We start from the raw sequence: 40,637 nt of genomic DNA, 5'->3' as shown, positions 1-40,637 counted from the left end.
GCTGACTTCGGTCCGGCGTTCTCTCGACAAGCAGGCAGTTCCCTCGTCGAACATGATTTCCCTATCGGGAAAAGCCTGGACGAACTCTCTCCGACGCTGCTTCCACTTCGGCAACGGGCGAACCCGCTTGAAGATAGGCGAATACCCGAAACCAGAACCGGTACTCCCGTATCCGCCCGTTGCAATACGCCGACACGGCGCACCAGGCGATTGCGGTTGCGGCTGTCCTTCCCCACAGGGCTGTCGCTGCCTCTGCAGCTTCAGGCACGGTCCGTTTCTGCACGGCGGCATCGCGGTTGAAGGCATCCAACAGATTGGGATCGCTCACCGCCCGATGGTGAGACGTGCCCGCGACAAGATACGGTCGTCATCAGCTGCGAACATCCTTCGGCCGAGCAACGGCAGGCAATGACGGTGCGCCGGCTGAAACGAATTTACTATGTCCGCAGCGTCGAATATTACGCCGCCCCGCGCCGTAGCGACCGAGCACTGAAAAAAGCTACACGACGCGTAATGATGGATACGCGATTGGAGCTACACATATGACCTTGAACATCCGAAACGACGAAGCTGACAAATTGGCGCGGGAGCTTGCCCGCCTCGACCGCACCAATATCACCGAAGCGGTGATATCCGCTCTCCGTGAGACAATCCGAAACCGGATGAAAAAGGAGCGGCCGCGCGAGACCGCACAGAAGATTCTGGCAAAACATGGCCTGTCTTTCCAACCTGATCGAAAGCCGGTCCCACAAGAAGCCTATCACGACCTGGATCACGATCTGCAGGGCGACGAATAAGGTTCGTGGATGCCTGTGCCATCGTGTCGATGATGGCTGGCGAGGACACGGCCGATAGCTACGAAGCCGCCTTGCTGGAAGCGCCCTCCCCCTTCACATCGACGCTCGCCGCGTGGGAGGCGATTATTGTTCTATCCTGGCCGGACCAGCTGAATTCCCCGTACAGCGCCGCCGGGGCGGTCGTGGTCAAATGGCTGGAAGCAGAAGAATCGCGCTTCGCGAGCCAGGATCGCCGCTGCGGGTACTGTCCTATGCCGTCGCGGTTGCCGAAAAACACGGAATTGGCAACGCTACTTCAGCAATTTCGATTGCTTTCACTACGCCTATGCCATGACAATGCGCGCGCCGCTGCTGACGCTCGACGGGCTCTTGCGCGAAACCGAAGTGAAGACCCTGCCACAAAGCACAACGGCCCTTTCCGCGGACAAAAAGCCATAGCCGGAACGCGCCCCCAGAGAGCGCTGTGCGTATGCCATTGCCATGAAGTCGGGCGAGCCGTTCGCTTTGGCGGCGCTCTGGGAGAATTGGCGCGACCCCGCTATCGGCGACAACATCCGCTTCACGGTGCTGACCTGTGAGCCGAATCCGCTCATGGCGACTTTCCACAACCGTGTGCCGGTCATACTGGCGCCCGAAGACTACATGACCTGGCTGACCGTCATCGTCTTCGACTATGTTGATGAGATGGTCCCGGTGCTGGCACGCATGGCAGCAAAACGGCGAACGGGATATCGGACGCTCGGCTATAGGGTTGAGTGATCCGCCGCCGGCCGCTCATCGGCTGAAGTCCAGTTCCGTTCCGGTTCGCAGACGTTCCATATAGGCGCGATAGCCGAAACTGCGGTCGCGCTTCTTTCCTGTCGTTTCCACGAGGATACCGATTTCGGCCAGCACCTCGATGGCGCGGGCTGCGGTCGGTTTGCTCGTGTCGAGCAGCTTCATCGCCGATGCGACGGTCACGATCGGATGCCGCGGAAGCCGCTCGAACAATCGAAGAGCTGAAACGGATACGGATTCGACACCCAGCAGCCGCGTGCGATCCGCGCTGACGAGGTTGAACAATTCACGCGCCGAGCCGACAGCTTCATCGGCGATCGTGGCGATGCCATCGAGAAAAAAATCGATCCAGCCCTCCCAGTCGCCCTCTAGCCGCACGCGATTGAGGCGCCGGTAGTATTCCTCGCGATGACGCTTGAAGAAGAGGCTGAGATAGAGAAGCGGAGCCCTCAAGAGTCCCCAGTGTTCCAGCAGGAGGGCGATCATCAGGCGCCCGATCCGCCCATTGCCATCGAGATAGGGGTGAATGGTTTCGAACTGGGCATGCAAGAGACCCGTCCGCACTAGCTTCGGCAGCTGGTCGTCGGCGTGGATGTATTTCTCTAAAGAGCTGAGAAGCTGAGGGAGTTTCTCGGAAGGCGGCGGAACATAAGCCGCGTTCCCGGGACGGCTTCCGCCAATCCAGTTCTGGCTGCGGCGGATTTCTCCGGGCTGCCTGCTTCCGCCGCGCACGCCGCGCATCAACCGCTTGTGTGCTTCGTTCAAGAGCCGCAGGGAAAGCGGCAGACCACGCTTCGACGCGAGCTGGTTGCGCGCGTAGGCAAGGGCGTCAAGGTAGTTTGTCACCTCCTCGACATCGGCATTGGGTTGGGGCTGTTCCTCGGCTTCAAAAGCGAGAAGGTCGACGAGCGATGCTTGCGTGCCCTCGATCTGAGACGAGATCACCGCTTCCTTGCGCACGAAGGCGTAGATGAACCAGTCGAGCGAAGGCACCATCTCGCCCGCCAGATCGAGTCGGACAAGCGCCTGCTCGGCTTGCCCAAGGCGGCGTTCGAGCTTGGTGTCGATGACAAGCACCGGCCGCACCGGCGGCAGATCGAAGGGGACGAAGGCACCAACCTTCTCGCCGCCTGCGGTCACGCTTTCGTACCGGCCTGTTGTGCGCTTCGGCATGACTTGGCGGCTCAACCCGGGGGACGACGTTGTTCCAACGGCGACGCAAGAACGCTTATGTTCTCTGTCGGCCACGCTGAGAACGAACTCTTTACTAGTCAGAGTTCTTAGTCAATAGATTGTTCCTAGTGGTTTCCGCCTGCGAATCTGGCGCATGCGCACTGGAACATCTCTCACCGTCTCGCCTTCTGATCATCGGCGCCTGGCTGGTCAGCGACCGCAACAGTCCGCAGAAGCATGTCTGGCGCGCCGAGATCGTGCCGTTGAGCGCCGATGGTATCGGTACGGTCGAAATCATGCGGCGGACCGGCAACCTGTGTCTGGCGCTGGCAGGAGCGCTTCGCTGAGGAAGGCTTTGAAGGGCTGCTGCGCGACAAGACGCGGCTCTCGCGCATTCCGCCGCCGAATCCGCCCATGGTGACGTTCCACAACCGTGTGCCGGTCATACTGGCGCCCGAAGGACCCCGAAACGGAACATCTCATGAAGGCGTTCCCAGAAGACCTGATGACCATGTGGAAGATTGGCCGCGACGTCGGCAACAAAATCAGGCTCTTTCCCGTATTGCACCGCATGATCTCGTAGGGGTTTGCCGCGAGCTCGCGATACCCGAGATACCCATGGCGTAGCGATCTGCCTCCACGCCACGCCCGCGAACCCGGCCTGCATGTCGAGCATGGGGATGCGAAACCCGGCCGAAAGGCCAGAGCAACAACCGCGAACTGCAGATTTGATCTGGCGCAAACAGTGTCGCGATTCCGACCGGTAGGGTCACCCATGATTCTAAATCTGCTCATCGGCACGATCGTCATAAGCCTGACGGTGCTGGTTCACACCTTTGGCCTTATCGCCGTCACACATGCGATGGGATATCTTGTCTCCCGCTTTCGCATGCACGGGCGCCGCAGCCGCATCGTGGCGATGATCAGCGTGGTGATGGGCCTCTTTGCCGTCATGACCGCGGAGGTGTGGCTCTGGGCCGGGCTATACCGGTTGCTCGATATCTTCGCCGATTTCGAAACGGCGTTGTACTTTTCCACCATCACCTTCTCGACGGTCGGCTATGGCGACATCGTGCCAGCTCATGCGTGGCGTGTCCTGGCGGCGCTGGAGGGCGTGAACGGGTTCTTGCTCATCGGCTGGTCGACCGCCTACCTGATCGCAGCCGGCACCCGTATCGGACCGTTCAAGGCCGGTGAGCATTTCTGACCAACCGATGCGCAGACTTGCTCCGGATCAATGATTGCGTGGCATTACTGTTGGTAGGCTTTCTCGATGGGTGCTTAGGCAAGAGCGACTTGCCTTCTGCTTCTTTCGGCGAATTGACTACGTGCTAATCGGAGGAAAGAAATCAGTTTCGGGAGGATGAGTATGGGCGAAAAACTATACGGTCATCATGCTGACCGCATTCAAGCGGCGATTGCTTCGGACGCTGCGGCGACGTCGGCGTTGGTTGCGTCCTGGCGCCGGTCTTCCAATTTGCATCGGCTCGATCCAGCTGACCGCAGCCCTCCACATTATCTGACCGAGGCCGAACTGGGGCAGGCCCGGCAACGCATCGAACCTCTCGTCAACGCCGCGCAATCAAGTCTCGATCGTCTCTATCTTGCGGTAGGCGGCGTCGGATGCTGCGTCCTACTCGCCGATCGTGACGGCGTGCCGATCGAACGGCGCGGCGCGCCCGTAGACGACAAGACGTTTCATTCCTGGGGTTTGTGGACTGGCTCGGTCTGGAATGAGGAAAGCCAGGGCACCAACGGAATTGGCACCTGTCTTGTCGAAGGGCGCGCGCTGACAATTCACCGTGACCAACATTTCCATACGCGCAACACGGTACTCAGTTGCACCACCGCCCCGATCCACGATCACGAGGGGAATCTTGTGGCTGCTCTTGACGTGTCTTCCTGCCGGGCTGACCTGATCGAGGCCTTCGCCAATCTCATTTCGATCGCCGTGATCGACGCGGCGCGCCGGATCGAGGCGGAGAACTTCAGGATGGCATTCCCGAAGGCGCGAATTCTGCTGGCGCCGGTGAGCGACAAAGGCTCCGGCGCGCTCATCGCCGTCGATGCCGACGAGCTCGTGGTCGGCGCGACCCGTTCGGCCCGCCTGGCACTTGGCATTACGCAGCAGTGCCTCGACAAACCAATGCCCGCCGCCGATCTGCTCGGCTGGGCCGAGAGTGACTCCAAAATTCTCGCTGAGGCAGAGCGCGCAGCTCTGCAGCGAGCGCTGGCACGGGCAGACGGAAATGTCTCCGCTGCGGCTCAGGCACTTGGGATTAGCCGCGCGACGCTTCACCGCAAACTCAACCGCCTTGATGTTCACCGGACGCACTGACCTTTCGATCTGACTGTCGCAATTCTGCGACACATCGCCTCCGACCACTGTGACCGGTACGGTGACAACCACAGGCGGAAATCGCAAGTCTCTTCCGAAGCGTCGCATCCCGCGACGTCAGCTTTGGGAGGAATACGCATGAACAAGGTTGAATTCTCACGCTCGGTCAAGGCGCCCTTCGACAAGCGCTACGGCAATTTCATCGGCGGGAAATGGGCCGAGCCCCGCGCCGGCCGCTACTTCGAGAACTTCTCGCCGGTGAACGGTCAGCTACTTTGCGAGGTGGCGCGCTCGGATGCCCAGGACATCGAGGTGGCCTTGGACGCGGCACATGCCGCCAAGGACGCCTGGGGGCGCACCAGCGTTGCTGAGCGGTCACTCATCCTCAACCGCATCGCCGATCGCATGGAGGAGAACCTCGATCTCCTCGCATGCGCTGAAACATGGGACAACGGCAAGCCGATCCGTGAAACAACCGCCGCCGACCTGCCCTTGGCCATCGACCATTTCCGCTATTTCGCGGGCGCCGTGCGCGGCCAGGAAGGGAGCCTTTCCCAGATCGACGACGACACCGTCGCCTATCATTTCCATGAGCCGCTCGGGGTGGTTGGCCAGATCATCCCCTGGAATTTTCCGCTGCTGATGGCATGCTGGAAGCTTGCTCCCGCGCTCGCCGCGGGAAACTGCGTCGTGCTGAAGCCTGCCGAGCAGACCCCGGCTGCCATCCTGCTGTGGGCCGACCTTATTGGCGATCTGCTGCCGCCGGGCGTGCTCAACATCGTCAACGGCTTTGGTCTCGAGGCGGGCAAGCCACTCGCGTCGTCGCCGCGCATTGCCAAGATCGCCTTTACCGGCGAGACCACGACGGGCCGGCTGATCATGCAATATGCCAGCCAGAACCTTATCCCCGTAACACTGGAATTGGGCGGCAAATCGCCAAACATCTTCTTCAAGGATGTTGTCGCCGAGGACGACGATTTCTTCGACAAGGCGATCGAAGGCTTCGTCATGTTTGCGCTAAACCAGGGCGAGGTCTGTACCTGCCCGAGCCGCGCGCTCATCCATGAATCGATCTACGATACGTTCATGGAACGCGCGCTGAAGCGCGTCGAGGCGATCGTGCAGGGCGATCCGCTCGATCCGGCGACGATGATTGGCGCCCAGGCCTCGTCCGAGCAGTTGGAGAAGATCCTGTCCTATATCGACATCGGCCGCCAGGAAGGCGCGGAGGTGCTGACCGGTGGCGCCCGCAATGTTCTGCCTGGTGATCTGGCGGGCGGCTATTACGTCAAGCCGACCGTGTTCAAGGGACACAACAAAATGCGCATCTTCCAGGAGGAGATCTTCGGGCCGGTGGTTTCTGTCACGACCTTCAAGGACGATGACGAAGCGCTCAGCATTGCCAACGACACGCTTTACGGCCTCGGGGCCGGGGTCTGGACCCGCGATGGCAACCGTGCCTATCGTTTCGGCCGTGCGATCCAGGCCGGCCGCGTCTGGACCAACTGCTACCACGCCTATCCCGCGCATGCGGCCTTCGGCGGCTACAAGCAGTCTGGCATCGGCCGCGAGACACACAAGATGATGCTCGACCACTATCAGCAGACCAAGAACATGCTGGTCAGCTATAGCCCGAAGAGGCTCGGCTTCTTCTGATCACCTCTTTGCCCCACAGGCGCGGCCCCGCGCGGGGCCGCGCCCATAATGGCTGGAAACCGGATTAGACTATGCATGCAAAAGTCACGGCGACGCCGGAAGCGCTTGAACTGATCGCGGAGATTGTTGCCGAGCACGGACCAGTGCTGTTTCATCAATCGGGCGGCTGCTGCGACGGGTCTTCGCCGATGTGCTATCCGCGTGCTGACTTCATCGTCGGCGATCAGGATGTGTTGCTCGGCCACATCGGCGACGCACCCTTCTATATCGGGGCTTCGCAATTCGAGGTGTGGAAGCATACCGATCTCATCATCGACGTAGTGCCTGGCCGCGGCGGCATGTTCTCCCTCGATAACGGACGGGAGAAGCGATTCCTGACACGGTCGAAGATCTGCGCTGTTCAGATCGGGAGGTAGCCTTCCCAACCGACTGCAGCCGATGCTCAGACCGCTACCGAATGCCTGGCCTTGCCGGTTTCGAAATATTTGTCGAACTTTGCCGCGATGCTCCTGACAAATGGCCGGCTTTCCGCAGGCACGACGAAGCGGTCACCATCAAGTTCAAGCAACCGCGCAGGACCATCAAGAGCCGTGGAACTCGCCTCGAGGAGAAGTCTTTGGCCGGCTTCGCCAAAGCGCTCCACCAGCTCAATCGCCGAGAAGGCGAAGTCACACATCAATCGCTCGATGATCCAGCCGCGAACACGGTCGTCGTCGGAAAGCGCGATACCCCGAACAGCGGCCAGCCCGCCATCAGCAACCATACGTCCATACTCGGCGGTCGAAGGCATATTCTGTGCATAGCCCTGGCGAAACTGGCTGATGGATGACGGGCCAAGGCCGATCAAGGTCTCGCAGCGATCCTCGGTATAGCCCTGAAAGTTCCGGTGCAGTGTTCCGGCGCGGGCGGCAAGCGCGAGGGCATCGCCCGGTTTGGCGAAATGGTCGAGGCCGATTGCTTCGTATCCCTGGTCCACGATCGCCCGCGCCGCCAATTGCGATTGAGCAAATCGCTCCTCTGGCCCTGGCAGCCACGCCTCGTCGATCATCGTCTGATGTCTCTTGAACCACGGCACATGGGCGTAGCCAAAAAGCGCGATCCGATCCGGTTCCAGGGTCAGTGCCTGTGCAACCGTGGAGGCGACGCTCTCCCTGGTCTGATGCGGCAGGCCGTAGAGCAGATCGAGATTGACGGATTCGACGCCGCGCGAACGAACGCCATCAACAACCGTCTTGGTCTGCAAAAAGCTCTGCTCGCGGTTGATCGCTTTCTGCACCTTCGGGTCGAAATCCTGGACGCCGAGGCTCGCACGGGTCATGCCGATTTCGGCGAGTGCATCGAGGCGGGCATCGTCCATATCGTTGGGTTCGATCTCAACGCTGATCTTTGCACCGGGCAGAAACGTGAAGCTGTTGCGCAGGACGGTTCCCAGCGCCACCAGATCCTCCGGTTTGAGCATCGTTGGCGAACCGCCGCCGAAATGGACGGCACGCACGCGGCCCTTGCCTGCGACAAGACTGGAGACGGTGGCGATCTCGGCATCCAGTGAGCGCAGATATGTGGTCACTGGTTCGTAGTGGCGTGTCTGCTTGGTATGGCAAGCGCAGAACCAGCAAAGCTTGTCGCAATACGGGATGTGCAGATAGAGCGAGATCTCATCGCCATCGTTGAGCGCCTGCAGCCAGCCACGACAAATTGCAGCATCAACGCCTGCATGAAAATGCGGCGCTGTTGGGTAGCTTGTATAGCGCGGCACGTTCTCACCAAGTCTGGCAACTAATTCTGACCGCATGTCTCTATCCGCTCCACTTTGCATGGCGCGACATTGCTCACATTGGACGCCGGCGGCCTTGATTTCGGTCAATGCCATCTTGCCGCGGACAAACTGCCGCAAGGCTTTTTCGGGCGGATGCTATATCCTGCTGGCACCTTCGGATTTCTCGGACCATCGTGGTGTCAGTGCGTCAGGATGTACACAGCGCCGGCGTTCCCGTGCTTTGCCAATCATGCGAAGCGTGCCACCATGGTGTATGCGGTGCGCTCGATCCCGATCAACTGGTGGGCCTGGCCAAAACCTCGTCGAAGCATACCGTTGAACCGGGCGCAGAACTGATTGGCGACACCGAGACCGTCGACAGTTATTCGAACGTGCTTTCCGGCGTGGTGAAGCTGACAAAGAGCCTGTCGGACGGACGCCAGCAGATTGTCGGCCTCCAGTTCGCCCCCGATTTTCTGGGGCGGCCCTTCAAGGTGGAAAGCGCAATCAACGCCGAAGCCGCAACGTCCGTTTCCCTGTGTTCGTTTCCAAGGGCGTCCGTCGAAAGGATGATGAGAGAGTCGCCAGAACTCGAGCACCGCCTGCTCAAGCAGACGCTGAACGAACTCGACGAGGCACGCGACTGGATGGTCACGCTGGGCCGCAAGACCGCTGCGGAAAAAGTGGCGAGCTTTCTGCTGATGATTGCCAGAAACATCGATCCCACGCTCGATCCGGCCGCTCAGTCGACAAGTTTCGATCTGCCGTTGACGCGCGCCGATATCGCCGATTTCCTTGGCCTGACGATCGAGACAGTGAGCCGGCAGCTAACCCGACTGCGATCAGATGGAGTGATCCGGATCGAGAACAATCGGGAAGTCACCGTCGACAAGCTGACCCGGCTACAACGACGCTCTGGCGACTAGGATCAATCGACGATCCCGATCATCGGCAGGACGTGCTCGCGTTCAAACGCGATGTGCCGGCGCAAGCTCTCGAACAGGCCGCGCAACATGAAACCGATGGCTTCGGGGTTCTCGACCGTCTCGCCGTGACCGATGGCCAGCAGAGTTTCGGTCACCTCGCCGGCAAAGCATTCATCCTCGACATGTTCGGCCCGCAAGCGCCTGGTTGAGGCAAGGTTCGCATTGCTGCCTCCCGTGGCCTCCTCATAGGCGGGGAAGATGACCGTCTCTTCGTATCGATGAATGTCGCGCAGCAGCGGAATGATCGCGTTGGCCGTGCCGAGGCACTTCAGACGGTCGACCCTGGGCAAGGCATCTGCAATTGTCTCCAAAGCATCGCAGAGCTGCAGCTTTTCCCTGTGCGCGCGCCTCATGACGGCAGCCGGGACCGCTTCTCTGCTGGATCGACCAGCTGGTATGGGATTTTCATCGCCTTCGTCGAACAGCGGCGATCCCTGCCATTTCTTCCGGTTCAACGTCGGCCTCCGGTCGTTTGCAAGGGCCACGCTGCCCAATCCGAAAGGGCTGAGCTTTGACATGGATCAAGGCGGCGACACCGCGACTGCGGAATTGGTGTCAAGCGGATTGGTATCCGCGCATCCCAATCCGAGGTCGGGGACATCTCATGAAGTTCGGCACGCAAATCTTCGCCTTGGGCCTGTTCACATTTGCGGCCCTTGTGGCAGCCGGGTTCGGTGTGGACGAGCCATTCCGGCAGCATATGTGGGTCCTGTTTTTTGTGCTGCTCGGCTTTGTCGCCATCCTCATTCGCAACACGAGTTTCGAAGTAGCTGCTCCGATCGACCCGTCCGCCTACATGGATGGGCCAATCCGCTATGGCGCCATCGCCACCATGTTCTGGGGTGTCGTCGGCATGCTGGTCGGCGTCGTCATTGCGCTGCAACTTGCCTACCCCGATCTCAACATTCAGCCCTGGTTTAACTTCGGCCGTTTACGGCCATTGCATACGTCGGGCGTCGTCTTCGCCTTCGGCGGCAATGCGCTGCTCTGCACGTCATTGTATGTCGTGCAACGAACCTGCCGCGCTCGGCTGTTCGGCGGCGATCTCGGCTGGTTCGTGTTCTGGGGCTACCAGCTCTTCATCGTTATGGCGGCGACCGGCTACCTGCTCGGCATCACCGAGAGCCGCGAATACGCCGAGCCCGAATGGTATGTAGACGTCTGGCTGACCATCGTCTGGGTCGCCTATCTCATCCTGTTCCTCGGCACGATCCTGAAGCGCAAGGAGCCGCACATCTACGTCGCCAACTGGTTTTATCTCTCCTTCATCGTCACCATCGCGATGCTGCATGTGGTCAACAACCTGTCGATGCCGGCCTCATTCCTGGGTTCCAAGAGCTACTCCGCCTTTTCCGGTGTCCAGGACGCCCTGACGCAATGGTGGTACGGCCACAACGCGGTCGGCTTTTTCCTCACCGCCGGCTTCCTCGGCATGATGTATTACTTCGTGCCCAAGCAGGCGAACCGGCCGGTCTATTCTTACCGCCTGTCGATCATCCACTTCTGGGCGATCATCTTCCTCTACATCTGGGCCGGTCCGCATCACCTGCACTACACCGCCCTGCCCGACTGGGCGCAGACGCTCGGCATGGTGTTTTCGATCATGCTGTGGATGCCGTCATGGGGCGGCATGATCAACGGCCTGATGACGCTGTCGGGCGCCTGGGACAAGCTACGCACCGATCCCATTATCCGCATGATGGTGATGGCCATCGCCTTCTACGGCATGTCGACCTTCGAGGGCCCGATGATGTCGATCAAGACGGTCAATTCGCTGTCGCACTATACCGACTGGACCATAGGTCACGTGCACTCCGGTGCGCTCGGCTGGGTCGGGATGATCTCGTTCGGCGCGATCTATTACATGGTGCCGAAGCTTTGGAATCGCCAACGGCTCTATTCGCTGCGGCTGGTCACCTGGCACTTCTGGCTGGCGACGCTCGGCATCGTCGTCTACGCGGCCGTCATGTGGGTGTCTGGCATCATGCAGGGCCTGATGTGGCGCGAATACGACGAGCAGGGCTTCCTGGTCTACTCCTTTGCCGAAACCGTGGCCGCCATGCACCCCTACTATGTCATGCGCGCCATCGGCGGGGCCATGTACCTCTCCGGCGCCCTGATCATGGCCTGGAACATCGCCATGACCATCCTCGGCTACCAGCGCGAGGAGGAGCCGATGCCCGGCGCTGTTCCCGCCCTTCAGCCTGCCGAATAAGGAGCCAGACAATGGGCTTGATGGACAAACACGCGATCATCGAGAAGAACGCTACGCTTCTTCTCGTTGGCTCTCTTCTTGTGGTGACGGTCGGCGGCATCGTCGAGATCGCACCGCTCTTCTATCTCGACAACACGATCGAGAAGGTGGAAGGCATGCGCCCTTACTCGCCACTCGAACTGGTGGGGCGCAACATCTATGTGCGTGAGGGCTGCTACCTCTGCCATAGCCAGATGATCAGGCCATTCCGCGACGAGGTCGAGCGCTATGGTCACTACAGTCTGGCGGCCGAGTCGATGTACGATCATCCTTTCCAATGGGGATCGAAGCGCACCGGACCGGACCTCGCCAGGGTTGGCGACCGCTACTCTAATCTATGGCATGTCGAGCACCTTACGGATCCGCGTTCGGTGGTGCCTGAATCAATCATGCCGAGCTATGCGTTCCTGAAAGACACGCCGATCGATGTGAAGGACTTCTCTACGCATCTGGTCGCCAACAGGCGGGTCGGCGTCCCCTACTCCGACGACATGATCGCGCACGCCAACGCCGATCTGATGACGCAAGCCGATCCCAACGCCGACACATCCGGCCTCGATGCCCGCTACCCCAAAGCCAAGATCGGCGACTTCGACGGCAACCCGCAACAGGTCACCGAAATGGATGCCCTCGTCGCCTATCTCCAGATGCTCGGCACGCTGGTCGATTTCAAGAACTACGACGAAGCCGCCGGCTACCGCTGAGAGGAGTTTTACCCATGGATTACAATTTGATGCGGGAGTTCGCCGACAGCTGGGGTCTGGTCGCCATGGCTCTGTTCTTTGTCGGCGCGATCGCCTTTGCCCTGCGCCCCGGCAGCCGCAAGCTTGCCGACGAAGCTGCCCGGATTCCTCTTGAGGACGAGTGATCATGAGCGACGAGCATATCGATGAGATCTCTGGCGTTTCGACCACTGGTCATGAATGGGATGGTATTCGCGAGCTGAACAACCCGCTCCCGCGCTGGTGGGTCATTACCTTCTACATCACCATTGTCTGGGCGATCGGATACACCATCGCCTATCCGGCATGGCCTCTGCTGCATTCGGCAAGCAAGGGCGTGCTTGGCTATTCGAGCCGCAACGAGGTCGGTCACGAGTTGATGGCGGCCGAGGTGGCCAAGGGCAAATACGTCACGGCAATAGAATCGAAAAACGTCTCTGAGATTGCCGCCGACGATACACTGCGCGAATTCGCGGTCGCTGCCGGCGGCGCCGCGTTCAAGCTCAATTGCGTGCAGTGCCATGGTTCCGGCGCCCAGGGCTCCAAGGGCTTCCCCAACCTCAATGACGACGACTGGCTGTGGGGCGGCAAGGCGGACCAGATCCAGCAGACGATTACGCATGGCATCCGCTTCGCCTCCGATCCGGATACGCGCCTGTCGGAAATGCCAGCCTTCGGCGACATCATCACCGCAGACCAGATCAAACAGGTCAGCGCCTATGTTGCTAGCCTGTCCCAAACCGTCGGCGATCAATCGTTGGTGGTGCCCGGCGCTAAGGTTTTTGCCGAAAACTGCGTGGCCTGTCACGGCGACAATGCAATCGGCAACAAGGAGCTCGGCGCTCCTGATCTGACCGATGCCATCTGGCTCTACGGATCGGGCGAAGCGGCCATCGCCGCCCAGGTCGCCGCGCCGAAACAGGGCGTGATGCCGGCCTGGGGCGCGCGGCTGGGCGAAACCAGGATCAAGGAGCTGGCGGTCTACGTGCATTCGCTAGGCGGTGGAGAATAGGAACGGGGGGCTATTCTCCGGCCCTCACCGTCCAAGCGACGAGGCCCGGCTCTGCCGGGCCTCGATTTGTTTGCGTGTACCCGGCGATTGACCTGCATCAACGCGGCGCAATCCAGTCGACGGCAAAATCCGCTCGACGCTGTATTTCGCGCACCTGTCTGCACCCAGCCAGGTCACGTGCCCGGCGAAATCACAAGCTCCGTGACGGGAGAGACCAGTGCTGGACAATACGCAGGTAGAACGGCTCGAAGCCGAGGCGATCAACTCCGCCAAAGTGCGACAGCCGATGTATGCCGCGCGCAAGAAGATCTTCCCGAAACGGGCCTCCGGGAATTTTCGTCAGTTCAAATGGCTGGTGATGGCGGTCACCCTTGGCATCTATTATCTGACGCCGTGGCTGCGGTGGGACCGTGGCCCGTTTGCCCCTGATCAGGCCGTGCTGCTCGATGTCGCAAATCGGCGTTTCTACTTCTTCTTCATCGAGATATGGCCGCAGGAATTCTACTACGTCGCCGGCCTTCTGGTTATGGCCGGCGTCGGTCTCTTCCTGATCACGTCGACCGTCGGTCGTGCCTGGTGCGGCTATACGTGCCCGCAGACGGTATGGGTCGACCTGTTCCTGGTCGTCGAGCGGGCCATCGAGGGCGACCGCAACGCGCGCATGAAGCTTGACGCCGGGCCGTGGACTGCCCGCAAGCTCGTGCTGCGGGTGTCGAAACACGCCATCTGGCTAGTCATAGGTGCGGCGACCGGCGGCGCCTGGATCTTCTATTTCGCCGATGCGCCGATCCTGCTCGGCGAACTCTTCACCGGCACGGCAGCGCCTGTCGCCTATATCACCGTCGCCGTGCTGACAGCGACGACCTATACGTTCGGCGGGCTGATGCGCGAGCAGGTCTGCACGTATATGTGCCCATGGCCGCGCATCCAGGCAGCCATGCTCGACGAAAACTCGCTCACCGTCACGTACAACGACTGGCGCGGCGAACCGCGCTCACGTCACGCCAAGAAGGCGCAAGCCGCGGGGAAGGCTATCGGCGATTGCGTCGACTGCAATGCCTGCGTCGCCGTCTGTCCGATGGGGATCGACATTCGCGACGGCCAACAGCTTGAATGCATCACCTGCGCGCTCTGCATCGACGCCTGCGACGGCGTCATGGACAAGCTTGGCAAGGAGCGCGGGTTGATCTCCTACGCGACACTCTCCGACTACAACGCCAACATGATGCTAGCGACCGCGGGCGGTTCCATTGCAGTCAATCCGTCGCTGGTCAGAACCGCTGACGGCCTGTTTTTAGACAGTGTGGCTCATTTCCACATCCGCAAGATCTTTCGTCCCCGCACCTACGTGTACATAGCTATGTGGGGGCTGATCGGCCTGGGCCTGCTCTATTCGCTGATGACGCGCGACCGGCTCGAGATCAATGTCTTGCATGACCGCAATCCGCAATTCGTGACGCTGTCCGACGGCTCTATCCGCAATGGCTACACCGTCAAGCTGCTGAACATGATCCCCGAACCAAGAACGATCATCGTCACCATAGGGGGCTTGCCAGGCGCAGAGATGAGCATCGTCGGTGTCGATCTTCCCGCCGATCGTTCTTTCGCGATCCAGGTCGAACCCGACCGGCTTAAGATGTTGAAGGTTTTCGTGCGCCTGCCTGCTGATGAGATCCTTGGCGAAGCGCAGATCTTCACACTCCGGGTCGAGGACAAAGCGAGTTTCGAGTCGAACGAATACATCGCCACCTTCAACGCCCCGGAGATCGCCAGATGAACGCCACCACGCGAAAATCCCGCGAATTCACCGGCAGGCACATGTTGGCCATCATCCTCGCCTTTTTCGGCGTGGTCATTGCGGTCAATCTGACGATGGCGACGCTTGCCAACACAAGCTGGACCGGTCTTGTCGTCGAAAACACCTATGTGGCGAGCCAGCAATTCAACAAGAAGGCTGAGGAAGGGCGCGCGCAGGCAGCGCTTGGCTGGACCGGCAAGCTGACCATCTCATGGGGCGAAGTCCGCTATAGCCTCACCGACGCTGCCGGCAAGTCGGTTCCCTTGCATGGCGTGAAGGTGCTGTTTCGCCATCCCGCTTACGAGAAAGAGGATGAGGCCGTCACGCTCGCCCTCGCCTCGGGTCAGGAGTATGCAGTGCAGCACATGCCAAGGGATGGTGTCTGGATTGTCGAAATCGACGCCGATGCCGGTCTGGCAAGACCGTATCGCGACGTCCGCAGGATCATGATTTCCCAGAGAGCGCTGCAATGAGCTGTTGTGCACCAGGTGCTGAAGTGGCGCTGGACCTGGTCAGTGCCGCGTCTGTCCTGCCCTCCAGCCAGGAGATCAGGCTGGCGAGCCGATCGCTTGGCGATGATCTTCGCCAGACCGACCTTTCCGTACCGACGGTTCACTGCGGAGCCTGCATCCAGGCGATCGAGACGACGTTGGCAAAACTCGAGCACGTCGAGGCCGCTCGCGTGAACCTGTCGACGAAGCGTGTCTCGGTCCGGTGGCGTGGGGCGGAGGTTCCACCGTTCGTCGCCGTGCTGGAGGGGCTGGGCTACCAGGCCCATCTGTTCGAAGCCGAGATCGACGCAAAGGACAAGACGCTCTCGGAGCTCATCCGCGCCGTCGCTGTTGCCGGCTTTGCGGCGGGCAACATCATGCTGCTGTCGGTTTCGGTCTGGTCCGGTGCCGAGGGCGCGACCCGCGACCTGTTCCACTGGGTCTCGGCACTGATCGCCATCCCCGCACTGGCCTTCGCCGGCGGCATCTTCTTCAAGTCGGCCTGGAATGCCTTGCGCCACGGCCGCATGAACATGGACGTGCCGATCGCGGTCGGCGTGTCGTTGGCCTACGCGATGAGCCTCTATGAGACGACCACCCATGGTGACCACGCCTATTTCGACGCGTCGGTGTCTCTGCTGTTTTTCCTGTTGATCGGCCGCACGCTGGATCACGTGATGCGCGAACGCGCCCGCACCGCGGTGAAAGGCCTGTCACAACTGGCCGCGCGTGGCGCCATGGTGCTGCGCGACGATGGCGCACGCGACTATCTGCCGGTTGGCGAGATCGAACCGGGCATGCTGTTGCTGATCGCGGCCGGCGAAAGGATCCCCGTCGACGGCAAGATCACGCGTGGGACATCGGACGTCGACTGCTCGCTGGTTTCGGGCGAGAGCACGCCCAGAAGCGTGGCGCCAAACGACGCCATCCAGGCCGGCGTGCTCAACCTTACCGGCCCGCTGACCATCGAGGCGACAGCTGCCGCGAAGGATTCGTTCCTGGCGGAAATGGTTCGGCTGATGGAGGCCGCCGAGGGCGGTCGCGCACAGTACCGCCGCATCGCCGACCGCGTTTCAGCGCTCTATGCTCCAGTTGTTCATCTCACCGCCTTCGTGACATTCCTTGGCTGGATGGCGGCAACTGGCGACTGGCACCGGGCCATAACCATCGCCATCGCCGTTTTGATCATCACATGCCCCTGCGCGCTCGGCCTCGCCGTGCCGATCGTCCAGGTGGTCGCCGCGCGGCGCCTGTTCGAAAACGGCATCATGGTCAAGGATGGTTCGGCCATGGAGCGCCTGGCAACAATTGATACAGCGGTGTTCGACAAGACCGGAACGCTCACGCTCGGTCAGCCTCGGCTCGTCAATGCGGCCTCGATCGATCCGGCCATGCTGACGATTGCGGCCGACATGGCCGGGCATTCGCGTCATCCCTTTTCAAAGGCCATAGCCGGTCTTGCCGCTGGCGGCGGGCAGCACAAATTCGATGCCGTCACCGAGCATCCGGGGTTCGGTATCGAAGCAACTGACGTCGGAAGTATCTGGCGGCTGGGCAGACGCGGATGGGCTGGATGGAAGGCCCGCACCGGCGGCGAAGGCAAACATGGCTATGGCGGGACGGTCCTGACGAAAGACGGGATCGTTGTCGCGACCTTCAATTTCGACGATGCGTTGCGTGCCGACGCCAGGGCGGCGATCGAGCAGCTGAACGATGCAGGGATTTCGGTGGAAATGCTGTCAGGCGACACCGCGAGCGCCTGCGGCGAAGTCTCGAAAATGTTGGGTATCGACCACTTCCTTCCGTGCCTGCTGCCATCCGGCAAGGTCGAACGCATCGAGGGCCTGGCGAAAGACGGGCACAAGGTCCTGATGGTTGGCGACGGCCTGAACGACACGCCTGCGCTGAGCGCGGCGCATGTTTCGATCGCGCCGGCCACGGCCGCTGACATTGGCCGCAATGCGGCGGACTTCGTCTTCCTGCGCGAAAGCTTTGTGGCGATTCCCCTCGCGATTGACGTCTCGCGCAAGGCAGGAAGCCTGATTCGTCAGAACATTGCGATCGCAATCGTCTACAATGCCGTCGCCGTGCCGATCGCGATCCTGGGGCACGTCACGCCACTGATCGCCGCGATCGCCATGTCTGCCTCGTCGCTGCTTGTCATCGGAAATGCGCTGCGCCTGCAAGGTTCGATGTCGCACATCCGGGCCAAGGATGTTCAGCGTGACAGGGTGTCCGACATCAGCAAACTGGCGCAATCCTCATGACCACCCTTGCCTACCTCATCCCCGTCGCCCTCTTTCTCGGTGCGCTTGGACTGGGGGGCTTCCTATGGGCGTTGAGAAGTGGTCAGTACGAGGATCTCGACGGAGCTGCCGAGCGGATCCTTATCGATCGGGAAGATAGACTGGACCGCTGATCCAGGGCCGAGGGGCTGACAAGCAGTGCCGGTGCGGCCAACCGCTCCCACGGCCCTTCCCCATCGCGACTATGCCGCGCGCGATTGCTGTTTCCGGGGGTTGTTGCCCCTAGACTGAATTGCACCAATTTGCGCCAGCGCAAGGAACCGCTGCGTCAGGTCAGTTACCTTCTGCTCATCCGCAACGGTTGAGACAGGAGATTGATATGATCACGCGACGCGAAGCCCTCTTTGGAGCAGCGATTGGCGCTGCTGCCGTGGCGGCACTGCCGGCGTCTTCGGCAACGGTGACAAAGGCGGACATTCGAGGGCTTCTGCGCGAAAAGATCAGGCTCGTGGCACCGCCTTTTGTCCATCCGCACGACCAGGTCGCCAAGGGCGAACCGAAGATCGTCGAATACTCCATGACGATCGAGGAGAAGCCGATGGTCATCGACGCGGACGGGACGCAGCTCAATGCAATGACCTACAACGGCTCGATTCCTGGTCCGCTGATGGTCGTGCACCAGGACGACTATGTCGAACTGACGCTCATCAATCCCGACACCAACTCGCTTGCCCACAACATCGACTTTCATGCAGCCACAGGTGCACTGGGTGGCGGCGGCCTCACGTTGATCAATCCAGGCGAACAGGTAACGCTGCGCTTCAAGGCAACGCGGACGGGAACGTTCGTCTATCACTGCGCACCTGGCGGCGCGATGATCCCATGGCATGTCGTCTCCGGCATGAGCGGCGCAATCATGATCCTGCCGCGCGACGGACTCAGGAACGACAAGGGCAAGCCGGTCAAATACGACAAGATCTTCTACATCGGCGAGAGCGACTTCTACATTCCGCGCGACGAGAAGGGCAACTACAAGACCTACGAGTCGCCAGGCGACGGTTACGACGATATCGTCAAGGTCATGCGCGGGCTGATCCCGACGCATGTGCTGTTCAACGGCAAGGTCGGTTCGTTGACCGGCGACAACGCTATGAAGGCGAAGGTCGGCGAAACCGTGCTGATCGTCCATTCGCAGGCCAACCGCGATACGCGGCCGCATCTGATCGGTGGCCACGGCGACTATGTCTGGGAACAGGGCAAATTCGCCAACCCGCCGGCCAAGGATCTGGAAACCTGGTTCATCCGTGGCGGCTCTGCCGGCTCGGCGCTCTATAGGTTCCTGCAGCCCGGCGTCTACGCTTATGTCAATCACAACCTGATCGAGGCCGTGGAACTCGGGGCGACCGCTCACTTTATGGTCGAGGGCGAGTGGAATGACGACCTGATGACGCAGGTCGAGGCGCCCAAACCCATCGCCACCAACTGATGGAACTCCATTTGCCCGGACAGTGTCGCTGTCCGGGCAAGGACAACAGCCATGTCCCCTTACATCCTGAAATTTGTCGCGGTCGCCATGGCGGCCACTTCTGTGCCGGCGGCTCTGTCGATAAAGGCAGCCAGTTGGGACCGGCCGCCTCACGCCGTAGCTGTCACGACGACTTTGCTGTCCGGCTCCATCACCTATCCCATACCCGGCGAGTTCCTGAAGGACGGCCACCCGCAGGCCAATCCCCGCCTCAAACGCCAGCTCGACCAACCGCTCGAAATCATGACCTATCAGGTCAGCGCGGAAGACTATGCAGATTGCGTCGCTGAAGGCAGCTGCCAGCCGGCACAGGAGACGCGCACGATCCCCGCCACCGCTCCCGTGACCGGCGTCAGCTATCTCGATGCCAACGCATACGCCCGATGGTATTCGCAAGCGACCGGCGACCAATGGCGGCTGCCATCCGACGAGGAATGGGCATTTGCCGCGGCGGAGCGGTTCGCCGGCGAATTCGAGGGTGTCGAAAGCGACGCCAACAACCCGTCCAAACGCTGGCTGACCAGCTACAAGGCCGAGGTGGACCTCAATCGCAAGCCGGACCCGCTGCCCAAGAGCCGTGGCTCTTTTGGTGTGAATTCCTTGGGACTCGCCGACTTTTCCGGCAATGTCTGGGAGTGGACGTCGACGTGCTACGTCCGCACCACGCTGCATGCAGATGGCGGCAATGTCGAGAGTTCGGTCACAATTGCGGCGTGCACGTCCTTGAAGGCCTTCACCGGGCCTACATGTCCAACTTCGTCAGCGACGGAAAAAGCGGCGGCTGTGCCGTCGGCAGGCCGCCCGACAATCTGGGGTTTAGGCTCGTCCGAGCCTCGCCAGGTTGGGCGAACAAAGTTCTCGCCCAGCTGGGTGCGATCTGACGGAAAGTCCCGTCAGAGTCTGGCAACGATCTGTCTGCCGGGGACGCCAGAATTCACAGGCCAGACCTATCGGCCGGGCGACAGCATCCGCTTGAGCGTGCCGTCACGAAGCCAGTACTGGTGAAACAGTGTCGCCAAGGCATGGACGGAAATCAGGACCATAAACACTGGCTTGTTGAGCGAATGGATGTCGCCCCATGGGTCGCCAACGTAGAAGGCAAGAAGCCCCACAAAGGGCGTTGCGAGCAAGAGCAGATAGAAAAGGCCGTGCGAGATCTGCGCGGCGATCTGCATCCAGCCAGTGCCGCCTTCCGCAGGCTTGGGAGTACCCGATACCAGGCGCATGACCAGCCGAGCGATCACGAGGACCAGGATCGAAATCCCGACCCAGTAATGGGCGGAGCCCAATGCCTGGTCGGCTGGGGAGACCGCGGTTCCCTCTTCAGCCGCGTCAACCACGGTTGTCATGCTCTCGCCGAAGAACAGCTGGAATAACACCAACGATGCTATGACCCAATGAAGCGCGATTTGATAAGTTGAATAGCCAAGTCTGGTTTCTGACATTTTGATTCCCCTGATTAAAACAGCCGCGCAGTCGCGATGCTGATTAACATGGGAACCTTGGCTCAAGTGGGCTCGAATCCTCCCGCAATTGTGGCCAAAAGCTTACAGAACAGATATGTAATACGCTGCGCGGCCATACGCGATTGCCCGCGTCCCTGCCATCCCAATGCATGGGAGTGACCGTCAGGCGGCGTGGGCCCTTGGCGTCGTCAACGCCACACCGTAGGTCAAAAGAAAGCCGCCGAATGCCAGCGCCCAGGCAGCACCCGCCAGATGAATGATGGCGTCGTTCGGGACGAAAACGCCAAGGATGCGTGACAAGGCTGCGACCAGAATAGCTGTAAAGATAAAAGTTGCTGGTCGTCCAGCCCGCAATTGCCGGCCGGTATGTCCGAGCGTCGCTCGGGCCATTACGGCGAGCGTCATTGACCCGATCGCGCCGGCGCCCAACGTATGGAGCCCAGCTTCAGCCGGCACGATGCCAGGAAAAAAGATCGACGCTGACAACAGGGCAAGACCGAGCGGCACGAAGGCATAAGCCAGGTGAAGGATGAGCACCAGCGGATCGCGCGAGGTGCGCTCGCCAGCCCACCGCGACAGGCGCCAGGTCTGGCTGATTGCGGCTGTCGCAAGCAACAGTCCGGAGACGCTGTTGCTGGGAGCGAACGTCCATGCCGCCAGCGCGCTGACCGAGATGCCTATCGAGGCCATGTCCAACCGGCCGAAAGGCGCGGGGAGCCTGCCGGGATTTTCGCGCACGAGCCAATTGCGGGTGAAGCTGGGAATAATCCTCCCGCCGATGATCGAGATGAGCATTATAGCCGCAGCCATGCCGAGCCTTCGACTGACATCGGAGGCGCCTTGAATATGCGCCTCGATATGGAAGGCGCCATTTGCGCATGCCAGGACGGCAAGCGGCAGCAGAACCTTGAGATTGCGCCAGTTGCGCCCCGCGATGATTTCACGGGCCGCCACCGCGGCAACCGCAAGCAGAAAAGATCCATCGGTTACGGCTGCTGCCTGCCAGCCTATATCTGCCGAGAAGAAGACCGCGACGCGGCCGAGAAGCCATAAGACAACCAGCCACAGCAGCGGCAGCCCTTGTACGGGCAACCGGCCGGTCCAGTTGGGAATGGCGGTCAGCAGGAACCCGGTCACGATCGCCGGCAGATAACCGAACAGCATCTCGTGAATGTGCCAATCGACAGGAACAAATGCACTATGGGTATCGAGTTCCCCTGCATACATTGGGAGCCAGAGCACAATGGAGAGGCAGGCATAGAGCGGCCCGAGAAGGAAGAACGGCCTGAACCCATAGGAAAGAACGGCAGGCCCGGCATAGGCGCGCAGGCGTGGGATGCCCATGCTTCATATCTCCAAAAAAGAGGTCGGATAAACCGCGACCTCGTTTCCGGGCCAATGGCTGCTATGGGTCGAGCAGGTTTTCATGCGTGGGTTTGGTCAGTTCGCCGGCATCTGCGTGAACAGGTCGGCGAAAACCTTTGCAGCCTTGCCGGCATGCTTGACCGTCTTGGCGGCATCGAGATTGACCGGCTTGCCGACAACGATCAGCGCGACCATGCCCATACCGTAGTGCGGCGCGCACTTGACGCCGTAGACGCCTTCCTGGGTTAGGGTGAGGGTGATTTCCTCGCTGGGTTTTCCCTTGAAGGGTTCAGCGCCGTCCGGAATCATGCCTTTGATCGACTCGGCATCATGGGTCTTGTCGGTCGGCACGAACTTGACTGTGTCGCCGGGTGCAGCCTTGACGAAAGCCGGCTGGAAAACCATGGCACCTTTTTCGCCCTTGTTGAGCATTTGCACCACATGCTCTTCAGCACTTGCTGCCCCGCAGAGCGCGAGGATGGAGATTGCGGCAGCGAGGATGGAAATTCTCATCGATTTGTCCTTTGTTTCGAGGTCGCGGCCTTCGCCGTTCGATGCCACTTAGCCTGATGTGCCCCGGGGAGAATTTGCGCTGGCGCAAACTCGGGATAAGAAAGGATCTCCCGCACGGTTGATGCGGAACACTCGGTCGTGGGGAAATCCGCTTGGCTGCGCTGGACCGATCGCTGATATCGCAGCTGCCCCTCTTCCAGGGCTTGACGCCCGACGAGCAGAGCGAGATTCTGCAAGGCGCCCGGTCGTCCCGCTATGCCAAGGAGACGGCGATCTTCGAGCAGGAAGCCGAGGCCCACTCGTTCTTCGTTCTACTGGCCGGGCACATACGCGTCGTCCGCACGACGCCGGACGGACAGCAGGTGATCGCCAGGTACATCAGTGCAGGCGAGATTTTTGGAGTTGCCGCGGCACTTGGCCGAACGACCTACCCCGCCACCGCCGTAGCAGCGGTGGACTGCGTGGTGCTGGCGTGGCCGAACGCTCTTTGGCCTGACCTTGCGCGACGGTTTCCGGTTTTTGGCGCCGCCACCTACAGGACGGTCGGAAACAGGCTGCAGGAGACGCAGACGCGGGTGGTGGAGATGTCCACGGAACAGGTGGAACAGCGGGTCGCGCACGCGCTGTTGCGGCTGGCAAACCAGACCGGCCGAAAGACCGACAGCGGCATCGAGATCGCCTTCCCGATTTCACGACAGGACATTGCCGAAATGACGGGAACGACGCTGCACACGGTCAGCCGTCTGCTCAGCAAGTGGGAAGAGAACGGAATAATTGTCAGCGGGCGCCAAAGAGTCACGGTCAAGGATGCGCATCGCCTGGTAGTTCTAGCCGAGAACCGGCAAAAGGACTGACCGTCACCCTCCACCCCGAACAGCCAATTCCAAATCGACGAGGAAACGAGTCTCGTTGACCCGATGCTCGCGGCATGCGTCGGTCACGGTATGAAAAGGCCCAATGGGGCAGCCCGTGCATAGCATCTTGCGGCCAAGAACCACAGCCACCGTTGCCGGCCATTGTCTCATGATCTCGTCAATGGTCATGTCGGGTCTGATCGAACCGGATGTCTTCACGGTCGCGCCTCCACGGTTGCGAAGCGTCTTCATAGATCTCACTGGGTCCGCGATCGTTGCGCTTTCGCAACCTGAGGAAAGGTCTGCAAAATCAGAGATCTGCAGGACGGATTCTCTCAACGTTGACGTTGCCGGTCCACGTCCTCGCGAATGGACGGCCGGTTGAAGAGGTGATGACCGAAAACGTGCGCGCGCCACGTCGCGGTCCGGAAATCTGGTCGCGATAGACTTCAAGGCAGTGATCGCCTGCGGGCGCAGCCCCCCATACAGCAGCAAAAGAACCGCCATGCTGGTGCCCAGCGTGAGGATTGCAGCCATGGCCCCAGAACATTGTGGTTGTTCCAATAAGGGTGGAGCCCTACTCGATCGCACCACGGGCGCACTCTGACGCTCAACCGGCTGATAGGTCACGTTGGATCGACAATGAGCAACGTCAAACTGCGGTCAGGGCGCCGACAGAATGCCTGAAATTGACCCGCTGCGTTCCGAGTGTTGGAGCCGTTACCCTTCGCCAGATACGTGTTGCAATTGTGCAATCAGGTCGCGGTTGCGGCAATAGTCCGGAGGCTCGTTGGCATTTTCGTGTTGATCGAGGCACGTCATGCATTCGCCCTGGTGGCCGCAGGCGCGGCAGCGATTCACCGCTCGATTGATCACGGCTCCATGATCCGCCACGACTTTCAATCGTCTGTCGACGCCTAGCTTTTGCATCATGCGACCCATCAAGGCCGTCCTGGCGTCGACCGAAATCAGGTACTCGAGAAAACTCATGGCATTTGCTCCTAGCGTGGCGATCATTGCGCGGCCAGCAGCCCGTGACATTGATCTCGATCAACGGGCGGCTTCAGAGGCTGTCTTCGAGGATCGGTTCGACCTGGATTGTGTCTTCGCCCCTGTTGAATGCGACAGCAAGGCAAAAGCTGTGAGCGATGCGCAACGACCGTGCGATGAAAATTGCTGCAACTTCGGGCGGGCAAACGCGCTCTACGACGGCGCGAAAGAGGGAAAGCCAACGCCGGAAGTGCATCTCGCCAAGGCCGGGAACAGCCAGATGCGGCGGCAATGGCCGACCAGCGTAGCGGGAAGTCCGCAGGAGCGTGGCAGACCAGAAATCGCACATCTTCGCCAAATGCGACGGCCACGCATCCGCGGCTATGGCGTTATTGAATACGGGCCCCAGCAGGACGTCGTGGCGGATTTCCTCATAGAAGCCGTGGACGACCCTCTGGATCATCTCCTCGTCAAGAACCGTTGACAGCGGGACGCCGTCGATGACGGTTGTGGTCTTACTTTGTTGCTTCCCGCTCATGCATACCTGTTGCGACCTAGATCGACGCTTGGCATCGGCAGCCATGTCAATTTCCACAGTGTCATAGGGGTGAACTGCAGACTTGCCTTTTCTACACGAAAGCCATCACGGCGATCCCGCCTATGACAATCAGAGCGAGCCCGGCGATCAGCATGGGCAGCAAGGAATTGCCTTCTTTTGCGCCACTTGCTGCTTCCGTGCTGAACACAAGGCTTGGCCACTCTTCGATCACGTCTTGCCTCTGAGACTCTCGTTTCATGTCGATGTCATTTCCCCTTGCAAGCACGACCTCCCCGCCGCGCCGATCGCTGCACTGCAGCGGGCAGCGCCGAAAAGGCTCGACCGTTGCCAAGAAACTATCGATGCTGAGACATAAGTTCTTTGCGTTAGCGCAAATTGGCGGCTGCGATGCTTACAGCGCGCCCCACTTTTCGCTACCGAGGCGCCAGATGGTCAATTCGACATGAAACGATTGATTCCGCTTTCTTCGATCAGCGTGCGCGTGACGCCGCCGAACGCCCATTCCCGCAATCGGCTATGGCCATAGGCGCCAGACACGATCAGGTCTGCACCGGTGGAGCGCGTGAATGACAGCAAATTGTCGCCGTCAGCCTCGCCGGCGATCAGTTCGGTTCGCGGCATGATACCGTGATGTTCCAGAAAGACCGCGACATCAGCGAGACTGTTACGAACGTCACGATCAGTATCGATCGTGGCAACGATAACCTCATTGGCCTTGGCCAAAAGAGGCAATGCATCGGTCAGAGCTCGCCGAGCCTCACGGGTGTCTTTCCAAGCGACCAAGATAGTTTTTGCAAGGTTGCGGTCGACATTGTTTGCAACAGCAAGGACAGGTCGCCCCGCGCCGAGCACCAGGCTGCCGATATCCACGGCACGAAACACATTGTCTCCTGCCTCGCGGGTAACGATGAGGTCGGCCGCTCGGGCGGAAACGCTGAGGAAGCGGGTCGGACTGCAGACCGCCTGTCCCCATTCGCTTGTAATCGAAGCCGGAACCAATCTCTCAAATTCGGCTCGCAATTCTGCAAGCCGCTTTTCAATCTCAGTGCGCTGGATCTGCATGATCTCACCTTCGTAAACCATACCATCGCCTGTTGCGACCAGTGGAGGAACATCAGCTGCTGCCAGGCCGACAAGATGGGCTCCAAACCGTTCTGCAAGCTCGGCTGCCGCCTCCACTATGGGTGCAGGGGATGCATCAACGGCCAGGTTCACGATAACTGACTTGTACGACATCAGAGGCGCCTTTCGCTGAAGCGATGGAATGGACGATCAATCGCATTCGCGAGCGTCCGATGCCTTGATGCGCATCAAAGGGCTCCGCACCCGAAAAACTTCTGCCTCGCTCCATTTTGCGTGTGGGGCTCAATGATAGTAGCCTTGTTCGTGGCGTGTCGAACCCGAGAATCTCAGTGAGCCAAGACGAAGCGCTTATTTTGTCGGCCGGGGGGACGATTCTGAAGTCGGTCCTGTCACAAATGTTCGAGCAGGCTCCGGGCTTCATGGCTCTCATGCGTGAACCGGATCATGTCTTTGAACTGACGAATGCCGCCTATCAACGGCTGATCGGGGACAGGCGAGTGATTGGGAAATCGGTGCGTGAAGCCCTTCCCGAACTCGAGGGCCAAGCGTTCTTGGAACAGCTGGACCATGTGCACAGGACCGGCGAGCCGTATAGGGGCCAAGGCATGAAGGTCGGCCTTCGGAACAACCACGACGGGCCAATTGAAGAACGCATCCTCGATTTCGTCTATCAGCCCATCAAGGCCGACGATGGACGCATCACCGCCATTTTTGTCGAAGGCACTGATGTCAGCGAGCTTTCCTTTGCAAATGCAGCCCTTCTGTTGCGCGAGGACCATTTGCGTTCGATCCTGGCGACAGTGCCCGATGCTATGGTTGTCATCGACGAACGAGGCAGCATCCAATCGTTCAGCACCGCTGCTGAAACGCTGTTCGGCTACCAGGCAAGTGAAGTCATCGGGCGAAACGTCAATGTGCTGATGCCCTCACCCTATCGCGACGAGCATGACGCCTATCTGCTTCGCTATCTGACGACCGGGGAGCGCCGGATCATCGGGCTCGGCCGCACCGTCACTGGGATGCGCGAGGACGGCTCGACCTTTCCGATGGAGCTTTCCGTCGGCGAGATGCATGCCGGAACCGGGCGCTTTTTTACCGGCTTTTGCCGAGACCTGACCGAGCGCCACCGGGCGCAAGCGAGAATACAGGAACAGCAACTGGAGCTGCTCCACATGGCGCGGTTTACCGCGCTGGGTGAAATGGCTTCGACCCTTGCCCACGAGATAAACCAGCCACTCACGGCGATCACAAACTACCTCAAAGGCAGCCGCCGGCTTCTTGAGACGAGTACGGAAGAGAGCGCACCGATGCTGAGGGAGGCTGTCGAGAAAGCAGCTGAGCAAGCTTTGCGGGCCGGAGAGGTCATTCGCCATCTTCGCGACTTCGTCGCCAGGGGCGAGAGCGAGCGTCAGGTCGAACGCTTGCCGGCGCTCATCGAGGAAGCCTCCTCTCTGGCTTTGGTCGGCGCACGGGAAATAGACGTGCGCGTCAGCTACAAGGTTGATCCGGCAGCCGAACTGGTTTTGACCGACCGCATCCAGATTCAGCAGGTGCTGCTGAATCTGATGCGCAACGCTGTAGAAGCCATGCAAGGCGCGCCGCGCCGCGAGTTGAAAGTCACAACTGTCGCCCGGGATGATGGGATGGCGGAGGTGAGCGTGATCGATACCGGCCCCGGCCTCGCGCCGGAGGTTTCGGCACAACTTTTCCAGCCATTTGTCACCACCAAGAAGCAGGGCATGGGTGTCGGCCTCTCGATTTGCCGTACCATCGTCGAGTCGCATGGCGGTCATATCTGGACCGAGCCGATGCCGGCTGGAGGAACCGCTTTCCGGTTCACGTTACGCATGGTGGAGAAAGAAGAGGTCACAAATGGCCGGCAGTGATCTGGTGCATGTGGTCGACGACGACGTCGACGTTCGCAAGTCTCTCGGTTTTCTTCTGGGGACGGCAGATTTTGCCGTGCGGCTGCACGAGTCGGCGACAGCTTTTCTGGCTACCGCGACTGGCGATCTCGACGGGTGCATCGTCACCGACGTGCGCATGCCCGGCATTGACGGCATCGAATTCCTGCGGCAGCTCCGAACGCGCGGACATACGCTTCCGGTCATTGTCATGACGGGCCATGCCGATGTGGCGCTCGCCGTTCAGGCGATGAAGGAGGGGGCGACCGATTTCATCGAAAAACCTTCCGACGACGATATCCTGATAAGTGCGATCCGCTCCGCATTGGATAATCGTAATCACGCAAATACAGCACACCCACAATCCGCGGAAATCCTTGGTCGTCTGTCAACTTTGTCAGAGCGAGAGCGGCAGGTGCTGGATGGGCTTGTATCAGGTCTGCCGAACAAGACCATCGCCTATGATCTCGGGATCAGTCCACGTACGGTCGAAATCCACCGTGCCAATGTCATGAGCAAGATGAGCGCGAGCAGCCTGTCGCACCTCGTACGCATGGCATTGATCGTTGAATCCAAGCCGTAGGCTAGGGATGGTCGCCAAAGGGATTGCCGTCGAGTGCCGGCATATTGTGAGACTCCCAGTCGCGCCAGTGGGTCGGGCGGATGTCGACCCATGTGCCAGTTAAGGCGTTCGTCCAACCTTCCCGCTCCTTCATGCAGGGAAACACGAGCGCATGCTCGCCATCCTCGTCGAAGACGGCGAGTTTGAGGTTGCGCCCAAACGGAGCGGTGAGGATTGGTTTCCACATCTCCTCATGATCCCAGAAGCGCCTGACTGCGCCTTGATCTGAATCATTTTCCGCAATTGCCAAATGCGCGAATGTGCGCTTTGCCGCCATGAGCTCGAAAGCACCAGGATGGTCATGATTCAAAGCGGCAAGGCAACCAACCCTTGGGATGGCCGCGAGAAATAGGAGACTGCATCGATGCTGATCCGCACACTTTCTCCCTTGGAATGTACGAGATTGCTGACGGCCAACCGTGTCGGCCGGCTCGCATGCGCAAAGAATGGGCAGCCCTACGTCGTGCCCCTGTACTACGCGCATGCGGACAATCACCTCTATGCATTTTCCATGCCGGGCAAGAAGATCGAATGGATGCAAGCCAATCCGCTTGTATCCGTCCAGGTCGACGAGCGCGGCCAAGGGCGAGGATGGCGAAGTGTTGTTGTCGATGGCCGCTATGAGGAACTGCCGGACCGGGACGGCCACAAGCTCGAGCGTGACCATGCATGGTCAGTGCTGAGCAAGCACTCCGACTGGTGGGAGCCTGGAGCGCTCAAGCCGGTTATGCCCCCTGTGTCGGACAGCACGCCGCATGTGTTTTTTCGCATCCTCGTCGAGCAGGTGTCGGGCCGCGAGGCAAGTGAATAGCAGAACGACCGCCTCGATCACCGAAAGGGACGGCTGGGCCGGCCCAAGCAGTGGTATAGGTACTTCCCCGTAGGGACATAACCGAATTTCGTGACACAAGGATTCGCGCGATTGCTGTGACACGGATCAACCGGGAAAACAGCCATGCACGCTTACACAACCTCCCAAATCGCAGCGCGGTCGCGGTCGCCCCAGCCGAGCCCGCGGGAGGCACTCCAACCCGCGCTGCTGCAGCCGCTCAGCTTCTTTCCCGCCGGTGCGGAAGTCTATGCCCAGGGCGAAAAGGCCGGGGCCTTCTATCAGGTCGAGTTTGGCGCTGTGCGCATCTACCGCCTGCTTGCTGACGGGCGCCGGCAGATAAGTGCCTTTCATCTGGCTGGAGAGACATTCGGCTTCGAAGGCGGCACAACGCATCATTTCTTCGCAGAAGCGATCAATGCCACCGGCATCCGCGTCTTCCGTTTTGCCGCCGGAGCTGACGTGTCGCAGCTGCTGCTGCCATTGGCGCTCAAAGGCCTGACACGGGCGCAGGGGCACCTGCTGGTCCTAGGTCGCCAGAACGCCATTGAACGCGTCGCCGCGTTCCTGGTTGATATGGCCGAACGGCAAGGGGGATTGCCGCAGGTCGAATTGCCGATGTCGCGCATGGATATCGGCGACTACCTCGGCCTTACCATCGAGACGGTCTCGCGGGTTTTCACCAGGCTGAAGGAGAAAGGCGTCATCCGCTTGGCTAGCCTGCGCTGCGTGGAAATCGTCAAGCACGACTCGCTTCAGAATATGAGTGAGTGAATGGCAACATGCTCCGGCCAAGCCGGAATGCAGCCTCCCCCCTCGGCATCAGAGGTAGTCGGCCGAGGCGGTCCAATTTGCTGAAGCCGCAAGCATGACTTCGTGAGCCTCACTCGTCGGTCCAGTCCAACGTATTCACACCGATGGCCTGTGATCGACAGCCGGCTGCTGGCGGATATGGCTGCGATCCTCCTCGTGGGACCGGCGGCTGGCATTGGCAATGGGCGCACTGAGAGACCGAACGGCGGCCCAATGTTATTCTCTTTGTCCCTTCCATCAGCAAAAGCCGCGTTCAGTAGCAGCTTTCCGAATTGATGCAGGCTTGGCGGAATCAGCCGGTGCGCACGATGTGGACGATGCCTTGAGCATCCGCCTTGTCGGTCTTGTTGCGCTGTGCCGACATCGCGGCGCGCACACGCACATTCTCCAGGCGGACAGCTGGCAGGCCGAGTTTCTTGGGCTCCGGGTGCAGCCATGCTGACCGAGTTGGCAAAGCGGGACAGGGCAGCGTAGCGAGGAGAGCTGCCGCGACACCTTGCCTCGCTGTTCATCTGCCCTCGTATGCGAGGTGGCTATTTTGAAGGCCAGAAGTTTTGCAGATGGACGAGACTACGCCGACGGTGGTTGAGCTCGATGATGAAGAGGAAGAGGGCGACAGTCCCTTCAACGCCTATCGGTTCGCCGCATCGGAGTACTCCAAGGGTATCATCCAAGAAGACATCGGGCTGCTCCTAAACAGCGAGACCCATTTCGGGCTCAGGACGAACAAGCGCCGCGATCGGGATCAGCAAACGTTCGACCTGTCCGTTGACGCCGTGCTGTCGGACGTCATGCACCATCATCTCGCCGAGCATCTTGGCGACATCTATGTAACGCGCTCCAACCGTGTTCTCGGCACAAAGAGCCGCTATCGGCCACGCGCGTACAGCAAGATTTTTGAAGCCAAAGATGGCTCAGCAGATCGATGCGCCGGTGGAAGGGGCTGCAAGGGCGACGGTCATCCGGCCCGGTCCCCGGCTTGTGATCGAATGGCTGAGCATGGGGTCGGAATCGAGTACCTCGACGAACACCCGCACGGCGAGACCATTGTCCTGAAGCGCGTCAAGGATCGCGAGGACTGCTGGGACGAGGGCGGATCAGAGGAGTATGACGATACGCCAGACACGGAGCGGCACCGGGCTGAGCCAGTGTTGCCGAAGGCTTGAGTAAGCGCGATAATGATTTTTACGCCGAACAACCGGTGGACGTCGTCAATTATCATTGGCGCCACTGGGTTGGAACGCCGGTTTATTGGGAGGAAATCACAAAATGGCAAAACTGCTGGCCGGCAAGGCCGCTGATGACTTTCGGTTTTTGACCAACATCCAGCTCATGAAAGCACTCGGCCGCACTTTTGTACTTGTCATCATTATGTTCCTTGCAAGCAAGTCCACCATTGCAGCGGAGTCGCCCATCGTGGCGCCTGGCGCAAAGCTAGAAAAGTTGGCCGAAGGTTATGGATTCACCGAAGGCCCGGCGGCGGATGTTGATGGCAACGTGTTCTTCACCGACGACCCGAACGATCGGATCGTTAAGTGGAGCGCGGTAGACGGGAAATTCTCCGACTGGCTCAAGCCAGCGGGACGCGCGAATGGAACTTACTTCGACAAGGTCGGCAATCTCATCGCCGTCGCCCCCGATAAGGGCGAACTGTGGTCCATTGCGCCCGACAAGAAGGTTACGGTGCTGGTGACGAACTTCGACGGCAAGCTCTTCAACGGCCCGAATGACCTGTGGATTCGTCCGGACGGCGGTATCTATTTTACCGACCCTGATTTCTATTCATCTCGAGACTCCAGCACGCGGGTAGACGGCCAACACGTCTACTTCGTGACGCCCGACCGCAAGACCGTCAGGCGTGTCACGACCGACCTGAAGAAACCCAACGGCATCATTGGCACGCCCGACGGCAAGTTGCTTTACGTGGCGGACTACGGCGCGAGTAGGACTTACGCCTACGATATCCAGCCCGATGGCGAGCTCACGAACAAACGCCTCTTCTGCAAGCTAGGTTCTGACGGCATGACGATCGATTCGAAAGGCAACGTCTATCTCACCCAGATTGGCGTGGCTGTATTCGATCAAACGGGAAACAAGATCGAACAAATCGACGTACCAGAGACGACGACAAACGTGACCTTTGGTGGCAAAGATAACGATCTGCTCTTTATCACTGCGACCGGAAGTGTTTACGGCCTCAAGATGCGGGTTAAGGGCGCGCATTAGGAGCTCGTCCAGATAATCTTAGCGGGGATTTGGCTGCGAGGCGCAACATTGTTTTGGGTGCGTGGCCACAATGGCGCAATGGCGACCCATCTTGCCCCGCCGCGACTGTATAGAAATCAGCCAGGCATCGAAATCGCCTGCGCGAATGACCGTTCCTCTGCCAGTCTCAAATTGCGGCGCATAAGATCGGACCAAAGCGGCGTCTCCTGGGCGTCGAGGAAGAAAGCTGAACGAAAAGGCTTGATTTGCGTAGCGCAGACGATCGAAGCCGTCGTACGCCGCAGCCAATACCGGCGTGCTGTCGTAGAGATGCAGAAGCTTCTCAAAAATCTCGTCCATGCCGTTTCTGACCGGACCAGGCTTAAGAGTAAATTACACCGAAGTGTCGGCACTGCCCGTACTCAGCAGCCGCTCAGCGCAGTGACCCTCACGCAGAGAAGCCCGCCACTTTGCGAGTGACGGGCCGGCCGCGAGGCGAGGAGAGTGTGGTCAAAGCCTCACGGCCGATTCGACGCTCCCGTTAACGCCGCACTCTCCTCAGCGGCGCGCTATCAGCATGCAAAGCTGACGCAGATCACTGTCATACGTCCCTTCGCTGCTGAGCACGTCGGCGCAGCGCTTCTTCATGCGAATCAGCTGGCTGCTGGACAGCTGAGCAACAACGCTCGGCGGGGTGCCCGGCACCCACGCCGACACCGACGCCCACGCCGACGCCACCCGTGCCTCCCACATTGACGCCTGCGTCCGCTGTAACGCCGACCGCGCCACCTACATTTGCGCCGGCGCCGGCGGTGACACCACTCCTGCCGCCGATATTAGCGCCGGCACCGGCGCTAATGCCCCTGCTGCCGCCTATGTTAGCACCAGCGCCGGCATTCACTCCGCTTTCCTCGGCGGCACCCTCGACATGGCTAACCCCGTACCGGATGCCAGGTCTGTCGGTCCTGACGTAGACGGAGGGTTGAACCAATGGAGAGCCATACGGAAATTTAGAGCGGCACAGGCCTGCCGACCAACGCAGGTTATAGGGAACGATGTAGGCCCTCGCGGGTTTAGAACTTGCAGCGGTCGGTTCTTCTCTTGGATGTGCAGCCGCTGTTGGGCGTCCGTCGTTTTTCTCATGGGCGACGGGCCTCCTGGTTAGAACAGTCCGCTGGTTGCCATTGGGGGGAGTAACGTCCCCTCCTCTTTTGCAGCAGCCAGGAACGCCTTAGCAGCCATTTGAGGTGACACGTTATCGGCCAGTGCGGCCGTGCAGATTCGTACCGCAAGGTCCCACCGAGGACCCCGGTTAGTCCACTTCATGAGTTCCTCGGCCGCACCTTCGACGTGGCTGATCCCGACGCGGACACTTGGGTGGTCGGACCTGACGTACACAGGAGGGGAGAACGAATGGCGAGACCTAGAGGAAACTTAAAGCGGAACCAGCCTGCCGATCAACCCAGGTTGTAGGGGAACGATGTAGGCCCCTCGCGGGTTTAGAGGTGGCAGCGGATTCTTCGTGATGTGCAGCCGCTGTAGGGGGGTCCGTCGCCTCTCCCTCAGCGGCGGCGGGCTCCTTTCGCCAAGGCGGTGCTGGCCAGAGAACCTTTACCGCATCCAAGTTAGCTAGTTGGGGGGAGTAATATCCCCTCCTCTTTTGCAGCAGCCAGGAATGCCTTACGAGCCTCCTCAGGTTCCATCTCGTCGAATATCACGGCCATGCAAACGCGCACCGCCAGGTCCCAGCAAGGGCCACGCCTGGTCCACTTCATCAGCTCCTCGCCGGCTGCCTCGGCGTTGTTGACGTTGCGGATGATCCAGGGACGCTCGGTCTTGACGGGGACCGGAGGGTTGAACCAGTGGAGGGCCATGCGGTCACTCCTTGTCGACCTTATCAAGTTCCTCCAGCAAATACCTTTGCTCAGCCAGTTCCCGTTCTACAGGCAGATTTAGCAGCTTGCGAAGGTAATTGCGGATTACCTCTAACTGTTGAAAATGGCGCAGGACGGCGCGCTTTGTTGCGATGCCACAGTGACTGGAGTTGGCTGACAGCTACTCGCGACCGTCGAAAGCCACGTAGAGGCCCATGGCCGTTGCTGCCTCGACTATCGCCTCGGTTAATTCTTCGTCGGAGGCCACCAAATAAGGCGCAGCCTCCCGAGCTTCGCGCAGCGCCACTTTGATCGAGACCGTGTCGCCAAGGTCCGCCCTGTTGAGGAGTACGTTGATTGCTTGCTCTAGAAGTGGACCTACCCTTTGCGCGACGCTCATCCAGCCCTCCCCAGGCACACGCCGAAGTGGACTCTACTCCCTGCCTGAGCGACATCAAGGCCATGTACGAGTCGTACAAATTGGCACGGTGCTAGGCCGCAACAGTCAGGAACGTTTGGTTCAGAAATTCGTCCGGGTGATCGGATAATTGGGTCGCGCGAAGAACTCCGGACGCCCCGTGGTGCCAAACACTGTTGCTTCGCCGTCGATGATTGCCCGCTTTGCGTTCAATTCAGCCGCAGCCCGGACGATTGGGCTGTATCTGTCAGTCCAGTCGAAGCCGTTTCGTGTGCAGGTCTGCACCTTACCCCGTTGGATGATCAACTGCGTGCGATACCCATCATATTTGATGTCGTGAAACCACCCTTGGCCCTTGGGCGGCTTCTCGACCAGGGTGGGCATTTGGAACTCAATACATGACAGCCGGCCAACGCCAAGGCTCGGTGAGCATGCGCCCGCACTCCACACAGTATGATTTTAATCAATATCGCTGGTTCGAATCGGTTCCGAAACAAGGTGCACGCTGGCGGCGTTGGCATTTTCCACATATTAGCAATCCCTTGACTGCCGTCAAAGCCGCTCCAGAATCATGGGCATGGCTTGGGAAGTTGCGGACATCAATATCGGCGATGAGGTGGCGATCACCGTGACGGTGCTGAAGCTGCTGGACGACGGAAGAGCTAGTGTCAGCATCCCGTCCTATGGTTTTCCGCATTCAGTCCCTGCTCCTAAAAGATCCAAACCAGGTGACGAGCTACAGCTGACCGGCGAGGTCACGCGCGTCGACGAGGAAAATCGAAAGGTGACGGTGAAAGCTGGCGGGCTAATCACCGTGGATGCCGACACGATCACCGACTGGACGCCTGTTCGCCGCAAAAAGATGTCACGTAGAGATGGGGCGGATTAGCGAACGCAGATCAAAGCATGGATGCCGATGATAATCCGCAAGGCCTTGCCGCCCTGCTCTGGTGCGCATGGCATCGAGGACACCTGCCCGGCCGGCGTGCTGCCAATCGAGGAAGCTGCCTTGCCCAGCTGGCGCACTGTACGAAAATTACCAACTTCGTTAGCCGGGAACAAGCACTCTACATCAAACGTTTTTGCGAGACTGAACTCTCCTCCTCCGGCCTAGCTGTAGCGGCCCGCTGCTCTGTACGGGCAGCGGGCCTGAGGGGTCGCACATGCCGCAGCGCCTGCGTACCAATCGCACCTGCCTTAGTCCTCATGATTTAGCTATTTGCCAGCGCGTTTTCGATCGAATTTGCGCAGACGAACACCTCGACCCTTTAAGCCAACAGGGCGAAATCCTGGCGGAAACGGTAGTGGCGACTTTTCGAAATGCTCACACTGACGAGAGCGAACTGCTGAAGGCAGTCAGGTCTCGTCGCCGAAATTGAGCAGCAAATTTCACCCGGCAACCCGCTCCACAGTGTAGATAGTGTTCCGCGACCTGACGAGTGCCACGCGCACAGGCTCCTTAAAACGGTGCCCTTGCACGCACACCGCCCGAGTCTCGAACGCGACTCAATCCTCGTGATAGGTTCCCGCCATGTCTGATCATATTCTGCCCGGTCAAAAGAAGCCCAAGCTAATCTCGTCGTGGCGTTCGATCGAGGCGAGGACGGCGAACTGTTTCCCGCCTTTGGTCCGGCCGATCAGCAAAGCGAGGAACGCGCCATTCGCACCGGTCAGGCGCTCGCAGGGAAGCACGTTGGCGTAATAGCATGGAGCCGCGACGCCGACCCGGCCGTTGGCGACTACGGTCCGCCGACCGTGCTATTCACCAGCGGCGACGTGCCGGATATGGAGTAAATTCAGCCCGAGATTCCATTTCGCGGTGTTCGGCGAACTCCCCTTCACTGGGTATTTGTGGATCATTTATTGGGTAACGCCGCTCTTGGCGATGCGCTCCTCGAAAGTCGGGGCCAAGCCCGACATGCTGAAGCACTAGGCAGCGTCCATCGCGGCGGCAGCTTCTGGCCAAGCGCATGCCTTCTGCCACTTGCCGACGTTTGATGTGGCGCAAAGGATCTGCAGAAGCTAACATAGCTTGTTCTTGGAGGCTGTCGTGCGTACGAGACGTTTCAGAAAGCCCGTCGTCGTTCAACCCGGCCGGATCGATCGCGACAGAGTTGTTGCGTCCGTATCCGACGCGGCCGAAGTTCTGCTGAGGGATTGGCCGAGGCCGGCGGGCAAGTCGCGGCTCGCCGCAATCGAAGCATGCCTTGCCGTAATCCGTGGAGAAAAACCACCAAGGATAGCGCGCCAGGCGTTCATCGCTGCTGCCAAGGAGGCCAGGATATTGCTCGCGGAAGAAATTTAGGCTTACCCAGCACCCGTATGGGCATGCCCTTGAAGCACGGAGCGCTGCTGGATTCAGCGGCTTTGTTGCTTGTGGCATCGGCAGAGCGCGACCTATCGATGTAGTGCGATTTTATCGATACGATTCGATTCTGTGTCGATGGCGACGATGTATCGGCTCGACTTGTCGATCGCACATTGATCGACCTCTCCTGCCCCGTCAGGATACAAGGACGTGAAGCGCAAGCCGTGCTGAAACTTGTCTTGTCGCGTGAGCGGCACTTACTGAACCGCGAAGCCAGGCAGCTCATTCCCAGCCAGGCCACCTAGACCGTCTAGACCTGATGGCATGGCCCGAACGTCGTGCACTGTCAGGCTTTGGCCTTGCGCTTTGCTGGTGCTTTTTTTGGCGGCGTTTTGTCAACCGCCTTGCGGCCGAGACCGGCAGCTTTGGCAAGCGCAGACCGCTGAGCCGCATAGCTGGGGGCGACCATAGGATAGTCCCACGCCAAACCCCACTTGGCTCTGTACTCATCAGGTGTCATGCCAAGCAAGCCCAGGTGGCGCTTCATCGACTTGAACTTGCGCCCGTTCTCAAGGCTTATAATGTATTCGGGAAAGATCGACTTCTTAGGATTTACCGCGGGCATAAGTATTGGCGATGGTGCAGCGACCGGCTCAGCCAGGCCAGACAACGCAGAATTGACAATGGCGATCAAATTCGGCAGATCCGCCACGGGCGTTGCGTTGCTCTGGACATAGGCTGCGACGATATCTGCTGTCATCCCTAGCAGATCAGCCCTTCGCTGCCCAATTGCTTCATCCATCAAATTCGTTCCCGTGTTGATCTCCGGCGTTCCTATTTGGAAAATTCGGCCTGCGCAATTGCAAACAACGATTATTTGACCCTAGATTACTCCAAGGCCGACTTTGCTGGTCATCCCCTGCGACATGGGTGTGTGCGGCCAATTTCCCTTCAGGTGTAGCACCCTCATTCACCCGAATGCGATCAGCAGATCGTTGGCATTATCTGGTCGCCGGCCTTGATCTGGACTTCGGCGATGGTCCTGTCGCGCTCGGCATGCAGCGCCGTTCCATCTCAAGCTTCGATCGAAAACAGCAGATCGCCGGCCTTCGCCGCTTGGACGGCAGCGACCGAGAGCGCCGAGACGACGCCAGGCATCGGCGCGCCGACACGCGAACACAGCCCAGGATCAGAACGTGTGTGATGTCAGGCGTTCAAGATTTTCGCTTCCTTGGTGGCGCTGAGAAATGCCACGCGGGCAATCTCCGGGGCCTTATCGCCGCCGAGCACCTTCATGCAGGCCATGGCTGCTGGGTGCGGCGCCCAGTTTCTCCAATGGGCAATCATAACGCATCAGGTCAGGCCGGCGTTTAGCCGCTTAACCAATCCATGGGTATAGAGGCTAAGATTATTCAGGGGCAATCGCTGAAAATTCAGAGATACTGGCCGGCAACGCAAAGTGGCTAACTGTTGCATTTTTGGGCGGGGGCAGTTGCCCCGCTTGCCGGCCTACCTTTGTATGCAATTGCTAGCCTTTTTCCCACGGCTAGAGCGACCCGGCCCCCTATCTTTCGCCTGAGTTAAAGCTGAGGCAGCAACGCTTTTTTCTGCTTTCGTTGATTTGGGATTGCTAAGAATCTTGGACGCCGCGCTTGCGACGCCCGTGGTCGTGGTTTCGTTTTTTGCCATTTTTCTCCCCACCTGGTTGATGCGTGAGGACAATGATCCCGCATTTGCTCTGAGTCGATTCGGCGCTTCTTTCGCCTGCGGAGAAACTTTCATGCCCTCTGCTAGGCTTCACTAATCCGAAAGCCAGCTTCCTTCTTCAGCAGAAGAGATAGTGATGGGGTGGACGCCCCCTCGACGGCATCGATGTGCCAGAATGGTGGTGTTTGACAGCCACCGTAAGAGAGGGAGCGTCCACGATGGAAGTTAACACGATCGGATTGGACCTAGCGAAGAATGTGTTTCAGGCGCATGGAGCCGATGCGGCGGGCGCCATTGTTTTCCGCAAGCAACTGCGACGCGACAAGGTGCTTGCGTTTCTCGCTGGGCAGCCGGCCTGCTTGGTCGCCATGGAGGCCTGTTCTGGGGCGCATCACTGGGCGCGCGAGATCGGCAAGCTCGGGCACACCGTTCGTCTGATCCCGCCATCCTATGTGAAGCCTTTCGTGAAGCGGCAGAAGAACGACGCCGCCGATGCCGAGGCGATCTGCGAGGCCGCGCAGCGGCCGACCATGCGCTTTGTCGCCGTGAAGAGTGAGGAGGAGCAGGCGAGTGCGGCCGTATTCCGGGCTCGTGATCTGCTGGTGCGGCAGCGCACCCAGACGATCAACGCCTTGCGCGGCCATCTTGCAGAATATGGACTGGTCGTTGCCCAGGGCCCTTCACATACTGCCAAGCTGATGGAAAAGGTAGAGGATCCTGAGGGCGATCTGCCAGAAGCAGCCCGCCTGGCCCTCACCGTGCTGGTCGATACGCTGAGATCGCTGGAGGAAAGGATCAAGCAGCTCGATGCCGAGATTGCACGGCGTGCCCGAGAGGATGAAGACGTGCGGCGGTTGGCAACAATCCCCGGCGTTGGTCCGATAACGGCAACGGCTCTGGTTGCACTGGCGCCTTGCGCCGCAATCTTCCGAAAGGGGCGCGACTTCGCCGCTTGGCTGGGCCTGACGCCGCTGCAACGCTCAACCGGCGGTAAACAGAAGCTCGGTGCAACATCGAAGATGGGCGAGCGTACTTTGCGGCGCCTGCTTATCATCGGAGCGAGCGCTGTCGTGCGTCATGCTCGTCGGCGAGGCATTCGGGAAGGATCGTGGCTTGGGCGCATGCTCGCCCGCAAGCCGCCAATGCTTGTGGTCGTCGCTCTTGCCAACAAGATGGCCCGCATCGTCTGGGCGCTCATGGCAAGAGGTGGGACCTACAGGGCTCCGGCCGTGGCAGCATAGCAGCTCGGTCTGAGGTCGTCGCAGGTGTAGGAAGGTCACACGGAGGGAGAGGTATGGCGCGACAGTCGATGAGAGACGGATCGGAAAAACCAATTCAGCACAGAGCGCTTCGAGCGCGCGGTAGTGATATGGATCCGATCGGCGAACTCCCATACGGGCCGGCGGCAAATGGAAGGCCGCATCAGAGGCCGGACAGATGTCAGCACCCGACTACGCGCCGCTATACTGCCTTTCGAAGATTCTTCTTGCGCTCACGGGGGCGTCCACAGATGTGCTGAAGGTTCTGCAAAAAGTTTTGGAGAGAGAACGGCGCTTGCTCTGAGGGGCGAGCGGCCATGGCACGGTGGTGACGTTG

Annotated in this window: 46 protein-coding genes and 6 pseudogenes; 29 read left to right on the top strand and 23 right to left on the bottom strand. The window is 59.9% G+C overall.

All coding sequences use genetic code 11. From position 1 onward, the window contains the following. Positions 1–61: 61 nt before the first annotated feature. Positions 62–328 carry a Y4oE-related protein gene (locus NKI41_RS33390; RefSeq protein WP_502901254.1) on the bottom strand — a complete coding sequence of 89 codons (267 nt, stop codon included), beginning with the start codon at positions 326–328 and terminating at the stop codon, positions 62–64. A 214-nt stretch (positions 329–542) separates the two neighbouring features. Here NKI41_RS33390 and NKI41_RS28955 point away from each other — a divergent pair, with 214 nt between their 5' ends. After that, positions 543–797, top strand: a complete 255-nt coding sequence (locus NKI41_RS28955) for a type II toxin-antitoxin system VapB family antitoxin (RefSeq protein ID WP_352503673.1) — start codon at positions 543–545, stop codon at positions 795–797. 465 nt (positions 798–1,262) lie between these two features. Next, positions 1,263–1,556 (top strand): annotated as a pseudogene (locus NKI41_RS28950) (SOS response-associated peptidase family protein); the annotation flags it as partial. 15 nt (positions 1,557–1,571) lie between these two features. On the opposite strand, the gene NKI41_RS28945 reads toward NKI41_RS28950, so the two are convergent. Further along, a complete protein-coding gene (locus NKI41_RS28945; RefSeq protein WP_352686122.1) occupies positions 1,572–2,747 on the bottom strand; it encodes a Fic family protein in 1,176 nt (391 codons plus the stop codon). 154 nt (positions 2,748–2,901) lie between these two features. On the opposite strand from NKI41_RS28945, the pseudogene NKI41_RS28940 reads away from it, so the two are divergent. The 5 genes and pseudogenes from NKI41_RS28940 to NKI41_RS28920 form a co-directional block, all read left to right on the top strand. Then, positions 2,902–3,158 (top strand): annotated as a pseudogene (locus NKI41_RS28940) (helix-turn-helix domain-containing protein); the annotation flags it as partial. A 364-nt stretch (positions 3,159–3,522) separates the two neighbouring features. Further along, positions 3,523–3,954, top strand: a complete 432-nt coding sequence (locus NKI41_RS28935; protein WP_352473158.1) for a potassium channel family protein — start codon at positions 3,523–3,525, stop codon at positions 3,952–3,954. Positions 3,955–4,116: 162 nt separating this feature from the next. Then, entirely contained in the window at positions 4,117–5,085 is a 969-nt protein-coding gene (locus tag NKI41_RS28930; RefSeq protein ID WP_352473156.1) for a GAF domain-containing protein, read from the top strand. Positions 5,086–5,223: 138 nt separating this feature from the next. Beyond that, positions 5,224–6,741, top strand: a complete 1,518-nt coding sequence (adh, locus tag NKI41_RS28925) for an aldehyde dehydrogenase (protein WP_352473154.1) — start codon at positions 5,224–5,226, stop codon at positions 6,739–6,741. Between the two features lie 71 nt (positions 6,742–6,812). After that, positions 6,813–7,157 carry a DUF779 domain-containing protein gene (locus tag NKI41_RS28920; RefSeq protein WP_352473153.1) on the top strand — a complete coding sequence of 115 codons (345 nt, stop codon included), beginning with the start codon at positions 6,813–6,815 and terminating at the stop codon, positions 7,155–7,157. Between the two features lie 26 nt (positions 7,158–7,183). Here NKI41_RS28920 and hemN read toward each other — a convergent pair whose 3' ends face one another. Further along, on the bottom strand, positions 7,184–8,533 hold the full coding sequence (gene hemN / locus NKI41_RS28915) for an oxygen-independent coproporphyrinogen III oxidase (RefSeq protein WP_352473151.1): 1,350 nt from the start codon (positions 8,531–8,533) through the stop codon (positions 7,184–7,186). Between the two features lie 161 nt (positions 8,534–8,694). Between hemN and NKI41_RS28910 the strand changes: the two genes are divergently transcribed. Continuing rightward, positions 8,695–9,423, top strand: a complete 729-nt coding sequence (locus NKI41_RS28910) for a Crp/Fnr family transcriptional regulator (RefSeq protein ID WP_352686119.1) — start codon at positions 8,695–8,697, stop codon at positions 9,421–9,423. Positions 9,424–9,425: 2 nt separating this feature from the next. On the opposite strand, the gene NKI41_RS28905 is transcribed toward NKI41_RS28910, so the two are convergent. Further along, the gene (locus tag NKI41_RS28905) at positions 9,426–9,836 is read right to left on the bottom strand and encodes a hemerythrin domain-containing protein (protein WP_352473148.1); all 411 of its coding nucleotides are present in this window, start codon (positions 9,834–9,836) and stop codon (positions 9,426–9,428) included. A 251-nt stretch (positions 9,837–10,087) separates the two neighbouring features. Between NKI41_RS28905 and ccoN the strand changes: the two genes are divergently transcribed. The 10 genes from ccoN (at position 10,088) to NKI41_RS28855 (ending at position 20,536) form a co-directional block, all read left to right on the top strand. Then, positions 10,088–11,698: a cytochrome-c oxidase, cbb3-type subunit I gene (gene ccoN / locus NKI41_RS28900; RefSeq protein ID WP_352473147.1), complete on the top strand. Its 1,611-nt coding sequence runs from the start codon at positions 10,088–10,090 to the stop codon at positions 11,696–11,698. 11 nt (positions 11,699–11,709) lie between these two features. After that, on the top strand, positions 11,710–12,441 hold the full coding sequence (gene ccoO, locus NKI41_RS28895) for a cytochrome-c oxidase, cbb3-type subunit II (protein WP_352473146.1): 732 nt from the start codon (positions 11,710–11,712) through the stop codon (positions 12,439–12,441). 14 nt (positions 12,442–12,455) lie between these two features. Continuing rightward, positions 12,456–12,605 carry a CcoQ/FixQ family Cbb3-type cytochrome c oxidase assembly chaperone gene (locus NKI41_RS28890; RefSeq protein WP_023759205.1) on the top strand — a complete coding sequence of 50 codons (150 nt, stop codon included), beginning with the start codon at positions 12,456–12,458 and terminating at the stop codon, positions 12,603–12,605. 2 nt (positions 12,606–12,607) lie between these two features. Beyond that, complete coding sequence (gene ccoP / locus NKI41_RS28885; protein ID WP_352473144.1) at positions 12,608–13,471, top strand: cytochrome-c oxidase, cbb3-type subunit III; 864 nt, start codon at positions 12,608–12,610, stop codon at positions 13,469–13,471. Between the two features lie 217 nt (positions 13,472–13,688). Beyond that, the gene (ccoG, locus tag NKI41_RS28880; protein WP_352473143.1) at positions 13,689–15,248 is read left to right on the top strand and encodes a cytochrome c oxidase accessory protein CcoG; all 1,560 of its coding nucleotides are present in this window, start codon (positions 13,689–13,691) and stop codon (positions 15,246–15,248) included. Next, a complete protein-coding gene (locus tag NKI41_RS28875) occupies positions 15,245–15,742 on the top strand; it encodes a FixH family protein (protein WP_352686117.1) in 498 nt (165 codons plus the stop codon). The genes ccoG and NKI41_RS28875 overlap by 4 nt, the downstream gene beginning before the upstream one ends. Further along, positions 15,739–18,027: a cation-translocating P-type ATPase gene (locus NKI41_RS28870; RefSeq protein ID WP_352473141.1), complete on the top strand. Its 2,289-nt coding sequence runs from the start codon at positions 15,739–15,741 to the stop codon at positions 18,025–18,027. The genes NKI41_RS28875 and NKI41_RS28870 overlap by 4 nt, the downstream gene beginning before the upstream one ends. Then, positions 18,024–18,179 carry a cbb3-type cytochrome oxidase assembly protein CcoS gene (gene ccoS, locus NKI41_RS28865; protein ID WP_352473140.1) on the top strand — a complete coding sequence of 52 codons (156 nt, stop codon included), beginning with the start codon at positions 18,024–18,026 and terminating at the stop codon, positions 18,177–18,179. Before NKI41_RS28870 ends, ccoS begins: the two co-directional genes overlap by 4 nt. A gap of 206 nt (positions 18,180–18,385) precedes the next feature. Next, positions 18,386–19,492: a copper-containing nitrite reductase gene (gene nirK, locus NKI41_RS28860; protein ID WP_352473139.1), complete on the top strand. Its 1,107-nt coding sequence runs from the start codon at positions 18,386–18,388 to the stop codon at positions 19,490–19,492. Positions 19,493–19,543: 51 nt separating this feature from the next. After that, complete coding sequence (locus NKI41_RS28855; protein ID WP_352686115.1) at positions 19,544–20,536, top strand: SUMF1/EgtB/PvdO family nonheme iron enzyme; 993 nt, start codon at positions 19,544–19,546, stop codon at positions 20,534–20,536. Here the strand turns inward: NKI41_RS28855 and NKI41_RS28850 are convergent. From NKI41_RS28850 to NKI41_RS28840, 3 genes are all read right to left on the bottom strand, one after another. Next, entirely contained in the window at positions 20,479–21,042 is a 564-nt protein-coding gene (locus tag NKI41_RS28850; protein ID WP_352473137.1) for a cytochrome b, read from the bottom strand. The two genes, NKI41_RS28855 and NKI41_RS28850, sit on opposite strands and share 58 nt — an antisense overlap. A gap of 117 nt (positions 21,043–21,159) precedes the next feature. After that, a complete protein-coding gene (locus tag NKI41_RS28845; protein WP_352473135.1) occupies positions 21,160–22,341 on the bottom strand; it encodes an NnrS family protein in 1,182 nt (393 codons plus the stop codon). A 96-nt stretch (positions 22,342–22,437) separates the two neighbouring features. Beyond that, a complete protein-coding gene (locus NKI41_RS28840; RefSeq protein WP_352473134.1) occupies positions 22,438–22,875 on the bottom strand; it encodes a pseudoazurin in 438 nt (145 codons plus the stop codon). Between the two features lie 152 nt (positions 22,876–23,027). On the opposite strand from NKI41_RS28840, the gene NKI41_RS28835 reads away from it, so the two are divergent. Continuing rightward, positions 23,028–23,729 carry a Crp/Fnr family transcriptional regulator gene (locus tag NKI41_RS28835; RefSeq protein WP_352503667.1) on the top strand — a complete coding sequence of 234 codons (702 nt, stop codon included), beginning with the start codon at positions 23,028–23,030 and terminating at the stop codon, positions 23,727–23,729. Between the two features lie 3 nt (positions 23,730–23,732). Here NKI41_RS28835 and NKI41_RS28830 read toward each other — a convergent pair whose 3' ends face one another. The 5 genes from NKI41_RS28830 to NKI41_RS28810 all read right to left on the bottom strand — a co-directional run bounded on the left by NKI41_RS28830 (position 23,733) and on the right by NKI41_RS28810 (position 26,514). Beyond that, on the bottom strand, positions 23,733–24,266 hold the full coding sequence (locus tag NKI41_RS28830) for a DUF1858 domain-containing protein (RefSeq protein ID WP_352473132.1): 534 nt from the start codon (positions 24,264–24,266) through the stop codon (positions 23,733–23,735). Between the two features lie 183 nt (positions 24,267–24,449). Beyond that, positions 24,450–24,719, bottom strand: a complete 270-nt coding sequence (locus NKI41_RS28825; protein ID WP_352686113.1) for a DUF6455 family protein — start codon at positions 24,717–24,719, stop codon at positions 24,450–24,452. Positions 24,720–24,792: 73 nt separating this feature from the next. Next, positions 24,793–25,302, bottom strand: coding sequence for a group III truncated hemoglobin (locus tag NKI41_RS28820; RefSeq protein WP_352503665.1), 510 nt, complete (start codon positions 25,300–25,302; stop codon positions 24,793–24,795). 46 nt (positions 25,303–25,348) lie between these two features. Next, positions 25,349–25,609, bottom strand: a complete 261-nt coding sequence (locus NKI41_RS28815) for a hypothetical protein (protein ID WP_352473199.1) — start codon at positions 25,607–25,609, stop codon at positions 25,349–25,351. A 101-nt stretch (positions 25,610–25,710) separates the two neighbouring features. Beyond that, entirely contained in the window at positions 25,711–26,514 is an 804-nt protein-coding gene (locus tag NKI41_RS28810) for a putative universal stress family protein (RefSeq protein ID WP_352686111.1), read from the bottom strand. 176 nt (positions 26,515–26,690) lie between these two features. Here NKI41_RS28810 and NKI41_RS28805 point away from each other — a divergent pair, with 176 nt between their 5' ends. Together NKI41_RS28805 and fixJ are read left to right on the top strand one after the other, a co-directional pair. Continuing rightward, positions 26,691–28,247 (top strand): PAS domain S-box protein, encoded by a 1,557-nt coding sequence (locus NKI41_RS28805; protein WP_352473126.1) that lies wholly within the window; start codon positions 26,691–26,693, stop codon positions 28,245–28,247. Next, positions 28,234–28,848: a response regulator FixJ gene (gene fixJ, locus NKI41_RS28800; protein WP_352473124.1), complete on the top strand. Its 615-nt coding sequence runs from the start codon at positions 28,234–28,236 to the stop codon at positions 28,846–28,848. Before NKI41_RS28805 ends, fixJ begins: the two co-directional genes overlap by 14 nt. A 1-nt stretch (position 28,849) precedes the next feature. Here the strand turns inward: fixJ and NKI41_RS28795 are convergent, their stop codons facing one another. Beyond that, on the bottom strand, positions 28,850–29,164 hold the full coding sequence (locus tag NKI41_RS28795) for a hypothetical protein (protein WP_352473122.1): 315 nt from the start codon (positions 29,162–29,164) through the stop codon (positions 28,850–28,852). Positions 29,165–29,251: 87 nt separating this feature from the next. Here NKI41_RS28795 and NKI41_RS28790 point away from each other — a divergent pair, with 87 nt between their 5' ends. Both NKI41_RS28790 and NKI41_RS28785 read left to right on the top strand, forming a co-directional pair. Beyond that, positions 29,252–29,698, top strand: a complete 447-nt coding sequence (locus NKI41_RS28790; RefSeq protein ID WP_352473121.1) for a pyridoxamine 5'-phosphate oxidase family protein — start codon at positions 29,252–29,254, stop codon at positions 29,696–29,698. 144 nt (positions 29,699–29,842) lie between these two features. Beyond that, positions 29,843–30,490, top strand: a complete 648-nt coding sequence (locus NKI41_RS28785; protein WP_352473120.1) for a helix-turn-helix domain-containing protein — start codon at positions 29,843–29,845, stop codon at positions 30,488–30,490. Positions 30,491–30,824: 334 nt separating this feature from the next. Here the strand turns inward: NKI41_RS28785 and NKI41_RS28780 are convergent. Then, positions 30,825–30,971: pseudogene (locus NKI41_RS28780) on the bottom strand (IS110 family transposase); the annotation flags it as partial. Positions 30,972–31,089: 118 nt separating this feature from the next. Here NKI41_RS28780 and NKI41_RS28775 point away from each other — a divergent pair. Together NKI41_RS28775 and NKI41_RS28770 are read left to right on the top strand one after the other, a co-directional pair. Continuing rightward, complete coding sequence (locus NKI41_RS28775; RefSeq protein WP_352503664.1) at positions 31,090–31,695, top strand: hypothetical protein; 606 nt, start codon at positions 31,090–31,092, stop codon at positions 31,693–31,695. Positions 31,696–31,798: 103 nt separating this feature from the next. After that, entirely contained in the window at positions 31,799–32,755 is a 957-nt protein-coding gene (locus NKI41_RS28770) for an SMP-30/gluconolactonase/LRE family protein (RefSeq protein WP_352473117.1), read from the top strand. A gap of 84 nt (positions 32,756–32,839) precedes the next feature. On the opposite strand, the pseudogene NKI41_RS28765 reads toward NKI41_RS28770, so the two are convergent. The 6 genes and pseudogenes from NKI41_RS28765 to NKI41_RS28740 all read right to left on the bottom strand — a co-directional run. After that, positions 32,840–33,094, bottom strand: a pseudogene (locus NKI41_RS28765) (diguanylate cyclase); the annotation flags it as partial. Positions 33,095–33,292: 198 nt separating this feature from the next. Then, entirely contained in the window at positions 33,293–33,472 is a 180-nt protein-coding gene (locus tag NKI41_RS28760) for a hypothetical protein (protein WP_352473116.1), read from the bottom strand. Between the two features lie 423 nt (positions 33,473–33,895). After that, entirely contained in the window at positions 33,896–34,132 is a 237-nt protein-coding gene (locus NKI41_RS28755) for a DUF982 domain-containing protein (RefSeq protein ID WP_352503662.1), read from the bottom strand. Positions 34,133–34,359: 227 nt separating this feature from the next. Then, positions 34,360–34,608, bottom strand: a complete 249-nt coding sequence (locus NKI41_RS28750; protein ID WP_352473113.1) for a DUF982 domain-containing protein — start codon at positions 34,606–34,608, stop codon at positions 34,360–34,362. 181 nt (positions 34,609–34,789) lie between these two features. Further along, positions 34,790–35,008 (bottom strand): hypothetical protein, encoded by a 219-nt coding sequence (locus NKI41_RS28745; protein WP_352473112.1) that lies wholly within the window; start codon positions 35,006–35,008, stop codon positions 34,790–34,792. A gap of 120 nt (positions 35,009–35,128) precedes the next feature. Next, positions 35,129–35,410: an ATP-dependent DNA ligase gene (locus tag NKI41_RS28740; RefSeq protein ID WP_352473111.1), complete on the bottom strand. Its 282-nt coding sequence runs from the start codon at positions 35,408–35,410 to the stop codon at positions 35,129–35,131. A gap of 193 nt (positions 35,411–35,603) precedes the next feature. Here NKI41_RS28740 and NKI41_RS28735 point away from each other — a divergent pair, with 193 nt between their 5' ends. The 3 genes and pseudogenes from NKI41_RS28735 to NKI41_RS28725 all read left to right on the top strand — a co-directional run bounded on the left by NKI41_RS28735 (position 35,604) and on the right by NKI41_RS28725 (position 37,331). Further along, positions 35,604–35,915 carry a hypothetical protein gene (locus tag NKI41_RS28735; RefSeq protein ID WP_352473110.1) on the top strand — a complete coding sequence of 104 codons (312 nt, stop codon included), beginning with the start codon at positions 35,604–35,606 and terminating at the stop codon, positions 35,913–35,915. Between the two features lie 642 nt (positions 35,916–36,557). Next, positions 36,558–36,820, top strand: a pseudogene (locus NKI41_RS28730) (hypothetical protein). A gap of 256 nt (positions 36,821–37,076) precedes the next feature. Further along, complete coding sequence (locus NKI41_RS28725; RefSeq protein ID WP_352473196.1) at positions 37,077–37,331, top strand: DUF982 domain-containing protein; 255 nt, start codon at positions 37,077–37,079, stop codon at positions 37,329–37,331. 349 nt (positions 37,332–37,680) lie between these two features. Here NKI41_RS28725 and NKI41_RS28720 read toward each other — a convergent pair whose 3' ends face one another. The 3 genes and pseudogenes from NKI41_RS28720 to NKI41_RS28710 all read right to left on the bottom strand — a co-directional run bounded on the left by NKI41_RS28720 (position 37,681) and on the right by NKI41_RS28710 (position 38,681). Beyond that, the gene (locus NKI41_RS28720) at positions 37,681–38,136 is read right to left on the bottom strand and encodes a Ros/MucR family transcriptional regulator (protein ID WP_352473107.1); all 456 of its coding nucleotides are present in this window, start codon (positions 38,134–38,136) and stop codon (positions 37,681–37,683) included. Positions 38,137–38,304: 168 nt separating this feature from the next. After that, positions 38,305–38,513: pseudogene (locus tag NKI41_RS28715) on the bottom strand (hypothetical protein); the annotation flags it as partial. Positions 38,514–38,540: 27 nt separating this feature from the next. Beyond that, positions 38,541–38,681, bottom strand: a complete 141-nt coding sequence (locus NKI41_RS28710; RefSeq protein ID WP_352503916.1) for a DUF982 domain-containing protein — start codon at positions 38,679–38,681, stop codon at positions 38,541–38,543. A gap of 578 nt (positions 38,682–39,259) precedes the next feature. Here NKI41_RS28710 and NKI41_RS28705 point away from each other — a divergent pair. Beyond that, complete coding sequence (locus NKI41_RS28705) at positions 39,260–40,282, top strand: IS110 family RNA-guided transposase (RefSeq protein ID WP_352500826.1); 1,023 nt, start codon at positions 39,260–39,262, stop codon at positions 40,280–40,282. The last annotated feature ends 355 nt before the right edge of the window (positions 40,283–40,637 follow it).

Source organism: Mesorhizobium sp. M0601 (assembly GCF_040320845.1).
Taxonomy (GTDB): Bacteria; Pseudomonadota; Alphaproteobacteria; order Rhizobiales; family Rhizobiaceae; genus Mesorhizobium.
Note: the sequence above shows the minus strand (reverse complement) of the source record. Positions and strands in the feature narration are given on the sequence as shown.

What these genes read in the sequence shown, in the direction of transcription:
- NKI41_RS28955 (WP_352503673.1), top strand. Translation starts at nt 543, where the DNA reads ATGACCTTGAACATCCGAAACGACGAAGCTGACAAATTGGCGCGGGAG.
- NKI41_RS28945 (WP_352686122.1), bottom strand. Translation starts at nt 2,747, where the DNA reads ATGCCGAAGCGCACAACAGGCCGGTACGAAAGCGTGACCGCAGGCGGC.
- NKI41_RS28935 (WP_352473158.1), top strand. Translation starts at nt 3,523, where the DNA reads ATGATTCTAAATCTGCTCATCGGCACGATCGTCATAAGCCTGACGGTG.
- NKI41_RS28930 (WP_352473156.1), top strand. Translation starts at nt 4,117, where the DNA reads ATGGGCGAAAAACTATACGGTCATCATGCTGACCGCATTCAAGCGGCG.
- adh (WP_352473154.1), top strand. Translation starts at nt 5,224, where the DNA reads ATGAACAAGGTTGAATTCTCACGCTCGGTCAAGGCGCCCTTCGACAAG.
- NKI41_RS28920 (WP_352473153.1), top strand. Translation starts at nt 6,813, where the DNA reads ATGCATGCAAAAGTCACGGCGACGCCGGAAGCGCTTGAACTGATCGCG.
- hemN (WP_352473151.1), bottom strand. Translation starts at nt 8,533, where the DNA reads ATGCGGTCAGAATTAGTTGCCAGACTTGGTGAGAACGTGCCGCGCTAT.
- NKI41_RS28905 (WP_352473148.1), bottom strand. Translation starts at nt 9,836, where the DNA reads ATGAGGCGCGCGCACAGGGAAAAGCTGCAGCTCTGCGATGCTTTGGAG.
- ccoN (WP_352473147.1), top strand. Translation starts at nt 10,088, where the DNA reads ATGAAGTTCGGCACGCAAATCTTCGCCTTGGGCCTGTTCACATTTGCG.
- ccoO (WP_352473146.1), top strand. Translation starts at nt 11,710, where the DNA reads ATGGGCTTGATGGACAAACACGCGATCATCGAGAAGAACGCTACGCTT.
- NKI41_RS28890 (WP_023759205.1), top strand. Translation starts at nt 12,456, where the DNA reads ATGGATTACAATTTGATGCGGGAGTTCGCCGACAGCTGGGGTCTGGTC.
- ccoP (WP_352473144.1), top strand. Translation starts at nt 12,608, where the DNA reads ATGAGCGACGAGCATATCGATGAGATCTCTGGCGTTTCGACCACTGGT.
- NKI41_RS28875 (WP_352686117.1), top strand. Translation starts at nt 15,245, where the DNA reads ATGAACGCCACCACGCGAAAATCCCGCGAATTCACCGGCAGGCACATG.
- NKI41_RS28870 (WP_352473141.1), top strand. Translation starts at nt 15,739, where the DNA reads ATGAGCTGTTGTGCACCAGGTGCTGAAGTGGCGCTGGACCTGGTCAGT.
- ccoS (WP_352473140.1), top strand. Translation starts at nt 18,024, where the DNA reads ATGACCACCCTTGCCTACCTCATCCCCGTCGCCCTCTTTCTCGGTGCG.
- nirK (WP_352473139.1), top strand. Translation starts at nt 18,386, where the DNA reads ATGATCACGCGACGCGAAGCCCTCTTTGGAGCAGCGATTGGCGCTGCT.
- NKI41_RS28855 (WP_352686115.1), top strand. Translation starts at nt 19,544, where the DNA reads ATGTCCCCTTACATCCTGAAATTTGTCGCGGTCGCCATGGCGGCCACT.
- NKI41_RS28845 (WP_352473135.1), bottom strand. Translation starts at nt 22,341, where the DNA reads ATGGGCATCCCACGCCTGCGCGCCTATGCCGGGCCTGCCGTTCTTTCC.
- NKI41_RS28840 (WP_352473134.1), bottom strand. Translation starts at nt 22,875, where the DNA reads ATGAGAATTTCCATCCTCGCTGCCGCAATCTCCATCCTCGCGCTCTGC.
- NKI41_RS28830 (WP_352473132.1), bottom strand. Translation starts at nt 24,266, where the DNA reads ATGGCTGCAATCCTCACGCTGGGCACCAGCATGGCGGTTCTTTTGCTG.
- NKI41_RS28825 (WP_352686113.1), bottom strand. Translation starts at nt 24,719, where the DNA reads ATGAGTTTTCTCGAGTACCTGATTTCGGTCGACGCCAGGACGGCCTTG.
- NKI41_RS28820 (WP_352503665.1), bottom strand. Translation starts at nt 25,302, where the DNA reads ATGGCTGCCGATGCCAAGCGTCGATCTAGGTCGCAACAGGTATGCATG.
- NKI41_RS28810 (WP_352686111.1), bottom strand. Translation starts at nt 26,514, where the DNA reads ATGTCGTACAAGTCAGTTATCGTGAACCTGGCCGTTGATGCATCCCCT.
- fixJ (WP_352473124.1), top strand. Translation starts at nt 28,234, where the DNA reads ATGGCCGGCAGTGATCTGGTGCATGTGGTCGACGACGACGTCGACGTT.
- NKI41_RS28795 (WP_352473122.1), bottom strand. Translation starts at nt 29,164, where the DNA reads ATGGCGGCAAAGCGCACATTCGCGCATTTGGCAATTGCGGAAAATGAT.
- NKI41_RS28790 (WP_352473121.1), top strand. Translation starts at nt 29,252, where the DNA reads ATGCTGATCCGCACACTTTCTCCCTTGGAATGTACGAGATTGCTGACG.
- NKI41_RS28785 (WP_352473120.1), top strand. Translation starts at nt 29,843, where the DNA reads ATGCACGCTTACACAACCTCCCAAATCGCAGCGCGGTCGCGGTCGCCC.
- NKI41_RS28775 (WP_352503664.1), top strand. Translation starts at nt 31,090, where the DNA reads ATGGACGAGACTACGCCGACGGTGGTTGAGCTCGATGATGAAGAGGAA.
- NKI41_RS28770 (WP_352473117.1), top strand. Translation starts at nt 31,799, where the DNA reads ATGGCAAAACTGCTGGCCGGCAAGGCCGCTGATGACTTTCGGTTTTTG.
- NKI41_RS28750 (WP_352473113.1), bottom strand. Translation starts at nt 34,608, where the DNA reads ATGGCCCTCCACTGGTTCAACCCTCCGGTCCCCGTCAAGACCGAGCGT.
- NKI41_RS28745 (WP_352473112.1), bottom strand. Translation starts at nt 35,008, where the DNA reads ATGAGCGTCGCGCAAAGGGTAGGTCCACTTCTAGAGCAAGCAATCAAC.
- NKI41_RS28740 (WP_352473111.1), bottom strand. Translation starts at nt 35,410, where the DNA reads ATGCCCACCCTGGTCGAGAAGCCGCCCAAGGGCCAAGGGTGGTTTCAC.
- NKI41_RS28735 (WP_352473110.1), top strand. Translation starts at nt 35,604, where the DNA reads ATGGCTTGGGAAGTTGCGGACATCAATATCGGCGATGAGGTGGCGATC.
- NKI41_RS28720 (WP_352473107.1), bottom strand. Translation starts at nt 38,136, where the DNA reads ATGGATGAAGCAATTGGGCAGCGAAGGGCTGATCTGCTAGGGATGACA.
- NKI41_RS28710 (WP_352503916.1), bottom strand. Translation starts at nt 38,681, where the DNA reads ATGATTGCCCATTGGAGAAACTGGGCGCCGCACCCAGCAGCCATGGCC.
- NKI41_RS28705 (WP_352500826.1), top strand. Translation starts at nt 39,260, where the DNA reads ATGGAAGTTAACACGATCGGATTGGACCTAGCGAAGAATGTGTTTCAG.